General features: G+C 69.9%; 46 protein-coding genes and 3 pseudogenes. 24 read left to right on the forward strand and 25 right to left on the reverse strand.

What is annotated here, in order from left to right:
- Both ABZ656_RS21265 and ABZ656_RS21270 read left to right on the forward strand, forming a co-directional pair.
- Positions 1 to 152, forward strand: a pseudogene (locus tag ABZ656_RS21265) (ABC transporter permease); the annotation flags it as partial.
- A pseudogene (locus ABZ656_RS21270) lies at positions 152 to 734 on the forward strand (ABC transporter ATP-binding protein); the annotation flags it as partial. The pseudogenes ABZ656_RS21265 and ABZ656_RS21270, both read left to right, overlap by 1 nt.
- On the opposite strand, the gene ABZ656_RS21275 reads toward ABZ656_RS21270, so the two are convergent.
- From ABZ656_RS21275 to ABZ656_RS21325, 11 genes and pseudogenes are all read right to left on the reverse strand, one after another.
- Positions 706 to 2,889, reverse strand: a complete 2,184-nt coding sequence (locus ABZ656_RS21275) for a discoidin domain-containing protein (protein WP_360269782.1) — start codon at positions 2,887 to 2,889, stop codon at positions 706 to 708. The pseudogene ABZ656_RS21270 and the gene ABZ656_RS21275 overlap by 29 nt on opposite strands.
- A 56-nt stretch (positions 2,890 to 2,945) precedes the next feature.
- On the reverse strand, positions 2,946 to 4,538 hold the full coding sequence (locus tag ABZ656_RS21280; protein ID WP_360269784.1) for a glycoside hydrolase family 13 protein: 1,593 nt from the start codon (positions 4,536 to 4,538) through the stop codon (positions 2,946 to 2,948).
- Positions 4,539 to 4,569: 31 nt separating this feature from the next.
- Positions 4,570 to 5,451: a carbohydrate ABC transporter permease gene (locus ABZ656_RS21285; RefSeq protein WP_067361564.1), complete on the reverse strand. Its 882-nt coding sequence runs from the start codon at positions 5,449 to 5,451 to the stop codon at positions 4,570 to 4,572.
- Entirely contained in the window at positions 5,448 to 6,419 is a 972-nt protein-coding gene (locus ABZ656_RS21290) for a sugar ABC transporter permease (RefSeq protein WP_101402056.1), read from the reverse strand. Before ABZ656_RS21290 ends, ABZ656_RS21285 begins: the two co-directional genes overlap by 4 nt.
- A gap of 8 nt (positions 6,420 to 6,427) precedes the next feature.
- Positions 6,428 to 7,777: an extracellular solute-binding protein gene (locus tag ABZ656_RS21295; RefSeq protein WP_360269786.1), complete on the reverse strand. Its 1,350-nt coding sequence runs from the start codon at positions 7,775 to 7,777 to the stop codon at positions 6,428 to 6,430.
- A 158-nt stretch (positions 7,778 to 7,935) separates the two neighbouring features.
- A complete protein-coding gene (locus tag ABZ656_RS21300) occupies positions 7,936 to 8,934 on the reverse strand; it encodes a LacI family DNA-binding transcriptional regulator (RefSeq protein ID WP_180362182.1) in 999 nt (332 codons plus the stop codon).
- A gap of 63 nt (positions 8,935 to 8,997) precedes the next feature.
- Positions 8,998 to 9,360: pseudogene (locus ABZ656_RS21305) on the reverse strand (FCD domain-containing protein); the annotation flags it as partial.
- Between the two features lie 120 nt (positions 9,361 to 9,480).
- Entirely contained in the window at positions 9,481 to 10,296 is an 816-nt protein-coding gene (locus ABZ656_RS21310) for an ABC transporter permease (protein ID WP_101402053.1), read from the reverse strand.
- Between the two features lie 10 nt (positions 10,297 to 10,306).
- Positions 10,307 to 11,197, reverse strand: a complete 891-nt coding sequence (locus ABZ656_RS21315) for an ABC transporter permease (RefSeq protein ID WP_101402052.1) — start codon at positions 11,195 to 11,197, stop codon at positions 10,307 to 10,309.
- A gap of 10 nt (positions 11,198 to 11,207) precedes the next feature.
- Positions 11,208 to 12,428 (reverse strand): ABC transporter substrate-binding protein, encoded by a 1,221-nt coding sequence (locus ABZ656_RS21320; protein WP_180362181.1) that lies wholly within the window; start codon positions 12,426 to 12,428, stop codon positions 11,208 to 11,210.
- 29 nt (positions 12,429 to 12,457) lie between these two features.
- A complete protein-coding gene (locus ABZ656_RS21325; protein ID WP_101402051.1) occupies positions 12,458 to 13,495 on the reverse strand; it encodes an ABC transporter ATP-binding protein in 1,038 nt (345 codons plus the stop codon).
- 113 nt (positions 13,496 to 13,608) lie between these two features.
- On the opposite strand from ABZ656_RS21325, the gene ABZ656_RS21330 reads away from it, so the two are divergent.
- Together ABZ656_RS21330 and ABZ656_RS21335 are read left to right on the forward strand one after the other, a co-directional pair.
- Positions 13,609 to 14,436 carry a GntR family transcriptional regulator gene (locus ABZ656_RS21330; RefSeq protein ID WP_101403923.1) on the forward strand — a complete coding sequence of 276 codons (828 nt, stop codon included), beginning with the start codon at positions 13,609 to 13,611 and terminating at the stop codon, positions 14,434 to 14,436.
- The gene (locus tag ABZ656_RS21335) at positions 14,393 to 15,172 is read left to right on the forward strand and encodes a PDC sensor domain-containing protein (RefSeq protein WP_101402050.1); all 780 of its coding nucleotides are present in this window, start codon (positions 14,393 to 14,395) and stop codon (positions 15,170 to 15,172) included. The genes ABZ656_RS21330 and ABZ656_RS21335 overlap by 44 nt, the downstream gene beginning before the upstream one ends.
- A gap of 31 nt (positions 15,173 to 15,203) precedes the next feature.
- Here the strand turns inward: ABZ656_RS21335 and ABZ656_RS21340 are convergent, their stop codons facing one another.
- Entirely contained in the window at positions 15,204 to 15,851 is a 648-nt protein-coding gene (locus ABZ656_RS21340) for a hypothetical protein (RefSeq protein WP_101402049.1), read from the reverse strand.
- A 240-nt stretch (positions 15,852 to 16,091) separates the two neighbouring features.
- On the opposite strand from ABZ656_RS21340, the gene ABZ656_RS21345 reads away from it, so the two are divergent.
- The 4 genes from ABZ656_RS21345 to ABZ656_RS21360 are packed head-to-tail and all read left to right on the forward strand — an operon-like array spanning position 16,092 to position 19,961.
- A complete protein-coding gene (locus ABZ656_RS21345; RefSeq protein WP_101402048.1) occupies positions 16,092 to 16,748 on the forward strand; it encodes a helix-turn-helix transcriptional regulator in 657 nt (218 codons plus the stop codon).
- A gap of 32 nt (positions 16,749 to 16,780) precedes the next feature.
- The gene (locus ABZ656_RS21350; RefSeq protein ID WP_101403922.1) at positions 16,781 to 17,311 is read left to right on the forward strand and encodes a toxin-antitoxin system, toxin component; all 531 of its coding nucleotides are present in this window, start codon (positions 16,781 to 16,783) and stop codon (positions 17,309 to 17,311) included.
- Positions 17,312 to 17,326: 15 nt separating this feature from the next.
- Positions 17,327 to 18,529 carry an MAB_1171c family putative transporter gene (locus tag ABZ656_RS21355; protein ID WP_101402047.1) on the forward strand — a complete coding sequence of 401 codons (1,203 nt, stop codon included), beginning with the start codon at positions 17,327 to 17,329 and terminating at the stop codon, positions 18,527 to 18,529.
- A complete protein-coding gene (locus ABZ656_RS21360; protein WP_360269791.1) occupies positions 18,513 to 19,961 on the forward strand; it encodes an FAD-dependent monooxygenase in 1,449 nt (482 codons plus the stop codon). The genes ABZ656_RS21355 and ABZ656_RS21360 overlap by 17 nt, the downstream gene beginning before the upstream one ends.
- A gap of 47 nt (positions 19,962 to 20,008) precedes the next feature.
- Here ABZ656_RS21360 and ABZ656_RS21365 read toward each other — a convergent pair whose 3' ends face one another.
- Positions 20,009 to 21,052, reverse strand: coding sequence for an alpha/beta hydrolase (locus tag ABZ656_RS21365; RefSeq protein ID WP_180362180.1), 1,044 nt, complete (start codon positions 21,050 to 21,052; stop codon positions 20,009 to 20,011).
- Positions 21,053 to 21,291: 239 nt separating this feature from the next.
- On the opposite strand from ABZ656_RS21365, the gene ABZ656_RS21370 reads away from it, so the two are divergent.
- Positions 21,292 to 21,534 carry a hypothetical protein gene (locus ABZ656_RS21370; RefSeq protein ID WP_360269793.1) on the forward strand — a complete coding sequence of 81 codons (243 nt, stop codon included), beginning with the start codon at positions 21,292 to 21,294 and terminating at the stop codon, positions 21,532 to 21,534.
- On the opposite strand, the gene ABZ656_RS21375 is transcribed toward ABZ656_RS21370, so the two are convergent.
- Both ABZ656_RS21375 and ABZ656_RS21380 read right to left on the reverse strand, forming a co-directional pair.
- Complete coding sequence (locus ABZ656_RS21375; protein ID WP_360269795.1) at positions 21,531 to 22,226, reverse strand: 4'-phosphopantetheinyl transferase superfamily protein; 696 nt, start codon at positions 22,224 to 22,226, stop codon at positions 21,531 to 21,533. The genes ABZ656_RS21370 and ABZ656_RS21375 overlap by 4 nt on opposite strands.
- Complete coding sequence (locus ABZ656_RS21380) at positions 22,174 to 23,082, reverse strand: metallophosphoesterase (RefSeq protein WP_360269797.1); 909 nt, start codon at positions 23,080 to 23,082, stop codon at positions 22,174 to 22,176. The genes ABZ656_RS21375 and ABZ656_RS21380 overlap by 53 nt, the downstream gene beginning before the upstream one ends.
- A gap of 288 nt (positions 23,083 to 23,370) precedes the next feature.
- Between ABZ656_RS21380 and ABZ656_RS21385 the strand changes: the two genes are divergently transcribed.
- Positions 23,371 to 24,531 carry an ATP-grasp domain-containing protein gene (locus ABZ656_RS21385; protein ID WP_360269799.1) on the forward strand — a complete coding sequence of 387 codons (1,161 nt, stop codon included), beginning with the start codon at positions 23,371 to 23,373 and terminating at the stop codon, positions 24,529 to 24,531.
- Positions 24,532 to 24,745: 214 nt separating this feature from the next.
- Positions 24,746 to 26,446 carry a carbohydrate binding domain-containing protein gene (locus ABZ656_RS21390; RefSeq protein ID WP_360269800.1) on the forward strand — a complete coding sequence of 567 codons (1,701 nt, stop codon included), beginning with the start codon at positions 24,746 to 24,748 and terminating at the stop codon, positions 26,444 to 26,446.
- 192 nt (positions 26,447 to 26,638) lie between these two features.
- Here ABZ656_RS21390 and ABZ656_RS21395 read toward each other — a convergent pair whose 3' ends face one another.
- The 4 genes from ABZ656_RS21395 to ABZ656_RS21410 all read right to left on the reverse strand — a co-directional run bounded on the left by ABZ656_RS21395 (position 26,639) and on the right by ABZ656_RS21410 (position 32,458).
- The gene (locus ABZ656_RS21395) at positions 26,639 to 26,941 is read right to left on the reverse strand and encodes a sulfotransferase (protein ID WP_360269802.1); all 303 of its coding nucleotides are present in this window, start codon (positions 26,939 to 26,941) and stop codon (positions 26,639 to 26,641) included.
- Positions 26,942 to 27,264: 323 nt separating this feature from the next.
- Complete coding sequence (locus tag ABZ656_RS21400) at positions 27,265 to 30,312, reverse strand: glycoside hydrolase family 38 C-terminal domain-containing protein (protein WP_101402041.1); 3,048 nt, start codon at positions 30,310 to 30,312, stop codon at positions 27,265 to 27,267.
- A 44-nt stretch (positions 30,313 to 30,356) separates the two neighbouring features.
- Positions 30,357 to 31,694, reverse strand: a complete 1,338-nt coding sequence (locus ABZ656_RS21405; RefSeq protein ID WP_101402040.1) for a 6-phospho-beta-glucosidase — start codon at positions 31,692 to 31,694, stop codon at positions 30,357 to 30,359.
- Complete coding sequence (locus ABZ656_RS21410; protein ID WP_101402039.1) at positions 31,691 to 32,458, reverse strand: DeoR/GlpR family DNA-binding transcription regulator; 768 nt, start codon at positions 32,456 to 32,458, stop codon at positions 31,691 to 31,693. The genes ABZ656_RS21405 and ABZ656_RS21410 overlap by 4 nt, the downstream gene beginning before the upstream one ends.
- Positions 32,459 to 32,584: 126 nt before the next feature.
- On the opposite strand from ABZ656_RS21410, the gene ABZ656_RS21415 reads away from it, so the two are divergent.
- The 7 genes from ABZ656_RS21415 to ABZ656_RS21445 all read left to right on the forward strand — a co-directional run bounded on the left by ABZ656_RS21415 (position 32,585) and on the right by ABZ656_RS21445 (position 43,510).
- Entirely contained in the window at positions 32,585 to 33,622 is a 1,038-nt protein-coding gene (locus tag ABZ656_RS21415; RefSeq protein ID WP_360269805.1) for a carbohydrate kinase family protein, read from the forward strand.
- Positions 33,623 to 33,761: 139 nt separating this feature from the next.
- Positions 33,762 to 35,048, forward strand: a complete 1,287-nt coding sequence (locus tag ABZ656_RS21420; RefSeq protein ID WP_101402037.1) for an extracellular solute-binding protein — start codon at positions 33,762 to 33,764, stop codon at positions 35,046 to 35,048.
- Positions 35,048 to 36,010: a sugar ABC transporter permease gene (locus tag ABZ656_RS21425; RefSeq protein ID WP_101402036.1), complete on the forward strand. Its 963-nt coding sequence runs from the start codon at positions 35,048 to 35,050 to the stop codon at positions 36,008 to 36,010. The genes ABZ656_RS21420 and ABZ656_RS21425 overlap by 1 nt, the downstream gene beginning before the upstream one ends.
- Positions 36,011 to 36,022: 12 nt before the next feature.
- On the forward strand, positions 36,023 to 36,907 hold the full coding sequence (locus ABZ656_RS21430) for a carbohydrate ABC transporter permease (RefSeq protein WP_360269808.1): 885 nt from the start codon (positions 36,023 to 36,025) through the stop codon (positions 36,905 to 36,907).
- Positions 36,907 to 39,825, forward strand: a complete 2,919-nt coding sequence (locus tag ABZ656_RS21435; protein WP_360269810.1) for a glycoside hydrolase family 2 TIM barrel-domain containing protein — start codon at positions 36,907 to 36,909, stop codon at positions 39,823 to 39,825. The genes ABZ656_RS21430 and ABZ656_RS21435 overlap by 1 nt, the downstream gene beginning before the upstream one ends.
- A gap of 110 nt (positions 39,826 to 39,935) precedes the next feature.
- A complete protein-coding gene (locus ABZ656_RS21440) occupies positions 39,936 to 41,780 on the forward strand; it encodes a LamG-like jellyroll fold domain-containing protein (protein ID WP_360269812.1) in 1,845 nt (614 codons plus the stop codon).
- 59 nt (positions 41,781 to 41,839) lie between these two features.
- Complete coding sequence (locus ABZ656_RS21445; RefSeq protein ID WP_360269814.1) at positions 41,840 to 43,510, forward strand: histidinol-phosphatase; 1,671 nt, start codon at positions 41,840 to 41,842, stop codon at positions 43,508 to 43,510.
- A gap of 26 nt (positions 43,511 to 43,536) precedes the next feature.
- Here the strand turns inward: ABZ656_RS21445 and ABZ656_RS21450 are convergent, their stop codons facing one another.
- Genes ABZ656_RS21450 through ABZ656_RS21465 form a run of 4 tightly spaced genes read right to left on the reverse strand, consistent with a single transcriptional unit; the run spans position 43,537 to position 47,315 of the window.
- Positions 43,537 to 43,992, reverse strand: coding sequence for a MaoC family dehydratase (locus tag ABZ656_RS21450; protein WP_101402031.1), 456 nt, complete (start codon positions 43,990 to 43,992; stop codon positions 43,537 to 43,539).
- A gap of 14 nt (positions 43,993 to 44,006) precedes the next feature.
- Entirely contained in the window at positions 44,007 to 45,515 is a 1,509-nt protein-coding gene (gene menE / locus ABZ656_RS21455) for an o-succinylbenzoate--CoA ligase (RefSeq protein WP_360269816.1), read from the reverse strand.
- A gap of 10 nt (positions 45,516 to 45,525) precedes the next feature.
- Complete coding sequence (locus tag ABZ656_RS21460) at positions 45,526 to 46,398, reverse strand: amidohydrolase family protein (RefSeq protein WP_101402029.1); 873 nt, start codon at positions 46,396 to 46,398, stop codon at positions 45,526 to 45,528.
- Positions 46,398 to 47,315, reverse strand: coding sequence for an SDR family oxidoreductase (locus ABZ656_RS21465; protein WP_101402028.1), 918 nt, complete (start codon positions 47,313 to 47,315; stop codon positions 46,398 to 46,400). The genes ABZ656_RS21460 and ABZ656_RS21465 overlap by 1 nt, the downstream gene beginning before the upstream one ends.
- A gap of 292 nt (positions 47,316 to 47,607) precedes the next feature.
- Here ABZ656_RS21465 and ABZ656_RS21470 point away from each other — a divergent pair, with 292 nt between their 5' ends.
- Positions 47,608 to 48,036 (forward strand): MarR family transcriptional regulator, encoded by a 429-nt coding sequence (locus ABZ656_RS21470; RefSeq protein WP_067361645.1) that lies wholly within the window; start codon positions 47,608 to 47,610, stop codon positions 48,034 to 48,036.
- Positions 48,033 to 48,800 (forward strand): IclR family transcriptional regulator, encoded by a 768-nt coding sequence (locus tag ABZ656_RS21475; protein ID WP_101402027.1) that lies wholly within the window; start codon positions 48,033 to 48,035, stop codon positions 48,798 to 48,800. The genes ABZ656_RS21470 and ABZ656_RS21475 overlap by 4 nt, the downstream gene beginning before the upstream one ends.
- A 44-nt stretch (positions 48,801 to 48,844) precedes the next feature.
- On the opposite strand, the gene ABZ656_RS21480 is transcribed toward ABZ656_RS21475, so the two are convergent.
- Positions 48,845 to 49,147, reverse strand: a complete 303-nt coding sequence (locus ABZ656_RS21480) for a hypothetical protein (protein ID WP_360269819.1) — start codon at positions 49,145 to 49,147, stop codon at positions 48,845 to 48,847.
- Positions 49,148 to 49,404: 257 nt separating this feature from the next.
- Here ABZ656_RS21480 and ABZ656_RS21485 point away from each other — a divergent pair, with 257 nt between their 5' ends.
- Complete coding sequence (locus tag ABZ656_RS21485; RefSeq protein WP_360269821.1) at positions 49,405 to 50,664, forward strand: Ig-like domain-containing protein; 1,260 nt, start codon at positions 49,405 to 49,407, stop codon at positions 50,662 to 50,664.
- A gap of 173 nt (positions 50,665 to 50,837) precedes the next feature.
- Positions 50,838 to 52,223, forward strand: coding sequence for a glycoside hydrolase family 16 protein (locus tag ABZ656_RS21490; protein ID WP_101402025.1), 1,386 nt, complete (start codon positions 50,838 to 50,840; stop codon positions 52,221 to 52,223).
- A gap of 119 nt (positions 52,224 to 52,342) precedes the next feature.
- Here the strand turns inward: ABZ656_RS21490 and ABZ656_RS21495 are convergent, their stop codons facing one another.
- The gene (locus ABZ656_RS21495) at positions 52,343 to 53,254 is read right to left on the reverse strand and encodes an AraC family transcriptional regulator (RefSeq protein ID WP_101402024.1); all 912 of its coding nucleotides are present in this window, start codon (positions 53,252 to 53,254) and stop codon (positions 52,343 to 52,345) included.
- A gap of 147 nt (positions 53,255 to 53,401) precedes the next feature.
- Between ABZ656_RS21495 and tkt the strand changes: the two genes are divergently transcribed.
- A complete protein-coding gene (gene tkt, locus ABZ656_RS21500; RefSeq protein WP_101402023.1) occupies positions 53,402 to 55,477 on the forward strand; it encodes a transketolase in 2,076 nt (691 codons plus the stop codon).
- Between the two features lie 19 nt (positions 55,478 to 55,496).
- On the forward strand, positions 55,497 to 56,123 hold a 627-nt coding region (tal, locus tag ABZ656_RS21505), incomplete at its 3' end, for a transaldolase (RefSeq protein ID WP_360269824.1).

The following is a 56,123-nucleotide window of genomic DNA, read 5'->3' on the forward strand; positions in this document are numbered from 1 at the left end:
CGGTCGTGCCGTGTCCGCGCGAGGCCACCGCCTCGACGATCGAGTTCCTGCGCCCGATCCCCTCCGTCGCCCTGATCCCCCTCGCCGTCCTGCTCTACGGCACCGAACTGCGCTCCGTCCTCCTCCTCGTCGTGTACGCCTCGTTCTGGCAATGGCGATCGTGTTCCAGGAGTACGGACGCAGTCTGTTCCCCTGGATGCGCGTGCGGGAGAACGTCGGACTGCCTCTGAAGCAGAAGCCGTTGAGCAAGGTGCGGCGCCGGGAGATGGTCACGGACGCGTTGGGTTCGGTCGGGCTCACGGATGCCGCGGGGGCCTACCCGTGGCAGCTGTCCGGCGGGATGCAGCAGCGCGTCGCGATCGCCCGCGCGCTCGCGTACGAGCCCGACGTCCTGCTGATGGACGAGCCGTTCGCGGCGGTCGACGCGCAGACCCGGGCCGATCTGGAGGACCTGGTGCGCGGCCTGTGGCGGGAACGCGGCATCACGATCCTGTTCGTCACCCACGACATCGACGAGGCCGTGTACCTCGGCGAACGGGTCCTGATCCTCTCCGCTTCCCCCACCGTCGTACAGGAGCAGCTGAAGGTCGATCTCCCCCGACGAGCGGGACCAGTTGCACACCCGGGTCGCCCCGCGCTTCGCCGAACTGCGGACCCATGTGTACGAGCAGATCCAGGCGGCGAAGCGCGGGGCGCCCTTCGGCCTCAAGACAGATACGCCTCCACCTCGCTGAACTGGGCGGCGGGCCACCCGGTGTTGGCGGTGACATCGAGCCGGAGGTAGCGCAGGTTCGTGCCGCTGGGCAGGGTGACCGTCACCGTGTTCCCGGTGGCCGGGTCGAAGCGGTAGTCCTTCGAGGCGACGACCGTCGAGTACGCCGAGCCGTCCGTGCTGCCCAGGACCGACAGGGTCTGTGTGCGCGCCTGCCAGACCGAGGCGGGCGGCAGCTTCAGCACGAGGCGGCGGGCGGGCTGGTTCGAGCCGAGGTCCACCGTCCAGGCCTGCGGGAAGGCGTTGTTGGTGGACTCCCAGTAGCTGTTCGCGTCGCCGTCGACCGCCTTGCCGGGGGTGTAGACGTCCTGGGAGCCGGTGGCGGAGGCCGGGCGGCCCTTGGCGAGGTTGCGGGCGGGGTCGGGGTCCGGGTTCCCGGCGCCGGGCTGGGGCCAGGTGGAGCAGTCCGCCCAGGTGGTGTCCCAGCCGGAGTTGCCGCCACCGTTGGTGAGCGTGAAGGCGCCGGAACCGTTCGGGTAGGGGCAGTTGTAGACGCCCGCCGCGCCGACCCCCGTGGCCTGCACATTGCTGAACTTGGCCGCGCCCTGCGACTCGGCCTGGACGACGACCGTGCCGGTGTTCCTGACCGTCGCGCCGTCCACCGTGATGTTCTTGGTCGCGTAGCCGTGGCCACCGCCCGACACGAACTCGAAGGCGCTGTAGGGACTGTCGGTGATCGTCGTACTGGTGATGTTGACGGTCGCCTCGACGGCGCTGTCATAGGAGTCGACGCGCAGCGCGCCCATCGGGTGGTTCCAGTTGGGGTTCATCGCGCCCGCGCGCACGAGGGTGTTCCCGGAGACCGTGATCGTGCCCGCGAGCGGGGAGAAGGGGTCGAGGAACTTCTGGTTGGAGATCGCGATGCCGCTGCCGAGGGCGTTGGTGTCGGCGACCAGGTTGTTCGTCACGGCGAGGTCGGTGCCGCCGTAGATCGCGATGCCGTTGGCAAGGTTCGGCTGCGAGATGGTGTTGTTCTCGAAGCTGCTGTTGGTGTCGGGTGAGTACAGCGACCACATGGCGAGGGCGTCGTCACCGTTGTTGCGCAGGAAGTTGCCCCGCACCCGGACCCCGCGCGCGTTGCCGTTGAGGTTGAGGCCGTCGGCGGTGGTGTCGAGGATGCGGTTGTTCTCGACGACGAGGTTGTCGTTGTCGCCGGTCAGCCAGAGGCCGACCTTGAGGTGCTGGAGCCACATACCGGAGACGCTGGAGTTCGGGCCCAGTGAGCCGTTGACGAAGTTGTCCGGGTTGGAGTCGACGCGCTCGGTGACCTCGCCGATGACGGCGAAGTCCTTGAGGTGGACGCCTCCGGACGAGCTGGTCTGGTCGATGAAGCGTGAGGTGTGGACGACGGAGTACCAGCTGCCGGCGCCCTGGAGGGTGACGTTCTGGACGCCGTTCAGCGAGGAGGTGACGCGATAGTCGCCCGGCGGGATCCACACCACTCCCCCTTGCGCGGCGGAGATCGCGTCCCGGAACGCCTGGGTCGAGTCGCCCTGGCCGCTGGGGTCCGCGCCCTTGTCGGTGACGGACACCGATCCGGCGGGGCGCGTCGCGTCGGCGGCCACCTGCTCGAAGTCGGCCACGTCCACGGTCACCTGGGTGGATGTCGCCTGGAAGGCCACCTTGTCGCCCGGCTGCACATTCTGGCCGAGCAGCAGCCGGGCGTTGTCGAAGAAGTGGTGGGTCTTCGCGCCGGCGATCCAACTCGTGTCGACGTAGGAGTACTTGGAGGTGACGGCGAGTGTCTTGGCGAGCTTCTGGCCGTTGACGTAGACGTCGAGGGCGCCGGACTGGCCGTCGGGGACGTTGTAGGACACGTTCACCGCGTTGGCCGCGCGCGGCACGGTGAACTCGACCCGCTGGCCCGCGGTCAGCCGTACCGCCTGCCGCCCGGACGCCTCCGAGGCGAGGGTGCCCTGGGTGTAGTCGGGCCCGATCTTCGCGCCGGTGGTCGTGGCGGACTCGGCCTCGACCGAGGTGAAGGGCAGGTCGGCACCGACGGCCGCGTGCGCGGCGGGTGCGGTCATCACCAGCATGCCGGCCGCCAGGGCGACGGTGGTGGCGGTGACGGTGATGAAGGTTGGCATGCGCCTGACAGATCTGAAGCTGCTGTGCATGTGCTGATCCCTTCGTGGTGGGGGTGCGGGGACAGCGGTATGCGGTCGACGCGGTCTCAGCCGCGCAGCCAGACCGCCGTGTCCTTCGGCAGTCGCCCCTGTGGGTCCAGGGGACCGCTGCCGAGCAGGAGTCGGGAGTGGTCGGGGAGGTCGGCGGGGGCGTCGGCGAGGTTCGCGACGCACAGCAGCCGTCCCTCCTGTCCGGGCCGGGTGAAGGCGAGCACCCCCTCGGGCGCGGGCAGCCAGGTGAGCGGGCCGTCGCCGAACTCCGGCCTGGTCCTCAGGGCCGCGCGGTAGAGGGAGAGCATCGAGCCGGGGTCGGCGGCCTGGACGTCGGCGGCGTACGCGGACCAGCCGCTCGGCTGCGGCAGCCACGGCTCGCCGCCGAAGCCCGCGTACGGCGCGTCGGCCGTCCACGGGAGCGGGACCCGGCAGCCGTCCCGTCCCGGGTCGGTGCCGCCGGAGCGGAAGTGCATCGGGTCCTGGATGCGGTCGCGGGGTATCTCGGCCTCGGGCAGGCCCAGCTCCTCGCCCTGGTAGAGGTAGACGGCGCCGGGCAGCGCGAGCGAGAGCAGGGCGGCGGCGCGGGCGCGGCGGGTGCCCAGAGCGAGGTCGGTCGGGGTGCCGAAGGCCTTGGTGGCGAAGTCGAAGCCGGTGTCGGTGCGGCCGTAGCGGGTGACCGTGCGGGTCACGTCGTGGTTGCACAGCACCCAGGTGGCGGGAGCGCCGACCGGGGCGTGTTCGGCGAGGGTCTCGTCGATGGACGTCCGCAGGCGTCCGGCGTCCCAGGGGCAGGACAGGAAGGAGAAGTTGAAGGCGGTGTGGAGTTCGTCGGGGCGCAGATAGCGGGCGAAACGCTCGGTGTCGGGGAGCCAGACCTCGCCGACGAAGATGCCGTCGTAGGCGTCGGCGACCGTGCGCCAGGAGCGGTAGATGTCATGGAGTTCGTCGCGGTCGACGTACGGATGCGGGTCGCGGCCCTCGACGAAGTCGGGGAGGTCCGGGTCCTTGGCGAGCAGGGCGGCCGAGTCGATGCGGACGCCCGCCACGCCGCGCTCGAACCAGAACCGCAGGATCTCCTCGTGTTCCTGGCGGACGGCGGGGTGCGCCCAGTTGAGGTCGGGCTGCTCGGGGGTGAACAGGTGGAGGTACCAGGTGCCGTCGGGCAGCCGGGTCCAGACGGGTTCGGCGGAGCCGGCGAACTGGGACGGCCAGTCGTTGGGCGGGAGTTCGCCGTGTTCGCCGCGTCCGGGACGGAAGTGGAAGAGCTCGCGTTCGGGCCCCCCGGCCAAGGCGGCCCGGAACCAGGGATGTCGGTCGGAGACGTGGTTGGGCACGATGTCGACGAGCGTGCGGATGCCCAGCCCCTTCGCCTCGGCGATGAGCTTCTCCGCCTCGGCGAGCGTCCCGAAGGCCGGGTCGATGACACGGTAGTCGGCGACGTCGTAGCCGCCGTCCTTCATCGGGGACAGGTACCAGGGGTTGAACCACAGCGCGTCCACGCCGAGTTCGGCGAGATACGGGAGTCTGGCGCGGACGCCCGCGAGGTCGCCGGTGCCGTCGCCGTCGCCGTCCGCGAAGCTGCGGACGTACACCTGGTAGATGACGGCGGAGCGCCACCAGTTCTGGGCATGGGTGGGCTGTCCCACGGTGCCTGCCTTTCTGTTGCGGGGGTCGGTGTCAGCCCTTCGTGCTGCCCGCGCTGATCCCGGCGATGATGTGCCGCTGGAACACCAGGAACATCAGGACCATGGGGATGCTGGCGATCACCATCGCGGCGATGAGCACGGTCAGCTGGATGTTCTGCGACAGCTGGACGAGGGCCACGCTGATCGGCTGCTTGTCGGTGTCGGAGAAGACCATCAACGGCCAGAGGAAGTCCTGCCAGACGGCGACCAGGGCGAAGATCGACACGACGCCCAGGACGGGGCGGGACATGGGCAGCACGATGGACCAGAGGGTGCGCAGCCGTCCGGCACCGTCGATCTCGGCGGCCTCCAGGACATCACGCGGGATCTGGTCGAAGAAGCGCTTGAGGAGATAGAGGTTGAAGGCGTTGGCCACGGCGGGCAGCCAGATGCCGAGCGGGTCGTTGAGCAGGCTGGTGTGGATCAGCGGGAGGTCGGCGACGGTCAGGTACTTCGGCACGACCAGCGCCTGCGCCGGGACCATCAGGGTGGCGAGGATGCCGCCGAGGATCACCTTGCCGAAGGCGGGCTTCAGCTTGGAGAGGGCGTACGCGGCGGCCGTGCAGAACACGAGCTGGAGCAGCCAGGCGCCGGCGGCCTGCACCACCGTGTTCCACAGGTGGGTGGGCAGGTCCATCAGGTCCCAGGCGTCGGTGTAGCCGCTGAGATGCCATGCCTTGGGCACGAGGGTCGGCGGGGTCCGCGTCACCTCGTCCGGGGACTTCATCGCGCCGGTCACCATCCAGTAGACCGGGAAGAGGAAGGCGAGCGCGAAGAGCAGGACGACGGCCGTGAAGACGGTCCAGTAGAGGGCCTTGCCGCGGGGGCGGGCAAGGGTGAGAGGGGAGACCAGGGTGCGGGTGCCGCTGCTCATGAGTACTCCTCCCCCGACGAGCGGGTCAGCCGCAGATAGACCGCGGAGAAGAGGCCGAGCAGCACGAGGAGCATGACGCTCAGCGCGCAAGCGCCCCCGAAGTCGTTGTAGAGGAACGCGTACTTGTAGATGAGGTAGAGGACGGTGACCGTGGCGTTCTCCGGGCCGCCGCCGGTGATGACGAACGGCTCGGTGAAGACCTGCATCGTGGCGATGATCTGAAGGAGCATCAGCATGAGGACGATGAAACGGGTCTGCGGGATCGTCACGTGCCGGATGCGCTGGAGGATGTTCGCGCCGTCCAGCTCCGCCGCCTCGTACAGCTCCCCCGGAATGCCCTGGAGCGCGGCCAGGTAGATCAGGACCGTGCCGCCCATGTTGGCCCAGGTGGCCACGATGACCAGGGAGACGAGCGCGGTGTCGGCGCCGTTGGACCAGTTCGAGGTGGGCAGGTGCAGAAAGCGCAGCGCCTCGTTGGCGAGGCCCGCTCCGGGATCGTAGAACCACTTCCACAGCAGGGCGCTGACCACCGGCGGGATCATCACCGGCAGGTACACCACGACCCTGAAGAAGGCCTTCGCGTGGCGGAGTTCGTTGAGGACCAGGGCCATCACGAACGGGACGGCGAAGCCGATGAGCAGGGCGAGGAGCGTGAAGGTGAACGTGTTGCGCCAGGCCGCGGTGAACTCCGGGTCGTGCAGGACGCGGGTGAAGTTCGCGGTGCCGACCCACTGGGGCGGTGAGCCCGGCGTGTACTTCTGGAAGGCGATCACGACCGCGCGGATCGCGGGGTACCAGGAGAACAGCGCGAAGCAGAGCAGGCCCCCGACGAGGAAGGCGTACGCGCGGGACTGGTCGGCCAGGCGCCGGCGCCACGGGCCCCCTGCCCGGCGCCCGGCCGACCGCGGTACCTCCGGCGCGCCGACGGCGGCCGGAGGAAGCACCACGGGCTTCGATGCGGTCTTCATAGGCGTGGTCAGCCCCGGGCCAGGATGGAGTCGATCTTCCCGGAGGCGTCCTTGAGGAGCTGGTCGATGTTCGCGTCCTTCTTGGTGAGGACCGCGGAGACGGCTCCGTCGAGGACCGAGTAGATCTGCTGGGCCTGGGGCGGCTCGATCTTCATCTGCAGGCTCTGGTTGCCGTCCAGGAAGGCCTGGTAGTTCTCCACGGGCACATTGGCGTTGGCCTTCTTGACCTGCTGGTCCTTCGCGTCGGCTGCGCCGGTGAAGAGCCGGGGCTCGGGGAGGCCGACGGGGGCGTTGTTCTGCTTGGCGCGGGCGTAGTCGCCGAGGAAGCCCTTGCCGGGGGTGAGGAACATGTGGTCGAGCCACTTCAGGCCGGCCTTGATCTGCTCGGGGCTGTCCTTCTTGTTGAACATGTAGCCGTCGCCGCCGATGAGCGTGCCCTTGCCGCCGGGCATGGGCGCGAGGGCGAGGTCCTTGTAGTCGCCGCCCTTCTCCTTGACGAGGATCGGGATGTTGTCGGGCGCGGAGAGGTACATCCCGAGCTTGCCGGAGCCCATCAGCTGCTGGACGTCGTTGATGACGAGGAGCTGCTTGCTGCCCATGGAGTTGTCGCTCCAGCGCATGTCGTGCAGGTTCTGCAGGACGGCCTTGCCCTCCGGGGTGTCGACGCTGGCCTTCTTGCCGTCCGCCGCCACGACGTCGCCGCCCTGCGAGTACATCTCGGCGGTGAAGTGCCAGCCGCCCTGGTTCTGGGCGCTGTAGTCGGCGTAGCCGACGGTGCCGTCGCCGAGCGCGGCTATCTTCCTGGCGTCCGCGCGCACTTCTTCCCAGGTCGCCGGGGGCTTGTCGGGGTCGAGACCGGCCTTCTGGAAGAGCTTGCGGTTGTAGATGAGTCCCATCGAGTAGCCGGTGCGCGGCACTCCGTAGATCTTGCCGTCGACGGTGTAGATGTCGCGCAGCTGCTGCTGGATGGTGCCGTAGCTCTTGAGGTCCTTGACGTACGAGGTGATGTCGGCGGCCTGGCTGATGTCGACGACGTGCTTGGCGTCGGTGAAGTACGTGTAGAAGACGTCCTCCATCTGGCCGCCGGCGAGCTTGGCGTCGAACGTCTTGGGGTCCTGGCAGGGGAACGCGTCGTGCGCGACGACGTCGATGTCCGGGTTCTGCTTCTCGAACGCCTTGATGTCGGCCTCGAAGAACGAGCGGTCGACCTTGGCGCTCTTCGGAGGCATGCAGTTGACCGTGATGCGGGTCTTGCCACCCGCGGAGCCGTCGTCGCTGCCACCGCAGGCGGTGGCGGTGAGCGCGAGGGCGGACGCCGTGAGCACGACGAAGGTACGGCGGAACCCGGTGCTTCTCATCGGTGGACCCCTTTGGGCAGGAGCGAGGAAGGCCCACGGGGGCGCGCCACCTTGATCTGGCGCACCGCCGTGTGCTGGCGCCGCACACTCAAGCACCGCCGACAAAGGTCCGCAAGATGTCGCGCAGAATCTGGAATTATTTGACAGCAGAATGGATCTCAGGGGCGGGGCGCTTGCGCGGTGGACCCCCGGACCACCAACTCCGGTTCGAACAGAAGCTCTTCGGGGGTGACGCTGCTCCCGCCGATCTGGGCGTTCAGCAGCTCGACCGCCGCCCGGCCCATCGACTCGATGGGCTGGCGGACGGTGGTCAGGGGCGGCTCGGTGCAGTTCATCAGCGCGGAGTCGTCGTAGCCGACGACGGACACCTGCGAGGGCACGCCGAGTCCCTTGCGACGGGCGGCGCGTACGACACCGAGGGCGAGCGGATCGCTGGCGCAGATGAAGCCGGTGACCCCGCGGTCGATGAGCCGGGCGGCCGCCGCGTGGCCGCCCTCGATCGAGAACATGGCCCGCGCGATGTGTGCGTCGGGCAGCTCGGGGGCGAGTGCGCGGGCCGCCGCCAGCTTCCGCGCCGAGGGCATGTGGTCGGCGGGCCCGAGGACCAGACCGATGCGCTCGTGACCGAGCGAGACGAGGTGACGCCAGGCCTGCTCGACCGCCACGGCGTCGTCGCAGGAGACGCCGGGGAAGCCCAGGTGCTCGATGGCCGCGTTCACCAGCACCACCGGGATGTTGCGGTCCGCGAGCTGCCGGTAGTGCTCGTGCGGGGCGTCGGCCTGCGCGTACAGTCCGCCCGCGAACACCACACCGGAGACCTGCTGCTGGAGCAGCAGATCCACGTAGTCCGCCTCGGACACGCCGCCCTTGGTCTGGGTGCAGAGCACCGGCGTCAGCCCGAGCTGGGCGAGCGCCCCGCCGATCACTTCGGCGAACGCCGGGAAGATCGGGTTCTGCAGCTCGGGCAGGACGAGCCCCACGAGCCGCGCGCGTTCACCGCGCAGCTGGGTGGGCCGCTCGTAGCCGAGCACGTCCAGCGCCGAGAGCACCGCCTGCCGGGTGGAGTCGGAGACGCCGGGCTTCCCGTTGAGCACCCGGCTGACCGTGGCCTCGCTGACCCCGACCTTTTTCGCCACCTGAGCAAGTCGTCGCGTCATGCGCGCAAGAATAGCGCAAGAATTGCAAGCCGCTTGCGTAACACTCACTTGGCCCAGTCGAACCTAGTGGGCCGCCCACAGGCCACGGACATGGCCCAGGTGCCGGGTCATGACCCTGCGCACGGCCTCGGGGTCGCGGTCCACCAGGGCGTCGAGGATTTCGAGGTGCTCCTCGGCGGAGTCCTGGAGGCGGCCCGCCTCGACCAGGGCGTTGAGGCCGTACAGGCGCGAGCGCTTGCGGAGGTCGCCGACGACCTCGACCAGGTGGGCGTTGCCCGCGAGGGCGAGCAGACCGAGGTGGAAGCGGATGTCCGCCTCGACGTAGGCGATGAGGTCACCTGCCGCCGCCGCGGTCACGATCTCCCGGGCGGCGGGACGCAGCGCCTCCAGGGAGACCGGGTCCGCGGTGGTGGCCAGCTGCACGACCCACGCCGGCTTCCATGAGGCCGCCCAGCGGTCGACGACCGGGCTGCCCCGCTCGGCCGACGAAGTCGGGGCATGGATGCGGGAGTTCGCCGGGCGGCCCGCATCGCATCCTGCTCCCGTTCACACCCGGCTCCCGGACGCCGTGTCGGCGGACAGCCGCTGGGCCGCGTAGATCGGGAGCACGGAGAGCAGGACGAGCACCGCCGCCACGACGTTCACGACCGGTGCCTGCTGGGGCCGCGTCATGTTGTTGAAGATCCAGATCGGCAGGGTCTCGATGCCGGGCCCGGCCGTGAACGTCGTCACCACGATCTCGTCGAAGGAGAGCGCGAAGGCGAGCAGTCCGCCCGCCAGCAGCGCCGAGCGCACCAGCGGGAAGGTGACGTCGATGAAGGCCCGGAAGGTGTCCGCGCCCAGATCCGTCGCCGCTTCCTCGTACGAGCCCGAGGTACGCCGAAGCCTCGCGACGACGTTGTTGAAGACGACCACGATGCAGAAGGTGGCGTGACCGACGATCACGGTGAACAGGCCGAGACCGACGCCGAGTGGCTCAAGTACCGTACTGAACGCAGAGTTGAGCGCGATGCCGGTGACGATGCCGGGCAGCGCGATCGGCAGGACGACCACGAACGAGATGGCGTCGCGGCCGAAGAACCGGTGCCGGGCCACGGCGAAGGCGATCAGCGTGCCCAGCACCAGGGCGATGGCCGTGGCGCCCAGGCCCGCCTTCACCGAGACCCAGAGCGCCGCGCGGGCACCCTCGTTCTCCCAGGCGACCGACCACCAGCGGAAGGTGAGTCCGGACGGCGGCCAGCTCGCACTGCGGTCCGGGTTGAAGGAGTTGACCAGGACCAGCGCGAGCGGGACGTAGATGAACGCGAAGCCGACCCCTGCGGCGACGCGGAGCGCGATGCGCGCGGAACGGGAGAGTTGCACGGCGGGCTCCTCAGAGACTGCTCAAGGCGCCCGTGCGGCGCATCGCGAGCAGGTAGAGCACGATGACGACGACGGGGACCGTGCCGAGCGCGGCGGCCATGGGCAGGTTCAGTTCGATGTTGGAGTAGACGAGGTTGCCGATCAGCTGGGTCTTGCCGCCGACGATCTGCACGGTGATGTAGTCCCCGAGGCTGAGCGAGAAGGTGAAGACCGAGCCTGCCGCCAGGGACGGCAGCACCATCGGGACCACGACCGAGCGGAAGGTGCGTCCGGCGCGGGCGCCCAAGTCCGCCGACGCGTCGAGCAGGTTGGCGGGCAGCTGCTCCAGTGCCGTGTGGATCGGCAGGATCATGTACGGCAACCAGAGGTAGGTCAGCGCGATGATCGCCGCGAACAGTCCGAACCCGGGTCCGCTGAGCCCGAAGGGCTTCAACATCCGGTCGGCGAAGCCTCCTTGGGAGAGGATCAGCCGCCAGGCGTACACCTTGACGAGATAACTCGCCCACAGCGGCGTGAGAATGGCGACCACGAGCAACGGCCGCCACTTGGGCTTGGCGATGCGGGCCGTGTAGAAGGCGACCGGGAAGGCGATCACCGCGGACAGAGCGGTGACGGCGAGCGCCACACCGATGCTGCGCAGGATCACCTGCCGGAACACAGGCGTCGTGAACAGGGCGTGGAAGTTGTCGGTCGACCAGACCTTCACGACCTCGGAGGTGAATGAGTCGGTCGTCCAGAACGCCGAGACGAACAGCACGGCCAGCGAGCCGAGGTAGAGCACGGCCAGCCACAGCAGCGGTGCGGTGAGCAGCAGGGACAGCCTGAGCCGCGGCCGGCGGTGCAGGGCCCCGGCGAGCCGCCGGACGGGGGACCGTCCGGCGGCCTGCGCGGTGGAGGTCATCGGTTGTCTCTCAGCCCTTGATCTCGGTCCAGGCCTGGACCCACTTCGCGTACGGCACGCACTTCACGTCGGTGCGGCCGTCCAGGCACTGCTCGATGGGCGTGTTCCAGAAGGCGATGTTCTTCCAGTAGCTCTCGTCGGCCGCGTGGAAGGTGTCGCAGAAGGACTTGTCGCTGGTCTCGGTGCACGCCTTGGAGTTGGCCGGGGCCTCACCGAAGTACTCGGCGACCTGGGCGTTCACCTTCGGCGAGATGATCCAGTCCATCCATTTGTAGGCACAGTTGGGGTGCTTGGCCTTGGCGGCGATCATCCAGGTGTCCGACCAGCCCGTGGAGCCTTCCTCGGGCACGAAGGCCTTCACCTTGGCGCCCTCGTCCTGCGCGAGGTTGGCGATGACCTGCCAGGTGGTGCCGACCACGGAGTCACCACTCTTGAAGGCGGAGATCTCCTTGAGGTAGTCGCTCCAGTACTCCCCCACGTTCGCACTCTGCTTCTTCAGCAGCGCGACGGCCGCGTCGAACTGCTTCTGGTCCAGCGCGTAGGGGTCCTTGATCTTCAACTCCGGCTTGGTCGCCTTCAGATACAGCGCCGCGTCGGCGATGTAGATCGGCGAGTCGTACGCCGTCACGTGCCCCTTGTGCTTCGAGGCGTCGTCGAAGACCGCGGACCAGGAGGTGGGGGCCGGCGTGACCTTCTGCGTGTTGTACATCAGCAGGTTTGCGCCGCGGCCGTGCGGGATGCCGTACATCTTGCCGTCGACGGAGTTCCAGGCCCCGTTCTTCAGGCCGCTGAAGACGTCCTTGTAGTTCGGCACGAGGCTGGTGTTGACCGGGGCCGCGTCGCCGGAGGCTATGAGGCGCAGGGACGCGTCGCCGGAGGCGGAGACGGCGTCGTACTGGCCGGTCTTCATCAGCTTGACCATCTCGTCGGAGCTGGCGGCGACCTTGGAGTTGACCTGACAACCGGTCTGCTTCTCGAAGTCGCTGACCCAGTCGACCTTGGGGTCGTTGGAGCCGTCCTCGACATACCCGGCCCAGGCGACCAGGTTGACCTGGCCCTCGGTCTTGCCCAGCTTCGACTGCGCCTTGAGGTCGGGGGGGTTGAGGCCGGTGGCCGAGGAGGCGCCCGAGTCGGACGACCCGCAGGCGGTCGCGGCGAGGAGCACCGCGACGGCGGTGAACGAGAAAAGAGAGGTTTGGAGGGTTCGGTTGGGGCGCACGACGTACTCCATACGTGATGGGGGACTGAGCGTGGGGGTCGTCAGCGGGGGACGGGGACCTTGAAGGTGTGACGGTGGTGCCACTGGAGCCGGACCCGGGTGCCGCGATAGGCGGCGACGTCCTCGGAGGAGGTCTCCAGGTTCTGCTGGAGCGCGGTCAGACGTCCGCCCGCGTCGAGGTCAACCAGGAAACGGGTGGCGTCGCCCAGATAGACGACCTCGACGACGATGCCCGTGGCGGTGGAGTGCCCCGGCTCGTCGGCCTCGGCGGACTCCTTGAGAACCCGGATCTTCTCGGGCCTGATGCTGTACGTGCCCGAGGCGCCCACCACCTGCTGCGCACAGTCGCCTTCGAGCAGGTTGGAGGTGCCGACGAAGCCCGCGACGAAGGGGGTGGCGGGGCGTTCGTAGATCTCGGCCGGGGTGCCGACCTGTTCGATGCGGCCCTGGTTGAAGACGGCGATGCGGTCGCTCATCGTCAGGGCCTCCTCCTGGTCGTGGGTGACGAAGACGAAGGTGATGCCGACCTCGCGCTGGATCGCCTTGAGTTCGACCTGCATCTGCTCGCGCAGCTTGAGGTCGAGGGCGCCGAGCGGCTCGTCGAGCAGCAGCACCCGGGGGCGCCCGACGAGGGCGCGGGCGAGTGCGACGCGCTGACGCTGACCGCCGGAGAGCTGGGAGGGGCGGCGGGCCCCGAAGCCTTCGAGGCGTACGTCCGCGAGCGCTTCGCGGGCCTGTCGGAGCCGCTCGGCCTTGGGCACCTTGCGGACCTTGAGGCCGTACGCGACGTTCTGCTCGACGGTCATGTGCGGGAACAGCGCGTAGTCCTGGAAGACGGTGTGCACGTCCCGCTCGAAGGGGGCCAGCCCGGTGACCTCCTGGCCCGCCAGCTCGATCCGGCCCGCGGTCGGGCTCTCGAAGCCGGCGATCATCCGCAGGACGGTCGTCTTGCCCGAGCCGGACGGGCCGAGCATCGAGAAGAACTCACCGTCGGCGATGTCCAGGTCCACTCCGGCCACGGCGGTCGTCTCACCGAACGCCTTCCGCAGGCCCTGGAGCCGGATCGCTGTTGCCTCCATGGGCGGGAACCTTTCTGGTGCACTGGCGCGTTGACCGGAAAGATATGAAGTCATAGTTCAAAGCTCAAGACCCCCTTAGAGTAAAGGTTGAGTCAACGCACAAGGTGGTGGCCGTGAAGCAGTACGTGAACAACAACGCCGAGGGTGCCCGCAGAGCCGTTTTCACCCCCGTGGACAACCGCGCCCGGGTGGACACGGTCATCCGCAGGCTCAGCGACGCCATCGAGCTCGGCCTGCTCGCCGACGGGGAGCAGCTGCCCGGCGAGATGGAGCTGGCCGGTCAGCTCGGCGTGTCCACGGTCACCCTGCGCGAGGCGCTGATGGCGCTGCGCCAGCAAGGGCTGGTCACCACCCGCAGGGGGCGCGGCGGCGGCAGCTTCGTCTCCCTCCCCGAGGAACCCGGCGAGGAGCGGCTCAGGGTGCGGCTGGCCGGCTGGAGCACGGAGGAGCTGCGCGATCTGGGCGACCACTGGGCCGCCCTGTCGGGCGCGGCCGCCCAGCTGGCCGCGGAGCGCACGGAGCCGGGTGACCTGCAGCAACTGCGGCGCACACTGGATGAGCTGGCGTCCGCCGAGGACGCCGCGGCGCGCAGCCGGGTCTACGGCCGGTTTCATGTCGAGCTCGCCGCGGCGGCCCAGTCCGCCCGGCTGACCCGCGAGCAGGTCGCGCTCCAGACGGAGGTGGGGGCACTGTTGTGTCTCGTGCTCGGGGACGACGCATATCGTGAAGAAGTCGCAGACCGTCACCGCTCCGTAATCTCGGCCGTGCAAGATGGAGCCCACGCATCGGCCAGAGCGCTGGCCGAGCGGTGCGTCCAGGCCTCGACGGCACGGCTCATCGCCCTCCGCCTCGCGATGCCGCGCGCCGCGTCCGGTCCCCGTCCGCTGGAGGGCGTCCATGAGCAGGAGCCCCGGTCCGGCCGGCGCCACGGCGACGCTTGACGCGACACCGGAGGCGGCCGTCGCCGCCCAGGTCCGCTCCACCCTTGAGGCCGTGTTCGAGGCGGTCGCCGAGACCCGCGCCGACACCACGGCACGGCTCACCGGGGTCGCCGCGCAGGGCCGTCGCCCCGCGACCGTCGACCTGGCCGCGCTGCGCCCGGGGCTTCACCTCCGGCTCGCCCGGCAGGAGTTGGTGTCGGGCGTCGGATTCGTCGCGGCGCCGGGACTGCTGAGCGACGTACCGGCGTGGCTGGAGTGGTGGCAGACCGGCTCCGACGGAGACGTACGGCCGCTGCTGCTCGACCTCGACCCCGCGCACTCCGCGTACTCCGACTACACGCACTGGGACTGGTTCGCCCTCCCCCGTGACACCGGGCAGCGGGCGGTCGCCGGCCCCTATGTGGACTACCTCTGCTCCGACGAGTACAGCCTGACGCTGTCCGCACCCGTGCAGGTGGAGGGCCGGTTCGTGGGAGTCGCCGCTGCCGACGTATATCTGCGGCACTTCGAGGCGGCGGTCGTGCCGCTGCTCCAACAGCTGCCCGGGGCCGCCCACTTGGTGAACGGGCGCGGGCGGGTGGCCGCGTCCGCCGATCCGGCGCATCTGGCCGGATCGCTCACCAAGGGCCCGGACTTCGGGGCCGTACTGGCAGGGGCGCGGACCGCGCGCCACGACGGGATGCGGCTGATCCCGTGCGACGGAGTGCCCCTCGTGCTCGTTGTACTGGATCCCTGAGCGGGCCCACACCCCGGACCGCCGAGCGGGCTCACACCACGCGGAGCTCCGCCGCGCCGTTGCGTGTCCTGCGCGGTCCGGCCGTCATGTGCCGCGCCTCGCGCAGGACCAGGGTCATACGCGTATATCCCATGTCCTGAACGGTCTTGGGGGTCTCGCCGACGATCCGGCAGTCCATGCGGCCCCAGCGGGGATCGGGGTGCACCAGCGGCCGTACGGCGCCGTCGTGCTCGACGGCGTCCGGGCCGACGGCGCGGATCCAGTGCGGCAGGCCCTGCCGGTAGGCGGCTTCCATGATCGGGTCCTGGGCGATGTCCCGGCGGATCGACTGGAGTCCGCGGTCCTGACCGTGGCGCTCCACCGCCGCGGCGAACTGGGCCAGCAGCGGCAGGCACCAGCTCGACTCGTGCTCACCGAGGACCGTTGCCGCGTCCGGGTGAAAGAGGACGAACCGGAGGAAGTTGTCACCCGGCATGGCGGTCGGATGGGGGCCTACGCCGCTGAAAAGTGTCTCGAACGCGGCGTTGGCCAACACGACGTCCCAGCGGTGGTCGAAGACGACGGACGGGAACGCGACGGCCTCCAGAAGAGTGGCGTAGTCCTGGAGATACGCCTGAGCCTCGAGACTCTCGGGGACAGGTCGCGGCTGGGACCGCTGCCATCCTGCCTGGTACGCCATCGGGAGGTCACCCCTCTTGCCTCTGCGGCCTTCACGCGGCGCCCCGATCCTGCTGCCCGGAGCTCAGCCATGTCAACTATCGTGGCATTTGGCGCTTGTTGACGGCTGATTCGCGCCACAGTTGTGGCGACCGCTGGATGTGAGTTCGAGCGAGCGGCTAGTCTCCCGTTGGTCCCTGACCCTTGTGAGAGGGACCTGACAGACCTGAGCGAGACTGAGAGAGACGTAGGAGATCAGTCGGTGACGGATGGCTTCGAAGTTCCGGGCGCCACGGCGACGGTTCTGCTGCCGGCCGTCGTGGCCCGGGTCACCGCACTCGCCGACCGGCTCGATGTGCAGCACTCCGAGGTTTTCGACGTCCAGCGCCTGTCGGCCGAGTCCGGCGTACCCCAACCCGTGGTGCGGGCCATGCTGAGCGGTCGCCCCGCCGGGGAACCCGATCTGCAGGCCCGCTTCCTCCAGCGCCTGGACCTGTTGCGCCGCACCCGGCTCAAGCCCAATGGGCGCAAATACACCCAACAGGAGATCGCCGACGGCGCCGGAATGTCGCGTCAACAGGCGGGCGCCCTCATCAACGGAGACCGGCGCCCCACCATGGAGCACTGCGACGCCATCCAGCGCTTCTTCCGGGTGCACGCGGGGTTCCTGACGGCCGAGGACTCCGAGGCGCTCGTGGGTGCCCTGCAGCGCTCGGAACAGGAGCTCCTGCAACAGCTCGCCGACCGTGAGCGCGAGGCGGCCGCGGCCGCCGACGACCCGCTGGAGCGGCTGCTCCAGGACCACGGTGTCCGCGGAATCGCCTGGCGGGCCGCGCAGTTGCCCACCGACCAGCACCGCGACAAGGTCGCCGAGTGGCTGGACATGCTCTTGGAGAGCGTCAAGCGGCCCGAGTCGTGATCCGGGGGAGAACTGTGGGCATCGGAAGGGACATGCGCCGCCTGTGCGGCGAGCTGGTCGCGGAGCTCTCGCTCCCGGCACCGGCGGAACCCGCCGACCTGTACGCCGCCCTGTGCGACGCCATGAGCAGACGCCGCGGCCGTCCCGTCCAGTTCCGTACGGCCGCGTTCCCGCCCGGCACGGCCAGCGGGCTGTGGCTCGACATGGCCGACCAGGACCTCGTCGTCATCGAGGAACGCACCGCCCCCGACCACCAGTTGGTGATCCTCGGCCACGAGCTGTGGCACATGAAGGCCGGGCACTGCAGTCACCACGTCGAGGGCGCCGCCGTCGCGGCCCGCTTACTCAGTGACACCGCCGATCTGCAGGCGACCGTCCTGAGGGTCGCCGCGCGCACCCGCTTCGACCTCGCGGACGAGAAGGAAGCCGAAAGCTTCGGTCTGCTGCTCGCCAGCAAGTGCCGTACCTGGCTGGCCGGTTCGCCACTGCGCGGGCCGGTGAGCCGGGACGGTCTGGCCGGCCGCATCGAGGCGTCCCTGGGGTACCGCGGACCGCAGGGCTGAGGCGCCCTCCCGGACATGGACGGATCCAGCTACTACGTCCCGGCCGTCGCCATGGGCGTCGCCCTCGCCGTCAAGGCGCCCACCCTGATCCGCGGCTGGCGCGACCCGCTGCTGCGGTCGGTGGGCATCCTGCTGGCGCTGGCCTGCCTGGTGTTCCTCTTCGCGGCTCCGCCGACCATCGCCGAGGTCAATGACCTCACCGGCATCCCCAACGTCTCGGCGCCCCTGGTCTACTGCCTGCTGAGCGTCTTCAGCGCGTCCTGTCTGGTGCTGATCATCCACTGGCGCGGCGGCCCCCCCGAGGTCACCCGCCGGCTCTCCCGCCGCTGGATCACCGGGTACGGCGTCGTCAGCGTGGCGCTGGTCGTGCTCTACCTGCTCGGAAACTGCCCCGAGGAGCGCCTGCGGGACCTCGACACCTACTACGCCAACACCCCGTTCATCCGCGAGATGATCGTCCTCTACCTCGTGGCGCTGACCGTCGCGGGCGTCGCGATGAACGTCATGTGCTGGCGCTGGGCCCTTCAAGTGGACGGCTGGCTGCGCGCCGGGCTGCTGACGATCGCGGTCGGCTTCCTCTTCAACGTCCCCTACGCGGCGACCAAGTTCATCGCCGTGGTGGCCCGCTGGAACGGCGCGAACCTGGACGGTCTGAGCACCGACGTGGCCCCTGTACTGGCCTCCGTCGGAGCCCAGGTCAGCGCGGTCGGCTTCCTGCTCCCGCTGGCCTGCCAGCGCATCGGGGACAGCTGGACCACCTGGTCGACGTACCGCCGGCTCGGGCCGCTGTGGCGCGAGCTGAGGACGGTCTCGGCGCACGCGGACCACGCGGTGCGGATCTCCTGGTGGTCCTCCGCCGAACTCCAGGTCACCCAGCGGGAGTCCGACATCCACGACGGCATGCTCAGCCTGTACCCCTACTTCGACTCCGAGGTACGCTCCCTCGCCTACGACGCGGCCGTGACGGCGGGCTCCGAGCCCGCCCAGGCTCAGGCCGAGGCCGACGCGGCGATGGTGACGGCGGCGGTGCGGGCCAGGGCGGCCGACCCGGAGGGCAGGGTCATCAGCGCGGCGGAGGCAGCCCCCGCCGCTTCCGCCGAGGGTCCACGCGACCTCGTGAGGATGTCGATGGCCCTGCGTCAGTCACCCGTCGTCGCGGCCGTCAAAGGACGGGCCGCGACCAGGCCAGAGAGCGACTTTCATGAGCAATCCCGCTAGCGCGGCAGCAGGCGACAGAGCTACGGCCCCCCGTCGGGCCGTCGTCATCGGCGCGGGGACGGCCGGTCTGCTGGCGGCCGCCGCCCTGGACCCGTACGCCGAGGTCACCGTCGTCGAGCGCGACGTCCTGCCGGACGGGCCCGCGCCGCGCAAGGGCCTCCCGCAGGCCCGGCACGCCCATCTGCTGCTGTCCGGCGGCGCCCGTGCGATGGAGGAGCTGCTGCCGGGGGTGACCGCCGCCTGGCTCGCCGCGGGCGCCCGCCGGATCCCGCTGCCCACCGGATTCGTCTCGCTGACGGCGCAGGGCTGGCTGCGGCGCTGGCCCGAGATGGACTTCATGATCTCGTGCAGCCGTGATCTGCTCGACTCGGTCCTGCGCGACCAGGTCGCCACGAAGGACCGGGTGACCGTCGTGGACGGCACTGAGCTGCTAGGTCTGGAGGGCGACGCCTCCCGGGTGACGGGCGTGCGCGTGCGGACCCGCGACGGTGAGCAACGGGTGCTGCCTGCCGACCTGGTGGTGGACGCCTCGGGGCGCGGCTCGCGCTCCACCCTCTGGCTCGACGCGCTGGGCGTCGCACCTGCGCCGCTGGACGAGGTCGACTCCGGACTCACCTACGCCAGCCGGATCTTCCGGGCACCGGCGGGCACCGAGGACTACCCCGTGGTCGGTGTACAGCCCGACCCGGCGCAGCCGGTGCCGGGCCGGTCCGCGACGATCGTGCCCGTCGAGGGCGGGCGCTGGCTGGTGACGCTGTCGGGCACCCGCGACGGACAGCCGACCGACTCCGCCGAGGAGTTCGAGCTGTTCGCTCGCGGTCTGCGCCACCCCGTGGTGGGCGAGCTGATCGCGCACGCGCAGCCGCTGACGGACGTCACCATCAGCCGCAGCACGATCAACCGGCGGCGCTTCTTCGAAAAGGTCAAGGGCTGGCCGGAGGGGTTCGTCGCGCTCGGCGACGCCGTCGCCACCTACAATCCGGTCTACGGGCACGGCATGGCGGTGGCCGCGCAGGGCGCGCTGGCGCTGCGCGGGCAGCTCGCCGAGCACGGGATCGCGGCGCCGGGGCTCGCGCGGCGGGTACAGCGAGCGGTGGCGCTTCCGGTGACGATCGCCTGGGAGCTGGCCACGGGCACGGACATCCGCTACCCGGGCGCGATCGGCGAGCAGCCCGGGGCCACGCGGAAGTTGCTGGGGCGCTATGTCGAACGGCTCCTGCGGACGGCGGCGGGACGCCCCCTGGTCGCCCAGGCGTTCCTGGCCGTGTTCACCCTCTCCGCGCCCCTGTCCGCGCTGGTCAGACCGGAGGTCGTCTTCGCCGTACTGCGCGGCCCGCGCCGCCCTCCCCTGACCGCCCCGCCCCTCACGGCCGAGGAACGGGAAGCGGTACTGAGCGCCCCGGAGCCTTCGGGAACGCCGGCGGTCGGCTGAGCGGAGGGCGGGCATCCGGCGGCGTCGGGCACCGTCGGCGGCAGGTGTCAGGTCGCGCTGCGTTCGCTCGCCTCGCGCAGGTCGCGCTCCACCGCCCGGTTGTGGGCGGTGTCGGGCCGGCCGGCCGTGGTGCCGGGGCGGCCCGCGCGCAGCAGTTCGCGCCAGTGCTCGCGGCTCCAGTCGGCCGGGCTGGTGGTGCTGGTGAACTCCTCGACGAGGTCGAGGAAACGGCCCGGGTCACTGTGGAACGGAAAGTGGCCCGCGCCCTCGAAGATCTCCAGCCGGCTGCCCGGCATGGCCTGGTGCGCGCCGTACGCGTGCCGCACCGGCACCACGCTGTCCCGGTCGCCCCAGAGCAGCATCGTGGGCATGCCCTCGGTCAGATAGCAGCGGTCGAGCATGGTCACCGCCTGCCCGCGCCAGTCGACGACCGCCCGCAGGGTGCGGATGAACGCGCTGCGGGAGGTCGCGTCGGGCAGCGCGTCGACGAGGTTGAGCAACTCCGGCGCGTCCTGGCCAAGATCGGTGTCCAGGAGCCTCATCAGACGCAGGAACAGACCGACTTGGAGCCGCATGCCGGGCAGCCGCAGCGTGGAGAGCATGAGGTGGGCGCCCGGCAGCGAGACGGCCCGCAGTACGGGGTTGACCTCGCCGCCGACGCCGCCCGCGCTGACCAGGATCAGCCGTTCGGTGCGCTCCGGGAACTGGTAGGCGAACTGCATCGCGACACCACCGCCGAGCGAGTGCCCGACCAGGGTGGCGGACTCGATGTCGAGCGTGGTGAGCAGATCGCGGACCCCGTTGGCGTACGCGGCCACCGAGTAGTCGGCGCGCGGCTTGTCGGAGGAGCCGTGGCCGAGCAGGTCCGGCGCGATCACCGTGTGCGAGCGGGCGAGGTCGGGGATCAGGTCGGCCCAGGTCGCCGAGGAGTCGCCGATGCCGTGGATCAGGACGAGCGCGGGGCCCTCACCGGCCACGCGGTAGGCACGACGGTAGCCGTGCACGACACGGTGCTGCAGACGCAGCTCCGCGCCGCCCACCGAGCGCAGCCGCGGATTGCGCCGCGGACGCCGAGGCGGAACGTCGACCACGGGCTCACCTCCTGTTCCGGGCCGCCGTGAAAGCGGCTTCCCCGCCGCCGAGAAGGCGCTTCCCGGCTCTTCTCACCACCCTAGGGCCCCTGTCCCACAAGGGATTTCCGTGAGGTTTCGCCTCCGCTAAGCGGGCGAACCTCCACGCATCGAAACGGCATTGTCAGTGGCGGTTGGCAAGCTGGAGGCACGTACCGCCATGTACCGCTTCGACCAGCCGACCCGGGGAGAGCCGTCCGATGCCGACCGCCGTACTGACCGACCACGAACGCGCCGCCGTGCAGGCCTATCTGCGTCTCCTTCAGACCGTACGAGCGGCGTTCGACGGTCCGCCGGACGGGTGTCGACCACCCGTGGTGCCGCCCGCCGCACTCGCCGAGGCGGAGCAGGCGCTGGCGGCGGCCGGGCTCTCGGGCAACGAGGAGGAGTTCTTCCGGCTGCTGCACAGCTGGTGCCCGGAGCCCGGAGGACGCCTCACCTAAGCCGCGTCGGCCCCGGTGTGCGGGACGGTGACGGCCGTGGCCAGCAGGCCTCGTCGCACGGTCCAGCGTCCTTCGAAGGACTGTATGCGTCGCCCGTCCACCAGCGGTCCCGGCACGAGGAGTTCGGCGCGCAGGCCGCCGGAGCGTACGGGGCCGACGTCCGCGAAGAGTTCGATGTCCGCTTCGGAGAAGTCCAGCCACTTTCCGGTGAGGGGGTACCACGCCTTGTAGACGGACTCCTTGGCGCTGAACAGCAGCCGGTCCCAGTGCACGGAGGCGTCCCGCCGCGCCAGCTCACGCAGCCGGTCGTTCTCCGTGGACAGGGCCACGGAGGCGATGACGTCGTCGGGGAGTTCCTCGTGGGGTTCGGCGTCGATGCCCAGGGAGGCCAGGTCGGTGGCGCGGACGAGGGAGGCGGCGCAGTAGCCCTCGCAGTGCGTCATGCTGCCGATCAGCCCGTCGGGCCAGACGGGCGCCCCGTGCTCGCCGCGCAGGACGGCCTGCGCGGGCACGCCGAGCTTCTCCATGGCCCGGCGGGCGCAGGCGCGCACGGCGGCGAACTCACGGCGCCGCTTCTCCACGGACCGCGCCACGAGTTGCTGCTCCCCGGGGTACAGCGGCGCGCCCCCGTCCTGGTCGTCACCGTGTGTCTCCACGGTCACGACCGATTCCGGGAGCAGCTCCTCGATCACCGGTTCCGACCTCCATCGGCAGAATGTGGCGCAGGGTGTCCGGCGGGCCCGGACGGGGCCGCCACTCCCGGGGGTATCCCACCGAGACCTCTTCGAAGCGGACGCCCTCGTGGTGGGTGGTCCGCGGGATGTGCAGATGACCGTAGACCATGACCTGGGCGCGGAAGCGGCGGTGCCAGTCGGCGGTCAGCCGGGTGCCGCACCACATGGCGAACTCGGGGTAGCGCAGGACGTCGGTCGGGTGACGGTCCAGCGGGTAGTGGTTGACCAGGACGGTGGGCAGGTCCTCGGGCAGCTCGGCGAGCCGGCGCTCGGTCTCGGCGACCCGGGCCCGGCACCAGGCCTCGCGGCTCGGGTAGGGGTCGGGGTGCAGGACATGCTCGTCGGTGCAGATCACCCCGGTCTCCTCCGCGTACGCCATGCCCTCGCCCTTGGTCGCGCAGCCCGGCGGCAGGAACGAGTAGTCGTAGAGCAGGAAGAGCGGTGCGACGACCGCGGGGCCGCCCGGCCCGTCCCAGACGGGGTAGGGGTCCTCGGGGGTCGTGACACCCAACTCCCGGCACATGGCGACGAGATGCTCGTAGCGGGCGACACCGCGCAGCTGCACGGTGTCCTTGGGATGGGTCCACAGCTCATGGTTGCCGGGCGCCCAGACGACCTTGCGGAAGCGTCCGCTGAGGGTTTCGAGGGCCCAGCGGATGTCGGCCACGGTCTCCGAGACGTCACCGGCCACCAGGAGCCAGTCGTCGTCGGTGTGCGGGCACATCTTCTCGACCAGGGCGCGGTTCTCCGCGTACCCGATGTGCAGGTCGCTGATGGCCAGCAGGTTTCCGTGTCCGCCGGCCGTCGACCGCACCCTTGCCACCTCCGAGAAAAGGACTGGAAACACAAGAACACATTCGTCCCCGCGGGACAAGGACGGCCCGCGCGCCGGGCCTCGCGCCCCGGCGCGTCGGGCCGGATTCCGGGGGCTCGGGAAATCCGTAACACGCCCGTAGCGTCACACCGGGCTCGCGCCCCTTATGATCGCCCCAACACAACCGCCACGAACCCTTCTCGGCGTATGGCGGTTTGCTGTTCCTCCCTCTCCCCTGGCCGGGCACGGCCTGCTCCGCCGTGCCCGGAACCCTGAAAGGCGGCCTGCATGGGTTCTCGCGTACGCGTCTGGCTCAACCGCACGTACGCGGAGAACGTGTTCTTCATGGACCAGCTGCGAAGTAATCCGCAGCTCCGGCCGGTCGAGATCCATGCCACCCACGGCGATCCCGACTCCCCCGTGCTGGCCGCCGCCGACACCGCCGCCATGGAGCCGGAAGGCCTCTCCCCCGCCGCCTACGTCGAGTACGCCCTCGACCAGTGCGCGCGCCACTCCATCGACGTGTTCGTGCCGGTCCTGCAGCAGGCGGCGATCGTGGCGCACCGCGCCGAGTTCGCGGCGCTCGGTACGGCCCTGCTGGCGCCGCCCTCCGAGGCCGTGGCCGTCTTCCAGGACAAGGCCACCGCGTACCAGGCGGTGCAGGCGGTGGGTGTGCCGGTGCCGCCGTGGTGGCGGGTGCGCACCGAGGAGGAGCTCGTCGCCGCGGTCGAGACGCTGGAGGCCGAGGGTCACAAGGCCTGCTTCAAACCGGCGGCGGGGGCGGGTGGAGTGGGCTTCCGCGTCATCACGCGCGCCCCCTTCTCGCTCGCTCACCTCAATGGATTCCCGAGCCCGTACGTGCCGCTCGACCTGGTCGTGGAGGCACTGCGGTCGGCGGACGAGCCCGTCGACTGGCTGGTCATGCCCCTTCTGGGGCAGCCGGAGGTGTCCGTCGACTGCCTCACGGCGCCGGACGGCCGGGTCCGTATGGCGGTGGGCCGCACCAAGAACGGACGGCGTCGCGGTTTCACGCTGCACCCTTCGTTCATCGAGCCCGCGCGGCTGCTCGCGGAGGCGTTCGGACTGCATTATCTGACGAACATTCAGTTCCGCATGCTCGGTGACGACCCGGTCCTCATGGACGTCAACACCCGCCCGGCGGGCGGTCTGCACCAGCTCTCGCAGTGCGGCATCAACGCCCCTTGGGCGGCGGTGCGGTTGGCGCTCGGCGAGGAGACGGGCGAGATGGTGCCGCCACTGCTCGGACAGGACTACACCGTGCTCGCGGGCCCCCGTCCGGTGCGTCCGGTCTCGCTGCCGCACCAGCGCACCGACGCGCCCGCGTCCGCCCTGCCCGCCGTGCCCGCCCCGGCCCCCGCGACGGAGGGCGCTCCGGAGCCGGAGCCCGCGCCCACCCATGCGTCCAAGGCCGCCATCGCGACCGCCTGAGCCCTACGCCCCGGCCTGCACTCCTCGCCTCTCGCCTCTCACTCTTCACCTCTCGCCCCTCACCCCTCCCCTCTCACCCTCACCACCCGCTCACCGGTCTGGACCAATTCCGCGCAACGCCTTGACAGCGGGATTGGTCCATACCAACTTGGTTGCGCACCTCTCAGCACTCCCGAAGCACTCCCGAACACCCCCATGCCTCAAGGGAGATCGCGTGCGCATCAACCTCAGAACAGACCTCAGGCGTTCCAGACATCGCGTCCTCGCGCTGCTCGGCACCGCCGCCCTGGCGCTGGCCGGGGCGGTCGCGCTGCCCACCACGGCCCAGGCGGCCAACATCCTGTCCAACCCCGGCTTCGAGTCGGGCAGCCTCTCCCCCTGGTCGTGCACCGGGAACCTCGGCTCGGTCGTCTCCAGCCCCGTACACGGCGGCTCCAAGGCCCTTGCCGGGGCTGTGAGTTCGAGTGACAACGCCCAGTGCAGCCAGACCGTCTCGGTCCAGCCGAACACCACGTACAGCCTCTCGGGCTGGGTGCGCGGCAGTTACGTCTACCTGGGCGTGGACGGCGGTGCCTCGACGTGGACGACGTCCCCGTCGGCGTACAGCCAGCTCAGCGTCTCCTTCACGACCGGCGCCTCGCAGACCAGCGCCAAGATCTACGTCCACGGCTGGTACGCACAGGGCACCTACTACGCCGACGACATCGGCCTGGACGGTCCGGGCGGCGGCGGAGGCGGCTCCGACACCCAGGCGCCGACCGCGCCGACGAACCTGACCTCCACCGGCAAGACCTCCTCCAGCGTGTCCCTGTCGTGGGGCGCGTCGAGCGACAACGTGGGCGTCACCGCGTACGACATCTACAGCGGCTCGAACCAGGTGCTGAGCGTGTCGGGGACGAGCGCGACGGTCAGCGGTCTCGCGTCGAGCACCGCCTACACGTTCACGGTGAAGGCGCGGGACGCGGCCGGGAACACCTCCGGGGCCTCCAACTCCGTGTCCGTGACCACGGACGCGGGCGGTGGTGGCGGCACCGGCTTCAAGCAGGCGGCACCGTACCTGTACCTCGGCTGGGGCGACCCGCCGAGCGCGACCTCGGTGATGAGCTCGACCGGCGTCAAGTGGTTCACGATGGCGTTCATGCTGGACTCGGGCGGCTGCAACCCCGCCTGGGACGGCAGCAGGGCGCTGACCGGTGGCAACGACCAGACCGTCATCAACCAGATCCGCTCCGCCGGCGGTGACGTCGTCCCCTCGTTCGGCGGCTGGCAGGGCAGCAAGCTCGGGGCCAACTGCTCCTCGGCGAGCGCGCTCGCCGGTGCGCTGCAGAAGGTCATCGACGCCTACGGCCTCAAGGCGATCGACATGGACATCGAGAACACGGACGAGTTCGAGAACGAGGCCGTCCAGGCCAAGATCCTGACCGCGCTGAAGACCGTCAAGGCCAACAACCCGGGCCTCAGGACGATCGTCACCTTCGGCACCTCGACGACCGGCCCGACCTACTACGGCAACCGGCTCATCGAGCAGGCGCAGTCGCTGAACGCGGGCATCGACGTCTTCACGATCATGCCGTTCGACTTCGGCGGCGGCTCCGACATGTACGGCAACACCGTCAATGCCGCCGAGGGGCTGAAGGCCAAGCTGAAGTCCACCTTCGGCTGGGACGACGCCACGGCCTACTCCCACATCGGCATCTCCGGCATGAACGGTCTGTCCGACCAGCAGGAGAACACCACCCCGGCGATCTGGACCCAGATCCGCGACTGGGCGAACTCCCATCACATCGCCCGTCTCGCGTACTGGGCGGTCAACCGTGACCGGCCCTGCCCCGGCGGGGGTGTGGTGAGCAACTGCTCCGGCATCAGCCAGAACAACTGGCAGTTCACCTCCATCACGGCCGGGTTCACCGGCTGACGCTCCCGGCGTGGGGGTACCCGGCCGTCAGACGGTCGGGTACCCCCACGTGTCGCTCCAGTCGCCGGGAGGCGCAGCAACACGATTTGACGCCCTCTCCCGCCCGAGGGCAGGAGATTCCGGTCCGTACCGCTACGCGGTACCACCTTGGGTTCCTGTTTCACTGGCCCTGCCGACTGGTGAGGGTCGGTCTCACAAGGCCTCCGCAGGCCTGACTTTCCGCCCGTTCGGCGGGGTCTTGTCGACGATGATCCGCTTGTCGCTGCGGGTGAGTTCGAAGTGCAGCAGCCGGTCCCACAGGGCGTGCTCCAGCTCGTCCTTGTCGAGTTCGAGGGCCCGCATGGCGGCCTCGGTGAAGTCCCGGGACAAGTGGACGTGGACGGTGCGCAGATGCATCTCGTGCGGGGCGCGGATCTGGCTGCGGCTGTTGAGCAGGACCCGCAGGGGGGTCGAGCCGGAGCGCACGGACGAGAGCACGAAGACGGGCGAGTCCACCAGCCGCGGGGCGGGGCGACGTACGGCCGCCCGTCGGGATCCTCGGGCCCCGCCGGTCTCCGCGGCGACGGCACCCCGTCGAGGGTTCGCCGCGGCGGGCGCACCGCCTCCGCCATCAGCCTCCCCCGGCGTTTCAGTCCCTTGCCGATCGCGGACATACGCGGGTCTCGCACCGTGACACCTCTTCTCGCTGGTCCCCGCATCACAAGGGGGAAGGGCGAGCTCCAGGTGTCGCACAGCAGAAGTGCCGTGGTCACGGCGGGCGCGAAGTCCGCCGTGACCAGGCCTTTCATCGTTTCCTTAATACTTCATGGGAACTGGGGTCACGCCTTCGCCACGGCCAGCCGCAGCGTCTGCACCTCGAAGGGGCGCAGTGCGACAGGAACCGCGTTCCCGTCCGTGTCCACGGTCGTCAGCGGGCGCTCCAGGAGGTCGGTCATCTGGACCCCCGCGAGCGGGAAACCGGTGCGCAGGGTGCCGGTGCCGCGACCGCCGCGGGACTCGTAGAGGCGTACGACGACGTCGCCCGAGGCGTCGTCGGCGAGCTTGACCGCCTCGATGGTCACGCCCTCCCCGTCCACGGATACGACGGGCTCGGCGGGACCGGCCGAATCCGCCACCCGCAGCGGCAGGTTGAGCGCGTAGCCCTCCGCGATCGCGTCCTCGATGCTCGCCCCCGGCAGCAGCGCATAGGTGAAGCGGTGCTTGCCCTGGTCGGCCTCGGGGTCCGGCACGCGCGGGGCGCGCACGAGGGACAGGCGTACGGTCGTGGTCGTACCGCCGTCCTCGCGGACCGTGCGGGAGACGTCGTGGCCGTACGTCGAGTCGTTGATGACGGCGACGCCGTAGCCGGGCTCGGCGATGTGCACCCAGCGGTGACCGTAGACCTCGAAGCGGGCGGACTCCCAGCTGGTGTTGGTGTGGGTGGGCCGCTGGACATGGCCGAACTGGATCTCCGCGGAGGAGTGCGGGGCCCGGATGTCCACCGGGAAGGCCGCCTTGAGGATCTTCTCCGCCTCGTGCCAGTCGATCTCGGTCTCGACGTCGATCCGGCGGCTGCCGGCCCGCACGGTGATCGTCTGCACGATCCGGGAGCCCTTGCCGAAGGCGCGCTCCACCTTCAGCGCGCCGAGCAGCGGGCCCTCCTCGACGACCGTGACGGACTCGGCGTCGAGCAGGTCCGTGTAGCGGTTCTTGTAGTGCTTGTCGATGTCCCAGGCGTCCCAATAGTTCGGGAGGTCGCTGTGCAGACGGAGCAGGTTGCCCTTGTCGGCGAGGACCTCACGGCCGGCCGTCAGGTCGCGTACGGAGGCCAGCGTGCCGTCCTCGGCCAGCTCGACGCGGACCAGTCCGTTGTCGAGGACGCGGCCTTCGACGGTCACCGGCTGCGGGGGCTCACCCGCGTCGAGCAACGCGCTGCCGTTCGCGGGGACTTCGGCGTACATCGGGATGCCGACGGAGGTGCGGACCACCTCTGCGCGGTCGACCGGGCTGGTGTTGAACACCCGGGTCTCGCCCGTGCCCAGCGCGGCCACGGCCTCGGCCGTGATCGCCTCGACCTCCTTCGCCACCCGCGCGTACTCCGCCTCGGCCTCCCGGTGCACCCAGGCGATGGACGAGCCGGGCAGGATGTCGTGGAACTGGTGGAGCAGGACCGTCTTCCAGAGCCGGTCGAGCTTCTCGTACGGGTAGGAGTAGCCCGGCGCGTTCAGCGCGGCGGTGGTCGCCCACAACTCGGCCTCACGCATTCGGTGTTCGCTGCGCCGGTTGCCCTGCTTGGTGCGGGCCTGCGAGGTGTAGGTGGCGCGGTGCAGCTCCAAGTACAGCTCACCGGACCAGACCTGGTCCCCCGGGATCTCCTCGCGGGCGGCGGCGAAGAAGGCGTCCGGGTGCTCGACACGGACCTTCGCCGAACCCTCCAGGCTCGCCAGCCGCCGGGCGCGCTCCATCATCTCGCGGGTGGGTCCGCCGCCGCCGTCACCGTGGCCGAAGGGGGCCAGGGACGTCGTACCCCGGCCCTTGTCCTGGTAGTTGCGGACGGCGTGCGCCATCTCCTTGCCGGAGAACTCGGCGTTGTAGGTGTCGACGGGCGGGAAGTGCGTGAAGATGCGGGTGCCGTCGAGGCCCTCCCACCAGAAGCTGTGGTGGGGCAGCTTGTTGGTCTGGTTCCAGGAGAGCTTCTGGGTCAGGAACCAGTCGTTGCCGGCGAGCTTGGCGAGCTGCGGGTAGGCGGCGTTGTAGCCGAAGGAGTCCGGCAGCCAGACGCCCTTGGTCTCGATGCCGAAGTGCTCGATGAAGAACCGCTTGCCGTGGATGAGCTGGCGGGCCAGCGCCTCGCCGCCGGGCAGGTTGCCGTCGGCCTCCACCCACATGCCGCCGACCGGCGCCCAGTTACCGTCGGCGACGGCCTTCTTGATGCGCGCCCACACGTGCGGGTAGTTGTCGCGCACCCACTCGTACTGCTGGGCCTGTGAGCAGGCGAAGACCAGTTCCTCGTACTCCTCGGCGAGCGCGGTGACGTTCGAGAAGGTGCGGGAGGTCTTGCGCTTGGTCTCGCGGATCGGCCACAGCCAGGCGGAGTCGATGTGCGCGTGACCGGCGGCGGAGAGGGTGTGGGCGCTGGCGTGCGCGGGCTTGGCCAGGGTGGGGGCCAGCACCGCGCGGGCGGCGGCGGCCGTCCCGGAGATGTCGTCCAGGTCGAGGGCGTCCATCGCCTGGTCCAGCGCGATCATGATCTCGTGGCGGCGCGGGTCGAGCTCGCCCAGCTCCAGCATGAGTTCGCGCAGCACCTGGACGTCGAGGTCGAGGTGCCAGACGTTCTCGTCGAGGACGGCGATGTCGGCGCGCTTGAAGGTGTAGAGCGGCTTGTCACCGGCCGTGAGGCGGTCGCCGAGCGGGGTCGGGCCCGCGAAGTCGTTCGCCAGGATGTCGGGGTTGGAGGCCGCCTCGACCAGGTAGTGGATCTCCTCGCCGCCCGTGGCCGGGTGGGCGATCGGCACGTACTGGTTCTGCGGGTTGACCGCCTTCAGCGGGACCCCGTCCGGGAGGTGGACGAGCGCCTCGGCCTGGTTGCCGGGCCAGTCGCCCACGAAGCCGAGGTCGAAGACGGCCTCGACGCGCTTGCCCGCCCAGTTGGCGGGGACCGACCCGCGCATCCGGAACCAGGTGGTGCCCCACGGCGGACCCCAGGGGGTGTCCATCGCGAAGGGCTTGTACGGCGCCGCGGCGGCCTCCTCGAAGGGGACCGGCTCGCCGGGCGCCTGCCAGGCCTCGACCTCGAAGGGCACCGAGGCGGCGTAGATCGCGGGCTTGATGCGCTGGTCGTGGACGCGTGCGACGCGCTCCTCGATCCGGCGGCGTTCGTCGTGCATGTGAGGTCTCCAGGAGCCAAGAAGCCAAGGAAGGGGGAAAGCGCTTACTTAAGGTACGCCAGGCCTGGGTGGACCGACGCGTACCCCTCGACCAGACGACGGGCCACGTTCACGGAGTCGACGAGCGGGTGCAGGGCGAAGGCCTTCACGGCGGTCGCGCGCGAGCCGGACTCGGCCGCGGACAGGACCTCGCGTTCCACCGCCTTGACCGCGCAGACCAGCCCGCTGGCGTGGTCGGGCAGCGGGTCGACGGCGACCGGGTGGGCACCGTTGGCGTCGACGAGGCAGGGCACCTCGATGACGGCCTCCGTGTCGAGCACGCCCAGCGTGCCGCGGTTGCGGACGTTGAGGATGAGCGTGGTGCGCTCGTCGCGGGCGATGGCCCGCATCAGGGCGAGCGCCACCTTCTCGTAGCCGCCGGAGAGGTCGTCGGCGTCGCGTTCGCCCGCGCCCGCCGCGTCCCTGTTCTCCGCCATGTAGGTGGCCTCGCGCTCGGCCCGCGTACGGTCCCAGGCGGTCAGCGCGGCGGCGTCCGGGCGCTTCATCTCGGCGTAGAACTGTTCCTGCTGGTCGCGCAGGAACGCGCCGCGGGTCTTCTCCGCCTGCTGGTAGGCCCGGACGGCCTCCCGGTTGAAGTAGTAGTAGTGCAGGTATTCGTTCGGGACGGCGCCCAGGGACTGCAGCCACTCCACGCCGAAGAGCTTGCCCTCCTCGAAGGAGCCGAGCAGCTCGGGGTCGGCGAGCAGCCGCGGCAGTTCGTCACGGCCCGCGACGCGCAGCCCGCGCACCCAGCCGAGGTGGTTGAGGCCGACGTAGTCGATCCAGGCCTCGCGGGGGTTGGCGCCCAGAACGGTGGCGATGCGGCGGCCGAGGCCGACCGGCGAGTCGCAGATGCCGATGACGCGGTCGCCGAGGTGGCGGGACATGGCCTCGGTGACCAGGCCGGCCGGGTTGGTGAAGTTGATGACCCAGGCGTCGGGGGCGAGCCGGGCCACCCGCCGGGCGATGTCGACGGCCACGGGGACCGTGCGCAGGCCGTACGCGATGCCGCCGGCGCCGACCGTCTCCTGGCCGAGGACGCCCTCCGCGAGTGCCACCCGTTCGTCGTCGGCACGTCCCTCCAGTCCGCCGACGCGGATCGCGGAGAAGATGAAGTCGGCGCCGCGCAGGGCGTCGTCGAGGTCGGTGGTGAAGGACACCTCAGGGGCGTCCGGCAGGTCCTTCGCCTGCTCGGCCAGCACCCGGGCGACGGCCGTGAGCCGCCCGGCGTCCACGTCGTGCAGCACGACATGGGTGACGCGGCCCTCGGCGCGGTCCCCGAGGAGTGCCCCGTACACGAGCGGCACCCGGAATCCGCCGCCACCCAGAATCGTCAGCTTCACGCCGTTTCCGCCTTTCCTGTCACGACCACTTGCACGCCCGCTTCTTCCAACGACGACCGCGTCGCCGGGTCCAGCGGGTCGTTCGTCACCACCACGTCCAGCTCCTCGGGGCCGCAGACCCGCGCCATCCCCGTACCCGGGAACTTCGCGCGGTCGGCGAGCAGGACGACCTTGTCGCCCGCCTCGATCATGGCCCGCTTGACCGGCACCTCGACGACGGTGGTGTCCATCACCTGCCCACCGGGCCGTACCCCGCTGGTACCGAGGAACAGCCAGTCGGCGTGCAGTTGTCGCAGGTTGTCCTCGGTGAGGAAGCCGACCAGGGAGCGGTACTCACGGCGGACCATTCCGCCGAGCAGCACCAGCTCTATGTCCTCGTCGTCCACCAGCTCCTCGTAGACCACCAGATTGCTGGTGATCACGGTGATCCGGCGGCCGTGCAGCTGCCGGGCCAGCCGGTAGGCGGTGGTGCCGATGTCCAGCAGGACGGACTGGCCGTCCTGGACCATCGAGGCGGCGCGCGCCGCGATGACGTCCTTCTCGGCCACACGGACCTCGGCGACCTCGGCGAAGGGCTGGTCGCCCTCCTCCACGACCGCCCCGCCGTGCACCCGCGTGAGCAGGCCTTCCTCCTCCAGTTTCAGCAGGTCACGGCGGACCGTGGCGGGGCTCACGCCCAGCTGTTCGGAGAGATCGGTCACGGCTGCGGGCCCGCCGGAGCGCAGGGCCCGCAGGATGAGTTGATGTCGTCGCTCTGCCAGCACCCTGTGAACACTACTCGTCATTCCCAATCATTTCTATGCTCAGTTCTGCTCGACTCTTGCCAAATTGGCCAGAGGCGCGCACGATCCTGTGCACCGCTTGCAGAGTTTTGACGAGAGGATGCGCTCGTGGGTGACGAACGGCCCGATGTGCTGCTGACCGGGCTGCTCTTCTACGACCTCGTCCTCACCGGACTGGGGAAGCCGCCGACGGCCGGCGAGGAGATCTGGACCGAGGGCATGGGCGTGAGCCCCGGCGGCATCGCCAACCTGGCGGTCGCGGCCTCGCGCTTCGGTCTGCGCACCTCCCTGGCCACGGTCTTCGGCGACGACTACTACGGCGCGTACTGCCGTGAGGTCCTCGCCGACCAGGAGGGCATCGACCTCTCCCTGTCCCGTACCGCGGACAACTGGCACACTCCCGTCACCGTCTCGCTGGCCCACGGCAACGACCGGGCCCTGGTCACCCACGGCCAGGAACCGCCGTACTCGCAGGACGAGCTGATGGGCGACCCGCCCGAGGCGCGCACCGCCCTTGTGCACATCGAGGCCGAGCCGCGCGCCTGGCTCGCCAAGGCCGCCGCGGCCGGCACGCAGATCTACGCGGACGTCGGCTGGGACCCCACACAACAGTGGTCCCGCGACCTCCTCGACCAGCTCTCCCTGTGCCACGCCTTCCTCCCGAACGAGACGGAGGCGATGGCGTACACGCGCACCGAGAGCGCGGCCGCGGCTCTGGGCACGCTGACCGAGCTGGTGCCGGTCGCCGTGGTCACCCGGGGCGGCGACGGCGCGGTCGCGGTGGACCAGACGACGGGCGAGTACGCGGAGGTGCCCGCCCTCCCCGTCGACGTCCTGGACGCGACGGGTGCCGGAGACGTCTTCGGCGCGAGCTTCGTCGCCGCATCGCTCGGCGGCTGGCCGCTGGAGGAACGGCTGCGCTTCGCGGTACTGGCCGCGGGCCTGTCCGTACAGCGGCACGGCGGTGCGCTCGCCGCACCCGGCTGGTACGGCGTCCACCGCTGGTGGCAGTCGCTCGAAGACCGTGAACTGCGGCGTGCGTACGGCTTCCTGGCCGACCGCCTCCCGGCGGACCCGGGCCCGCCCGTCCGCCCCGCCCCCGTGACCCCGCCCGAGGCCGCACGTCGGCCGGGCGCACCCCGATGACCCCACGCGCAACACCCCGCATGACACGCACGACCCCACGCATCGCAACTCGAAACACCCCTCGCACGACCCCGTGCAAGACCCCACGTAACACCCCACGTACGCGAAGACCGAAAAGAACCGAAAGGCGGTGGGAGCTGTGCGGCTCTCACGAAGGGGCCTGCTGCGCGCCGGCCTGGCCGGTACGGCCGCCACGGCGCTGGGCGGCCTGGCAACCGGCTGCGGCGTTCCGACCGGCTCGACCGGGCGCAACATGGTCCTGTGGTACTGGAGCGGCGGGCTGAGCCCGAAGGTCGTCCAGGATGCCAAGACCCGCTACGACAGCGCGGTGAACCTGCAGGCCATCCAGATCGGCGGCTACTACCGCTCGAAGCTGATGACCACGATGACCGGACGGGCCCACATCCCGGACATCGCCGGGCTCAAGGGCGAGGACATGGCCTCGTATCTGCCCAACTCCGACCAGTTCGTGGACCTGCGCACGCTCGGCGCCGAGAAGCTCAAGGACCAGTACCTGCCCTGGAAGTGGGACCAGGGCATCGCTCCGGACGGTTCGATGGTGGGCTTCCCGATCGACTGCGGTCCGGTCGCGCACTATTACCAGCCCGCCGTCTTCCAGAAGGCCGGACTGGCGTACGAGCCCGAGGACGTCTCCAGGGAACTGGCCACCTGGGACCAGTTCTTCGCGGCCGGCGAGCAGCTGAAGAAGCGCCTCCCCGGCACGTTCATCCTGACCGACGCCCTCAGCGTCTTCGGCATCTCGGTCAACCAGACGACCAAGCGGTTCGTCGACAAGGACCGGCACTTCATCGGCGACCAGGAGCATGTACGCACCGCCTGGGACCGTTCCGTCGAGGCCACCCGTCGCGGACTCGTCTCGAAGATCATCAACGGTACGGCCGACAACACCTCGGCCACCGAGCGGGGTCTGCTGCCCAGCCAGCTGAACGCCTCCTGGGCGGCCGGCGACATCAAGCTCAACGTGCCGAAGACCAAGGGCAAGTGGCGGGTGGCCGCGTGTCCGGGCGGTCCCTCGAACATCGGTGGCTCGTTCCTCGCGATCACCAAGGCGTGCCGGGAGCCCGAGAAGGCCTTCGAGATGATCACCTGGATGCTCGACGCGAGCAACCAGGCCCAGGGCTTCGTCGACTCGGTGCTCTTCCCCTCGACCCCGGCGTCGTACGCGATGAAGAAGCTGCGCGAACCCGACGCCTTCTTCGGCGACCAGGTCACCATGGACGTCTTCGGTCCGGCGGCGCAGAACATCCCGGTCGCCTTCAACAGCCCGTACGACATCGCGCTGAGCACCCCGATCAACGACGAGCTGCGGAACTTCTCCGTCCTCGGCAAGGACCCGGACAAGGCCTGGAGGGACGCCATGAGCAAGTGCCGGCGCATCGCGGACCACCTGGGGGTGAGTTACTGATGGCTACCGCACCCGTGGTCGACACGCCCCGCGCGGCCCTGGCCGAGACCCCCGTCACCCACCCCAAGAAGGGCATCCTCAGCTACTGGCGGCTGTACGCCGCTATCTCCCCCTTCTATCTGCTGTTCCTCGCCTTCGGTCTGATACCGGTCGGCTTCTCGCTCTATCTGTCGTTCCACCGCTGGGACGGCCTCGGCTCGATGGAGTTCGCGGGGCTCTCGCAGTACCGCTATCTGCTGTCGGACACCCAGTTCTGGACCTCGATCGGGAACACGATCATCATCTGGGCGCTGGCCACCTTCCCGATGATCTTCCTGGCGATGGTCACGGCCGTGATGCTCAACTCGGCCGTCCGCTTCAAGAACCTCTACCGCTTCGCCTACTTCCTGCCTAACGTCACCTCGATCGTCGCGGTCGCGATCATCTTCGGCTCGGTCTTCTCCACCAACTTCGGCCTGGTCAACGCGTTCTTGCAAGCGATCGGCCTGGACCAGGTGGCCTGGCTGAACACTCCGTGGGGCATCAAGGTCGCCATCGCCACGCTGATGACCTGGCAGTGGACCGGCTACAACGCGATCATCTTCCTCGCGGGGCTCCAGACGATCCCGGGCGAGCTGTACGAGGCGGCGCGGATGGACGGCGCCGGGCCCATCCAGACCTTCTTCCGGATCACGCTGCCGCTGATGCGTCCGGTGCTGCTGTTCGTGCTCATCATCTCGACGGTCACGGGACTGCAGACGTTCTCCGAACCGCAGGTGCTGCTGCAGACCACGGACAACAACTCGTCGTTCGCGGGCGGTCCCGGCCACTCCGGCCAGACCATGGTCCTCTACTTCTTCCAGCAGACCTTCGACAACAACGACTTCGGTTACGGCGCCGCCGTGGCCTGGGGCATCTTCCTCGTCGTCATCATCTTCTCGATCATCAACTGGCGCCTGGTGCAGCGCCGGGGCGAAGACTAGGGAGGCCCCACCATGGCAATCCTCAAGGGTTCATCGGCCTCCATGAAGGGGGCGGGGCGCAGGTCGACCATCAAGGGGTCACAGCGCCGGGGCACAGCCCTCCACCTCTCCCTGATCATCGGTCTGCTGCTCTCGGTCTTCCCGTTCTACTGGGCCGTGATCATGTCGACGCACTCGTCGACGGAGATCTTCTCCTACCCGCCGAAGCTGCTGCCCGGCTCGCACTTCCTCGAGAACGTCCGCAACCTCTTCGACAACGTCGACTTCTTCGGGTCGATGTTCAACTCGCTGCTGGTCGCGTGCTCGGTGACCGTCCTGGTCCTGTTCTTCGACTCGCTGGCCGCGTTCGTGTTCGCCAAGTTCCAGTTCCCGGGCCGCCGGGTGCTGTTCGCGCTGATGATGGTGATCTTCATGGTCCCGGCGCAGCTCCAGGCGATCCCGCAGTTCGTGATCATGGCGAAGCTGGGCTGGATCGGCTCGATGACCGCGCTGATCGTCCCGGCGGCGGCCAACGCGTTCGGCATCTTCTGGATGCGCCAGTACATGAAGAGCGCGATCCACGACGAGCTGATCGACGCCTCGAAGCTGGACGGGGCGGGCTTCCTGCGCCAGTACTGGCACGTGGCGCTCCCGGTGGTCCGGCCGGGCCTCGCCTTCCTCGGCATCTTCACCTTCATGGGCCAGTGGAACGACTACGCCTGGCCGCTGATCGCCCTCACCAACCCGGACAACGTGACCCTCCAGGTCGCGCTCTCCCAGCTGAACGGTGTCCACGGCACCACCGACTACGGAATGGTCATGACCGGCGCGCTTCTCGCCCTCATCCCGCTGCTGATCGTCTTCGCGATCGGCGCCAAGCAGATCATCGCGGATCTCGGCAAGGGGGCCATCCGCTGATGACGGACCCGCTGCTCGCGCTCCGCCCCTGGGAGTCACCTGAGGTGACCTCTTGGGGGCGGTTGCCCATGAACGCCGTCGACCGCCGGGCCGGTGCCCTCTCACTGGACGGCTCCTGGCGCTTCCAGCTGCTGCCCACGCCCACCTCGGCGCCCGGTCCCGCCTGGTCCTCGCTCCAGGTACCCGGCTCCTGGACCACCCAGGACACCGACGACCTGCCGCAGTACACCAACTTCCAGATGCCCTGGGGCGAGTTCCCGCCCACCTCGCCGGACGCGAATCCGACGGGCGTGTACGAGCGTGAGGTGGACGTCCCCGCCGAGTGGGCCGGCCGCCGGATCGTGCTCCAGGTCGGCGCCGCCGAGAGCGTGCTGCTGGTCCATGTGGACGGGCGCCCGGTCGGCGTGTCCAAGGACTCACACCTCGCGGCCGAGTTCGACCTCTCCGACGTCGTACGGCCCGCAGAGCGCGCCTCGCTGCGGCTCACCGTCGTCAAGTGGTCGGACGCCTCGCACCTCGAGGACCAGGACCAGTGGTGGCACGCCGGGATCACCCGCTCGGTGCTGCTGTACGCGACCGATCCGCTGCGGCTGGCCGACGTGACCGTACGGGCCCGGTGCGACGGCGGGCTGCGGGTCGACTGCCAGGTGCGGGACGCCGGGGGCGCGCTGCCGGAGGGCTGGTACGTCACCGGGGAGCTGGACGGCCAGCTGCTCACCCAGGACGCCGAGTACGAGCGGTTCAAGGAGGAGGACGGCCGGGTCTCCGACTTCCTCGGCGAGGCCCGCCTCGCCACGGTCGTCGAGGGTGTCCGTGCCTGGACCGCGGAGACGCCCGAGCTGTACGACCTGACCGTACGGCTGCACCGCGCCGACGGCTCGGTCGCCGACACCTCGCACCACCGCGTGGGCTTCCGCGAGGTCGAGATCCGCGGCCGGGACCTGCTCCTCAACGGCGAGCGGGTCTACATCCGGGGCGTCAACCGGCACGACTTCCACCCGCTGACGGGCCGGACGGTGTCGTACGACGACATGCGCGCGGATCTGGTGACGCTCAAGCGCTTCGGGTTCAACGCGATCCGTGCCGCCCACTACCCCAATGACCCCTCCCTGCTCGACCTCGCGGACGAGCTGGGCTTCTACGTCGTGGACGAGGCGAACATCGAGGCGCACGACCACGCGCACGAGATCGCCGACGACCCCCGATACCTCGGCGCCTTCGTGGACCGCGTCTCCCGCATGGTCCTGCGCGACAAGAACCACCCCTCAGTGATCATCTGGTCGCTGGGCAACGAGTCCGACTACGGCGCGGGCCACGACGCCGCCGCGGGCTGGGTGCGCCGCCACGACCCGAGCCGGCCCCTCCAGTACGAGGGCGCGGCCAAGCTCGGCTGGGCCGACCCGAAGGTCGCCTCCGACATCGCCTGTCCCATGTACGCGCCGATTGAGGACTGTGTCGCGCACGCCCTCTCCGGGGAGCAGACCAAGCCGCTCATCCAGTGCGAGTACTCCCACGCCATGGGCAACAGCAACGGCACGCTGGCCGACCACTGGGCCGCCATCGAGTCAACCCCAGGGCTTCAGGGCGGTTTCATCTGGGAGTTCTGGGACCACGGCATTCTTCAACGCGTGAACGACGGAAGACCGGCCGGGCGCGGTGGCGCCGGGCTGTATGACAACGGTGTCGCCGCGCCGGGCCACCGCTGGGCCTACGGCGGCGACTTCGGCGAGACGATCCACGACGGCGCCTTCATCGCCGACGGGGTCGTCTTCCCCGACCGCACGCCCAAGCCGGTGATGTACGAGCACCGGGAGATCGCGGCGCCGGTGCGCCTCGCGTACATCGGCGGCGAGCTGCGGCTCAGCAACCACCAGCACTTCCGGGGCCTTGAGTGGCTGACCGCCGAGTGGGAGCTGTCGCTCGCCCAGGGCGGCACGCTGACGGCTCCGGCCGAGCTGCCCGACGTACGGGCGGGCGCATCGGTGGCCGTGCCGGTGCCGTTCACGCTGCCGGAGGACGGCGGCGAGGCCTGGCTGACGCTGCGGGTGACCACCGCGGACGAGGAGGCGTGGGCACCGCGCGGCACGGAGGTGTGTGTGCCGCAGGTACGGCTCAGGGCGGCCACCCCCGAGGTCTCTGTCGCAACTCCGGACTCCCCTGTCGAGGTCGACGAGGACGGGCTGCTCGTCCATCCGCTGCTCACCGCGGCCCCTGTGCTGTCGCTGTGGCGGACGCCCACCGACAACGACGAGCTCGGCGGCATGGCGGTGCGCTGGCGGGCCTGGGGGCTCGACGCGCTGGAGCGCAAGCTCGTCGATGTACGCAGCGAGGGCGGAAGCGTCACGGTGGTCGCCGAGTACGCGACCCTGGCGGGCGCTGTTCGTCACGAGCAGGTGTTCACCCGTGTCGAGGGCGGGGTGCGGATCGAGGAGACCGCGCAGTTGCCGGCCGCGCTCGACGACGTGCCGCGGGTGGGTTCGGTCTTCGAGACGGTCGCCGGGCTCGATGTCCTGGAGTGGTACGGGCAGGGCCCCTGGGAGTCCTACCCGGACCGGAGCGCAGGCGCGCCGGTGGGCCACCATTCCCTCCCCGTGGACGAGTTGTTCACCCCCTATCTGCGTCCGCAGGAGAGCGGCGGGCGGCACGGTGTACGCCGCTTCACGCTCTCGGCCCCTGACGCCACGGGCTTCTCGGTCGCGCTCGACGAACCGCGCCAGGTGACCGTGACCCGCTACCGGGCGGCGGACCTGGCGGCCGCCACCCATCACGACGAGCTGGTGCCGCGGCCCGGCTGCGTGGTGCACCTCGACGCCGCGCACCGGGGGGTGGGCACGGCCTCGTGCGGACCCGACACCTCGCCCGGCCATCTCGTCCCGGCCGGCACCCACCGCTGGTCCTGGACGCTGCGCGTGCTCTGACCCGCGCGCGGCGCGCCGCCCGTCCCACCGGCTCGACCCGTTCGACGTGACTCGACGCCCGACCTGACTCGAACTCCTCACTGACCTTTTCGCACCTTCATGGAGCAGACGTGTGTACTTCGCATGACCAGGCGCCGGAGGCCGAGCAGGCCGGCGCCGGCAGACGCAACTTCCTGCGGGCCACGGCCCTGATCGGCGCGGCGGCCACCACCTCGGTGGCCCTGCCCGCGGTGACGGCACAGGCGGCGCCGCGTGAGGCGAACTGGCGGCCGGACGCCGACAGCCGCCGCTTCACGCTCGCCGTCATGCCCGACACGCAGTACCTCTTCGACGGGCCGAGCATCAACCCCGCGCCGATCGAGGCCTCGCTGCGCTATCTCCTGGAGCACGGCAAGGACGAGAACATCGTCTTCCTCTCGCACCTGGGCGACCTCACCGAGAACGGGGCGCAGCCCGAATTCGCCGCCGCGGGCAAGGCGTTCGAGCTGCTCGACCGGCGCGGCGTCGGCTACAGCGTGCTCGCGGGCAACCACGACATCAGGTCGTCCACGAACGACCAGCGGGGCACGACCCCCTACCTGGACGTCTTCGGCCCGCAGCGCTTCCGGAGCAAGCGCACGTTCGGCGGCGCCTCGACGGACGGCTACAACACCTTCCACCTGTTCCGGGCGGCGGGCATGGAGTGGCTCGTCCTCGCCCTGGACTGGCGGCTGTCGGCGCAGGGTTACGCGTGGGCGAAGGACGTCATCGCCCAGCACCCGAAGACGCCGGTCATCCTCACCACGCACGAGCTGGTCGTGGACGACGACGCCCTGTCCTCGTACGGGCAGCAGCTCTGGGACCAGCTCATCCACGACCACGACCAGATCTTCCTGACCCTGAACGGGCACTACTGGCCCGCCGCCCGCGCCACCCGCACCAATGCGGCCGGGCACGACGTCCACCTCCACCTGACGAACTATCAGAACCGTTACTACGGCGGCGCGGCGATGATCCGCCTCTACCGCTTCGACCTCGACCGCAACACCATCGACGTCCAGACCGTCTCGCCGTGGATCCTGGGCCGGGCGGCCAAGGGCCTCAACGAGCTGGAGCGGCAGGAGATCGAACTCAGCGGTGACGCCGACCGGTTCTCGGTCGCCGTCGACTTCGAGTCCCGCTTCGCGGGCTTCGCGCCGGTGCCCGCCCGCTCGGCGCGGCCGGTGTCCGAAATGCTGGTCCGGGGCACACTCGCGTACTGGCGCTTCGACGGGCACGCGGACGGTACGGCGGCCGAGGGCACGGTCCGCGACCGGTCCGGGCACGGCAACGACCTGACCGTGGTCAGGGTCGGCGACAGCGCCCTCACCTGGTCCTCGGCCCACCACCCCGACCAGCCGGGCCACGGCAGCCTCTTCTTCCAGGGCGGCAAGCCCCCGCTGAAGGGCGCGTATCTGCGCACGGTCGACGGGGCACCCATCAACTCGGCGACCTTCAAGCGCGGTTACACCATCGAGGCCTTCTACCAGCTCCCCGCCGACTGGGACGCCTCGCACAACGCCTGGGCCTCGCTGATCAGCCGTACCGGCACGGGTGGTGGCGCGGGCAAGACCGCCGACGACCCGGACGAGCCGCTCGCCACGCTCTCCCTGTCCGACGGGCCCGGCCCGCAGTGGGCCGTCCGGCCGCTCAACCAGCAGGGCATCGTCACCAACTGGGGCGACGAGACGGCCCGCGAGCAGTGGTGGCACGTCGCCGTCGTCAACGACGGCTCGCACACCACGATGTACGTCCAGGGCTGCCCGGTCGCCCGCAACCCGCACACCGTCGCCGTCGGCCTCACCTCGCTCGGGCTGCCCTGGCTGCTCGGCGGCTACGAGTACGCGGGCAAGATCGACCAGATCCTGCACGGACGGCTCGGCGACGTACGCGTCGTCGAACGAGCGCTGTCCGTCTCACAGTTCATGAACCACTGAGCCGTCCCGGCCACCGGTGACCCCGAAGACCTTCTGACTCCCCGAGGGAGAAGTTCCGCATGTCCGAGCAGCAACTGCCCGCCTGGGCCGATCCATCCGTCTCCCCCGCCGCGCTGGACCCGCAGGGCGTGTCACGACGCGGGCTGCTGCGCAGCGCCGGCCTGTTCGGGGCTGCCTTCGCGGTGGGCTCGCTCGCCACCCCCGCGGCGGCCGACTCACGGCGCCTCGGCGGCGACGACCCTCGCCTCGCCTATCTCGTCGGCGACCACCACATCCACTCCGTGTACAGCCACGACGCGAAGTACACGTTCTCCCAGCTCGCCCAGGCGAGCGCCAGGTACGGCCTGGACTGGATGGTCTTCAACGAGCACTCCAACTTCGGGCACGCCGACTACGGAGCCCAGCTGGAGCACCAGGAGATCCTGAAGGCTCGCGCCGAGAACCCGCGTCAGCTGATCTTCCAGGGTCTGGAGTGGTACATACCGGGCGCCGAGCACGCCACGGTCTTCGCGACGCCCGGCCGGCACGAGGTGGATCTGCTCACGAAGTTCGAACTCGCCTACGACGGCAAGCTGCTGGGCTACACGGCGGGCTCGCCGACCAGCCCCGACACGGCCCGCAACGAGGCCCACGCGGTCAAGGCCGTCAAGTGGCTCGCGGAGCAGCGCCGCACCGGCTACGTCGACGACGTGCTCGTCCTCGCCAACCACCCCACGCGCCTGGGCATCGACTCCCCGCACGAGATACGGAACTGGCGGGACGCGGCGCCCGAGATCATGATCGGCATGGAGGGCGCGCCCGGCGCCCAGGGCGGCGGCATCCCCGGCTGGGTCGGCTCGGGCCAGCAGCGCGGCGAGTACACCAACAAGCCGTCCGAGAACTCCTTCGCGGGCTACCCGGAGAACGCCTACGTCCTGTACGGCGGCTTCGACTGGATGACGGCGACCGTCGGCGGCATGTGGGACGCGATGCTCGCCGAGGGCAGGCTGTTCACCATCACCACCAACTCCGATGTGCACCGCGTCGTCTTCGACACCTGGAAGAACGGCGACTGGGCGCCCGGGCAGAACTTCGACAACACCGGGCACATCCCCGACCCGGTGAACACCGACTCCCAGCAGCCGGGCGGCGACTTCTGGCCCGGCCAGTTCAGCCGCACCCACGTGGGCGTGACCCGCTACGGCTACCGCGCCGTGATGGCGGGCCTGCGCGCGGGCCGCGTCTGGCTCGACCACGGGCACCTGCTCGACGGGCTCGACGTCCGGGTGAAGCGGGACTGCGACCACGGTCCGGGTGTCACCATGGGTGGCCGGATCCGCGTCCGCAAGGGCGAGAAGCTCACGCTGTCGGTCACCGTGACGACCGCCTCGCGCGCCAACCCCCATGGAATCCTGCCGGAGTTGGCGCACGTCGACGTGATCCGCGGCGCGGTGCGCGGCCCGGCCGCCGACCGCGACGACTGGCGCGCGCCCGACACCAAGGTCGTCCGCACGGTGGACGTGAGCGGCCGCAAGGGCACGTACACCCTGCGCATCCCGCTGGTCGCCGGTGACGAGTCCTTCTACGTGCGGCTGCGCGGCAGCGACGGCAACCGCAACGGTACGGGTTACCTGGGCGCCTCGATCGACCCGCACGGCCCGATTCCGCACGTGCCCGGAAACGGTGACCCGTGGGTCGACACGTGGTTCTACGCGAACCCCGTGTTCGTCGACGTGGTGGGCGGCCGGTAGGGAGAACAGCCGTCCGACGTGGACCGTCAGGCGTAGAAGCGCGACAGGCTCTGGAGGACGGCGGCGGGCTTCCCGCCGCCGTCGATCTCCACCGTCCCGTCGACGGCGATCTGCACCCCGCCCGGCACGTCCTCGACCGAGGCGAGCCTCGCGACCAGCCGGATGCGCGAGCCGACCTTCACCGGGGCGGGGAAACGCACCTTGTTCAGACCGTAGTTGACCTTCGTCGACACGCCCTCGACCTCCAGCAGCTCGGTGAAGAGCGGGATGAAGAGGGAGAGGGTCAGATAGCCGTGCGCGATGGGCGCGCCGAAGGGGCCCCCGGCGGCCTTCTCCGGGTCGACATGGATCCACTGGTGGTCGCCGGTGGCGTCGGCGAAGGTGTTGATGCGCTCCTGGGTGACCTCGATCCACTCGCTGGTGCCGAGGTCGCCGCCGGCGAGCTTCTTGAGCTCGTCGAGACCGTTCACGGTGATGCTCATGTGCACTTCCTTGCCTACGAGTCGGTGGCGCCGTACCGCGTACGGACACGGGCCTTGAGGAGCTTTCCGGAAGCGGTGCGCGGGAGTTCGTCCACGACGACCACCGACTTCGGGATCTTGTACTTGGCGAGGCGTCCGGCGAGCGAGGCGAGGACCTCGTCCGGGTCGAGCTCGACTCCCTCGCGGGGAACGACGACCGCGCGCGGCACCTCGCCCCACTTGTCGTCGGCGACACCGATGACGGCGCACTCGACGATGCCGGGGTGGCCGAGGAGCAGGTCCTCGATCTCGGCGGGGTAGATGTTCTCGCCGCCCGAGATGATCATGTCCTTGATGCGGTCGACGATGAAGACATAGCCGTCCTCGTCGACCCGGGCGGCGTCCCCGCTGCGGAACCAGCCGTCGGCGAACACCGCCGCAGTCTCCTCGGGCAGTCCCCAGTACCCGGGCATGACGTGCGGCCCGCGGACGACCACCTCGCCCGTCTCCCCGATGTCCACCTGCGTGAAGTCGGGCCGTACGACCCGCACATCGCTGAAGAAGTGCGGCACGCCCGCCGAGCCGGCCTTGCCGACCGCCTGTTCCGCGTCCAGGAAGAGGGTGCCGGGCGAGGCCTCGGTCATGCCGTAGCCCTGGAGGAAGGTGAGCCCGCGCTCCTGGTAGGCGGCGATGAGCGTGGTCGGTACGGGAGAGCCGCCGCAGGTGAGGATGCGCAGCGAGGACAGGTCGGCGTCGGCCCACCGGGGATGGCGGGCCACCTGGTCGAACATGGCCGGCACCCCGAACATGAAGGTGATCCGGTGCCGTTCGATCAGGTCGAGGGTGGCCGCCGGGTCGAAGGACTCGACCAGGACACAGGTACCGCCCTTGAGCAGCACCGGCAGGGTCAGCATGTTCAGCCCGGCCGTGTGGAACAACGGGGCGGACACCAGGGCGCGTTCGTCGGCGGTCAGGTCGTGGTCGACGAGGACGTTGACCGCGTTCCAGGTCAGATTGCCGTGGGTGAGCATCGCGCCCTTGGGGCGGCCCGTCGTGCCCGAGGTGTACATGATGATGCACATGTCGTCCGCGGTGACGGGCTGGTCGATCCGTTCCTCGGCGGCTTGGTCGATCAACTCCTCGTACGGGGAGCCGACTTCGACGAACGCCCGGACGTGCGCGTTGCCCGGCAGCCCCGCGACGAGTCCGGCCAGCGAGGGTGCGTACACGAGGACCTTGGCGCCCGAGTCGCTGAGCTGGTAGGCGATCTCGGGTCCGGCGAGGCGGGGGTTGAGCGGCACGAAGACCGCGCCGAGCGTGCCCGCCGCGAAGAGGGTTTCGAGGTAGGAGGGGTGGTTGGGGCCGAGATAGGCGATGCGGTCGCCGCGTCGCAGGCCGAGCGCGCGCAGGGCGTGGGCGAGGCGGGTGGTGCGGGCGTACAGCTCGGCATAGCTGACCGTGGTGTCGCCGTGGATCAGGGCGGTGCGGTGCGGGGTCTTGCGGGCCCGGCGTGCGGGCCACGACCCCAGTCCCTCATTGCGCATCTGTGGCCCCTTACGGTGTCAGCCCGAGCAGCCGGGCGGCGTTCTCCTTGAGGATCTTCGGCTTGACCTCGTCCTTGATCGTCAGCTTGTCGAAGTCGGCGAGCCAGCGGTCGGGGGTGAGGACCGGGTAGTCGGAGCCGAAGAGCACCTTGTCCTTGAGCAGTGTGTTGGCGTACTGCACGAGCTGCGGCGGGAAGTACTTGGGCGACCAGCCGGACAGGTCGATGTGCACACCCGGCTTGTGGGTGGCGACGGCCAGCGCCTCGTCCTGCCAGGGGAAGGAGGGGTGCGCCAGGATGATCTTGAGGTGCGGGAAGTCGGCGGCCACGTCGTCCACGTGCAGGGGGTTGGAGTACTTCAGCCGGATGCCGCCGCCGCCCGGAACCCCGGCCCCGATCCCGGTCTGCCCGGTGTGGAAGAGGGCGATGGTGCCGGTCTCCTCGATCACCTCGTACAGCTCGTACGCCACCGACCTGTCGTTGGGGAAGAAGCCCTGGATGCTGGGGTGGAACTTGAAGCCCTTCACCCCGTACTCCTCGACCAGCCGCCGGGCCTGCTTGACGCCCGCCCTGCCGCGGAAGGGGTCGATGGAGGCGAACGGGATCAGCACGTCCGGGTTCGCGGCGGCGGCCTCGGCGACCTCCTCGTTGGGGACGGGCGCGGTACCGGTGGCGGACTCGGCGTCCACCGTGAAGATCACGGCGGCCATCTTCCGCTCGCGGTAGTAGGCGGCCGTCTCCTCCAGGGTGGGCTTCCGCTTGCCCTCGACCTTGAAGTAGGCGCTGGAGGCTTCGTGCAGATCGTCGTCGAGGGAGGCGTGGCCCTTCGAGGACACCTCCGCATGGGTGTGGACGTCGATCGCGACGAGTTCGTTCAGGTCCATCACGCCTCCGGAAGCTTCGGCGCGGGGATCCCGACGGTCTGCGGCTCGGCGCCGACCGACGTGGCCCAGGCGTCGGCCAGGGTGTCGGGGGTCCAGCCGCCGTCCGCGTACGCCGCCCTGACCTCCTGCGGATGCGACCAGAGTGCCACCTTGTCACCGCCGATGCCGATGGCCTGGCCGGTGACCCCGCGGGCGGCGTCGGAGGCGAGGAACGGGACCAGGGCGGCGCAGTCCTCGGGGGTGCCGAAGCCCTCGCCCTTGCGGAGGAAGTCGGGCAGCGGCTCGCCATTGCGCATGGCCTCGACGTACGGGGCGAAGGCGGGGATGGTCTCGGTCATAGCGGTGGCTGCGACCGGCACGATCGCGTTGACGGTGATGCCCGCGCGGCCCAGCTCCATCGACCACGTGCGGGCCATGGCGGCGATGCCCGCCTTCGCGGCGGCGTAGTTCGTCTGGCCGAAGTTCCCGCGCTGTCCGGCCGGCGAGCCGACCAGGATCAGCGAGCCGCCCTCGCCCTGCTCGCGCATGCGCACGGCGGCGGCGCGGGCACAGGTGAAGGTGCCCTTCAGATGCGTGGTGATCACCGCGTCGAAGTCCTCGTCGGTCATCTTCCACAGCACCCTGTCGCGCAGGATGCCCGCGTTGGTGACCAGGATGTCGAGCCGTCCGAACTCCTCCACCGCACGGGCGACGAGCCGGTCGGCCGCCTCGGTGGTGCCGACCGGGACCACCTCGGCCACGGCCTTGCCGCCCGCGGCGGTGATGGACTTCACGGCCTGCTCGGCCACGGCCTCGTCGACGTCGTTGACGACCACGCGGGCGCCGACGGCCGCGAGGGCGTGCGCGTAGGCCAGGCCGAGGCCACGGCCGCTGCCGGTGACGACGGCCACCTTGCCGGTGAGATCGATGCTGGGCACGAGAGGGTCCCTTCGACGCTGAGGGTCCAAAGCCCGGCTTGCGATGCCGAGCTGCGGCTACGAGATCGAAGCTAAGGACAATAATTGTTGACGTCAATAGTTGTTGCCGACTCATCCGTGCGGCATGCTGTGCGGAGTACGGCGCGATGCTGTACGCAGTACGGCATGCCGTACCCGGCACGAATGAACCGCCCCGCCCGGGGCCCGGCCCAGGGAGCCCGTCATCACAGGCCAGCAGAACGCCACCAGTCCGGCCACCGGCCCCGCCCCCATCGACGCCCAGGAGCCGTGGATGCGCGGACTGCACGCCGACACCGGCTATCTGCTGTACCGGCTGGGCCTTCGCTCCGGGCAGCTGTTCAACACCTTCCTCCAGGAGTCGGGGCTGCGGCTGCGCCACTACGCACTGCTGCGCTTCCTGGCCACCTCCGAGGGAGCGCTCCAGCGGGAGCTGAGCTCGCGGCTCGGCTACGACCCGAGTGCGATCGTCGGACTCGTCGACGACCTGGAGAAGCTCGGTTTCGCCGAGCGCCGCCCGTCGCCGGACGACCGCCGCAGCCGGATCGTCGTGCTCACGGACGACGGCCGGGCGTTCCTGCGCGACACGGACGAGGCGGGCCTGCGCGTCACGAACGACCTGCTCCAGCCGCTCGCCCCCGCCGAGCGGGACGCCCTGCACACGCTCCTGCAACGGGTCGCGGAAGCCGAACTGAACTCATGACCACGCTGTCCGCGCCCGACCGTCTGCTCGCCGTGCTCGCCGCCTTCGACCACCGGCACCCGGCACTCTCCCTGACGGGAATCAGCCGCCGGGCCGGACTCACCCTCACCACCGCCCACCGGCTGGTGGGCGCCCTCACCGACTGGGGCGCGCTGGAGCGGGACGCGGACGGCGTCTACCACGTGGGCCTGCGCCTCTGGGAGATCGCGGCCCTCGCACCCCGTGGCCTGGCCCTCCGCCAGATCGCGCTGCCGTACCTGGAAGACCTGTACGAGGCCACGCACGAGAACGTGCAGATGGCGGTCCGCGACAACTCCGAGGTCGTCTACATCGAGTGGATCTCCGGACGCTCCGCGGTCGGTGTACGCATCCAGGTGGGCGCCCGCTGGCCCCTGCACGCGACGGGCGTGGGCCTCGCACTGCTGGCCCACGGCGATTCCGCGTCCCAAGAAGCCTACTGTTCGGGGCCGTTGGCCGCGTTCACCCCGCACACCCTCACCGACGGGGCCCGCCTGCGCCGCACGCTCGCCGAAGTCCGCCGCACCGGCGTGGCGGTGAGCAGCCGTCAGGTCACCGACGACGCCCTGTCGGTCGCCGCTCCGGTGCGCGGCGCGGGCGGCACGGTGGTCGCGGCGGTCTCCGTCGTGGTCCCCGAACACGGCGCCCAGGTACCGGCGTTGATTCCGGCGGTACGGCTGGCGGCGCGGGGGATCTCCCGCGCCCTGGGGTGGCAGCCGCAGACCCGGACCGAGCCGGGCACCTGAGGCTCCCAGGGCGCGGCCCGCGGCGACGAGTCCGCCGCGGGGGTTCAGCTGCCCGCCGGCTTTCCCCGCAGCCAGTCGAAGACGACCTCGCAGTGCTGCTGCGGGGCCATCGGTGAACAGTGCAGCTGTGCGCCGGTGGCCGCGGTGAGCTTCACACAATCCTTGGGTCCCGTCAGCCTGTCGAACATCATGCGCGGCCGGCCGGGATAGAACTGCTCGTTCTCGTAGTCGAGGACCAGTGTGGGCATCTTGATGCGGCCCACGACGTTCGTGATGTCCAGGGACTTGATGAGGGTGGCGGGAGTGTAGAAGTCGGTGATTTCTCCCCGGCGTGAACGCCTGGGCATCCTCGCCAGAACCGGGTGAGGATCACGATGGGTCACGTCGGCCGAACGTACGAGCCACGCCTCCTCGCCCCTGTCCACGACACTCGCCGATCCCTCGAACGGCGCTTCCCACATTGCCGTACGCCGTTCCTTCAGGCCGATTCTCAGGTCCTCTTCACGCAAGTCTCAGACGAAGGCCCCGGGTTTCAAAGAGTCACCCCAGGAAGGCGGCGCAGGATGCACCAGCAGGCGTGATGGTCATCCAGGAAAGGCGTGCCGTGGGCTACGCGAAGAATTCGAACCGGTCCGAGCGGCGGACGGCGAACCGGTCCGAGTGGCCGGCCTGGTCGCGGCGCGGGGTGCTGGCCGCCCTCGGCGCCGTGCCGGCCGTGGGCATCCTCGCGGGCTGCAGCGGCTCGGCGGACGCCTCGGAGGGAACGGACGCGAAGGCGGGGGCGGGCACAAAAGCCGAGGTCAAGACCCCGACCGTGACCGTCACCCCGGCCGACGGCACGAAGAAGGCCGGTTTCACGGACCCGGTCGAGGTCACCGTCAGCAACGGCACGCTCGCGAGCGTCGAGGTCAGCGGAAACGACGGCTCCACCCTGGCCGGATCCTTCAATGACGCCCGTACGAAATGGACATCCACGAAAAACCCTTACTCGGGCACCAAATACACGGTCACGGCCACGCCGAAGGGCGCCGCCGCGCAGAGCGCGACCTTCGTCACCGAGCGGCCCTCGCACACGTTCGTGGGTTACTTCACGCCCGAGGCGAATTCGACCTCCGGTGTCGGCATGCCCGTGTCGATCAACTTCACCGAGGCCGTGAAGGACAGGGCCTCCGTGGAAAAGGCGATCACGGTGACGGCGGAGCCCGCGGTCGAGGTGGTCGGCCACTGGTTCAGCGACACACGGCTCGACTTCCGGCCCGAGGAGTACTGGGCCGCGGGCACGAAGATCACGCTGAGCCTGCGCCTGAAAGACGTCGAGGGCACGACCGGCGTCTACGGCACCCAGTCCAAGGACGTCACCTTCCACATCGGCCGCCGTCAGATCAGCACGGTCGACCTGGCGAAGAAGACCATGACCGTCGAGCGCGACGGCTCCGCCCTCGCCACCTACCCGGTGAGCGGCGGCGACGCCGGCCACACCACCTGGTCCGGGATCATGGTGATCAGCGAACGGTTCAAGCAGACCCGGATGGAGTCCTCGACCGTCGGGCTCGGCGACGAGTACGACATCCCGGACGTCCCGCACGCCCAGCGCCTGACCACCTCCGGCACCTTCATCCACGGCAACTACTGGGCCTCGGCCTCGGTGTTCGGCTCCACCAACACCAGCCACGGATGTGTCGGTCTGCACGACGCCAAGGGAGCGGACGACAGCTCCGTGCCGGGCTACAAGTTCTACGCCGGTTCGATGCTCGGCGATGTCGTCGTCGTCAAGAACTCGGGCGAGAAGACCGTGGAGGCGTCCAACGGCCTCAACGGCTGGAACCTGTCCTGGTCGGACTGGAAGGCGGGGAGCGCCCTCTAGGCAGGGCCCCATGCATCCCACTCTTCATTGCATGAACTCCCGTACAGAGAAAGGAGTTTCTCGGCTTTACCTCTTGACGCTCGGAGTGACAGAGAGCACATTGGCCGCGCACCTTGCTTGAGAGCGCTCTCAACAGCACCCGCGCACCCCCACTCCGTACCGAAGAGGCATTCATGAGTGAACCCTCCGGCACACCTGTCAGACGCGGCCCCCTGCGGCGCGTCATCCTGGCAGCGGTCGGCACACTGTCCCTGGCCGTGGCCGCGGTCCTCCCCGCGAACGCGTCCGCGCCCACTCCCCCGGCCGGCTGGTCCCAGGTCTTCGTCGACGACTTCAACGGGGCGGCCGGCTCCGGCGTCAACACCTCCAACTGGCAGTACGACACCGGCACCAGCTATCCGGGCGGCGCCGCCAACTGGGGCACCGGCGAGGTCGAGACGATGACCTCAAGCACCAACAACGTGGCGCTCGACGGCAACGGCAACCTTTTGATCACCCCGCGCCGGGACGCCTCCGGCAACTGGACCTCGGGCCGTATCGAGACCACCCGCACCGACTTCCAGCCGCCCGCGGGCGGCAAACTCCGCGTCGAGGCGCGCCTCCAGATGCCGAACGTGACCGGCGCCGCCGCCAAGGGCTACTGGCCCGCCTTCTGGACGCTCGGCGCGCCCTACCGCGGCAACTACCAGAACTGGCCGAGCGTCGGCGAGCTGGACATCATGGAGAACGTCCAGGGCCTCAACACCGAGTGGGCCACCATGCACTGCGGCACCAACCCGGGCGGCCCGTGCAACGAGACCAGCGGCATCGGCGGCAACACCCCGTGCGCCGGCACCACATGTCAGGCAGGCTTCCACACCTACGCCATGGAGTGGGACCGCTCGACGAGCCCCGAGGAGATCCGCTTCTACCTCGACGGCGTCAACTTCCACACGGTCAAGGCGAACCAGGTCGACGCGACCACCTGGGCGAACGCCACCAACCACGGCTATTTCGTCATCCTGAACGTGGCGATGGGCGGTGGTTTCCCCGACGCGTTCGGCGGCGGTCCGGACAGCGGCACCGAGCCCGGCCACCCGCTGGTCGTGGACTACGTCCAGGTGCTGCAGGCCAGTGGGAGCGGTACCACACCGCCTCCGACCGGCAACCGTGACGCCTACAGCGCCATCCAGGCCGAGTCGTACGACAGCCAGTCGGGCACCAGCACCGAGACCACCACGGACACCGGCGGCGGCCAGGACATCGGCTCGCTCGCAAGCGGTGACTGGGCGCTCTACAAGGATGTCAACTTCGGCTCCACGGCGGCCACGCAGTTCTACGCGCGGGTCGCCAGCGGTGCGGCGAGCGGGGTCAGCGGTCTGGTCGAGGTGCGCCTCGACAGCCGTACAAGTACCCCCATCGGCAGTTTCGCGGTGGGCAACACCGGCGGCTGGCAGAGCTGGCGGACGGTCCCGGCCAACATCACCGGCGTCACCGGCACCCATGACGTCTATCTGACCTTCACCAGCGGCCAGCCGGCCGACTTCGTGAACGTCAACTGGTTCGACTTCGGCCACTGACGAGGAGGCTCCCCGGCGAGCGGTACGAGGAATGAAGGGGCGGGCCCGCGGGCCCGCCCCTTTTCTTCGGCACGGACCCTTCTCGTCCTTTCTTCGGCACGGACCCTTCTCGTCGGGACTCAGCGCAGCTCCGCCCGGAACACCACCGGGCTCGTCCCCGTGTGCTGGTGGAAGAACTTGGAGAAGTTCGCCGAGTCGGGGAAGCCCACGGCGACGCCGATGCGGCCGATGGGCATCTCCGTGTGTGCCAGCAGCCGTTTGGCCTCCAGGACCACCCGCTTGTCGATGAATCCCTTCGGTGTCTCACCGGTGGCCGCGCGCACCGCGCGGACCAGGGTGCGGCGGGAGTAGCCGAGTGCGTCGGCGTACGCGCTGACGCTGTGGTTGGTGGCGAAGTCCTTCTCGACCGCGTCCCGGAAGCGCGTGAAGGTGGTGTCGGTCTGCTCGCGGGCCGCTTCGGCGGAGCTGGCCGCGAGATGGGCGAGGCGCAGCAGGAACGCGGTGAGGGAGTGCCGCAGCACCGCGGTGTGCAGACTGAGCGGCAGCGTGGTGGTGTCGACGTACTCCCGTTCGAGCTGGGTGAGCGAGTGCTCCAGGGCGGCCAGTTGGGCGGCGCCGGGCCGCAGCAGTGGCGGCTGGTCGTAGCGGTAGAGACCGGTCGCCTCGACGGTCGCGCGCGGCAGGAAGCCGGGCTGCATGATCAGGACGGTGCCGCGGTAGCGGTCGGTGTGGGAGAAACGGTGCACCTGACCGGGGCGGATCCACAGGATGTCGCCCGCGGACGCCTCGTACTCGGCGAAGTCGATCATGTGTCTGACCGGGCCCTCGTGAAAGAGCATCACGACATGGAAGTCGATCCGGTGCACGCGTTCCAGCGGGGCGTCCGCGTGCCAGACGCGCCCGGTCCCCATCGCGCCGACCTGCATACCGACGCCGGACAGGCTCAGATCGACCGGGAAGGGGAAGGTCCTGATCCCGTCCCGGGGCTCACCTTCGCGCCCTGCACCGCCTTGGGTGGTTCTGTCTGCCATGTCCCTCTCGCGTCGACTCGCTACAGCACTCCGTGTCCCACTTTCACCGAAGGCTGACACATGGGCACCTTCCCCGGCAAAAGTCAGACTTTTAGTTTTGAAGGCGTTCCAACCAGAGATTCCAGATCCAGTGAGGACTTCTTGAAGATGAGTACGCAGAGCCCCGACGGCTTCGAATGGACCGAGCTCGACCGGCGGGCCGTCGACACCGCCCGCATCCTGGCCGCTGACGCCGTACAGAAGGTCGGAAACGGCCACCCGGGCACCGCGATGAGCCTGGCCCCGGCCGCGTACACGATCTTTCAGAAGGTGATGCGACACGACCCCGCCGACCCGGAGTGGACCGGCCGCGACCGGTTCGTCCTGTCCCCCGGTCACACCTCGCTGACCCTCTACACGCAGCTCTTCCTCTCCGGCTACGAACTCGGACTGGACGACCTCAAGGCGTTCCGCACGCACGGTTCGAAGACGCCGGGGCACCCCGAGTACGGGCACACCGCGGGTGTGGAGACGACGACCGGTCCGCTGGGGCAGGGTGTCGCGAACGCGGTGGGCATGGCGATGGCCGCCCGCTACGAGCGTGGTCTGTTCGACCCCGAGGCGCCGGAGGGTGAGTCGCCCTTTGACCACACCATCTGGGGCATCGTCTCGGACGGTGACCTGGAGGAGGGCATCTCCGCCGAGGCGTCCTCGCTCGCGGGCCACCAGAAGCTGGGCAACCTGGTCTTCGTCTACGACGACAACCACATCTCCATCGAGGGCGACACCGCCACCGCGTTCTCCGAGGACGTGCTGGGGCGCTACGAGGCGTACGGGTGGCACGTGCAGCGCATCGAGCCCTCGGCCGACGGCGACATCGACGTCCACGCGCTGTACACGGCGCTGAAGGCGGCGCAGGCGGAGACCGGACGGCCCTCGATCATCGCGATGCGCACGATCATCGCCTGGCCCGCGCCGAACGCCCGCAACACCGAGGCCTCGCACGGCTCCGCGCTGGGCGCGGACGAGGTCGCCGCCACCAAGCGTCTGCTGGGCTTCGATGCGGAGAAGTCCTTCGAGGTCGCGGGCGAGGTCCTCGCCCACGCCCGCCAGGCCCTGGACCGGGGTGCCGAGGCGCACGCCGCCTGGGACAAGCACATCGCCGAGTGGCGCACCGCGCAGCCCGAGCGGGCCAGGCTGTTCGACCGGATCGTCGCCGGCCAGCTTCCCGAGGGCTGGCAGGAGAAGCTCCCGGCGTTCGAGGCAGGCACGTCCGTCGCCACCCGCGCCGCCTCCGGCAAGGTCCTCCAGGCGCTGGGCGCGGTGATCCCCGAACTGTGGGGCGGCTCCGCCGACCTGGCCGGCTCGAACAACACCACCATCGACAAGACGTCCTCCTTCCTGCCGAAGGGCAACCCGCTGCCCGAGGCCGACCCGTACGGCCGTACCGTCCACTTCGGCATCCGCGAGCACTCCATGGCCGCGGAGATGAACGGCATCGCCCTGCACGGCAACACCCGCATCTACGGCGGCACCTTCCTGGTCTTCTCCGACTACATGCGCAACGCCGTACGTCTGTCCGCGCTGATGCAGCTCCCCGTCACCTACGTGTGGACGCACGACTCCATCGGTCTGGGCGAAGACGGCCCGACCCACCAGCCGGTCGAACACCTGGCCTCGCTGCGCGCCATCCCGGGCCTGAACATCGTCCGCCCGGCCGACGCCAACGAGACCGCGATCGCCTGGGCCGAGATCCTCAAGCGGCATGCCACCAACCCCGCCCCGCACGGCCTGGCCCTGACCCGCCAGGGCGTCCCCACCTACGAGGCCAACTCCGAGGCTGCCAAGGGTGGTTACGTGCTGCGTGACTCCTCCACCGAGACGCCCGACCTGGTTCTGATCGCCACCGGCTCCGAGGTGCACCTCGCCGTCGAGGCGCGTGAGCTGCTGGAGGCCGAGGGGATCGGCACCCGGGTCGTGTCGATGCCGTCCGTGGAGTGGTTCGAGGAGCAGTCCCCGGAGTACCGGGCGAGCGTCCTTCCGCCGTCCGTGAAGGCCCGCGTGGCGGTCGAGGCGGGCATCGGCCTGACCTGGTACCGCTACGTCGGTGACCACGGACGCATTGTCTCCCTCGAGCACTTCGGTGCTTCCGCCGACGCCAGGACCTTGTTCGCCGAGTTCGGTTTCACCGCCGAGAACGTCGCCGCCGCCGCGCGGGAATCCCTCGCCGCCGCCCGCGGTTGATCCGATCGCACGAAGGAAGATGATCACTGTGACCGAAGCAACCGCGACCGCGGTAACCCTGAAGCGCCTCTCCGGCGAAGGCGTCTCCATCTGGCTGGACGACCTCTCCCGCAAGCGCATCGCCTCCGGCAACCTCGCCGAACTCGTCGAGACCAGGCACGTGGTGGGCGTCACCACCAACCCCTCCATCTTCCAGGCCGCCATCGGCTCCGGTGAGGGGTACGAGGAGCAGCTCGCCGACCTGGCCGAACGCGGCGTGACGGTCGACGAGGCCGTCCGGATGATGACCACGGCCGACGTCCGCGCCGCCGCCGACATCCTGCGCCCGGTGTACGACGCCACCGCCGGCCGTGACGGCCGGGTCTCCATCGAGGTCGACCCGCGCCTCGCCCACAACACGAGGGCGACCGTCGCCGAGGCCAAGCAGCTCGCCTGGCTCGTCGACCGCCCGAACGTGATGATCAAGATCCCGGCGACGAAGGCCGGTCTCCCGGCGATCACCGAGGTCATCGGCCTCGGTATCAGCGTCAACGTCACGCTGATCTTCTCGCTGGAGCGCTACCGCGAGGTCATGGACGCCTATCTGGCGGGCCTGGAGAAGGCCAAGGCGGCGGGCATCGGCCTCGCCACGATCCACTCCGTCGCC

This window comes from Streptomyces sp. NPDC007095, assembly GCF_040634475.1.
GTDB lineage: Bacteria > Actinomycetota > Actinomycetes > Streptomycetales > Streptomycetaceae > Streptomyces.

Coding starts and splice junctions, on each gene's coding strand:
- ABZ656_RS21490 (WP_101402025.1), top strand. CDS start 50,838: ATGAGTGAACCCTCCGGCACACCTGTCAGACGCGGCCCCCTGCGGCGC.
- ABZ656_RS21445 (WP_360269814.1), top strand. CDS start 41,840: ATGTCCGAGCAGCAACTGCCCGCCTGGGCCGATCCATCCGTCTCCCCC.
- ABZ656_RS21300 (WP_180362182.1), bottom strand. CDS start 8,934: ATGACGCGACGACTTGCTCAGGTGGCGAAAAAGGTCGGGGTCAGCGAG.
- tkt (WP_101402023.1), top strand. CDS start 53,402: ATGAGTACGCAGAGCCCCGACGGCTTCGAATGGACCGAGCTCGACCGG.
- ABZ656_RS21370 (WP_360269793.1), top strand. CDS start 21,292: ATGCCGACCGCCGTACTGACCGACCACGAACGCGCCGCCGTGCAGGCC.
- ABZ656_RS21340 (WP_101402049.1), bottom strand. CDS start 15,851: ATGGCGTACCAGGCAGGATGGCAGCGGTCCCAGCCGCGACCTGTCCCC.
- ABZ656_RS21475 (WP_101402027.1), top strand. CDS start 48,033: ATGACCACGCTGTCCGCGCCCGACCGTCTGCTCGCCGTGCTCGCCGCC.
- ABZ656_RS21295 (WP_360269786.1), bottom strand. CDS start 7,777: ATGAGAAGCACCGGGTTCCGCCGTACCTTCGTCGTGCTCACGGCGTCC.
- ABZ656_RS21275 (WP_360269782.1), bottom strand. CDS start 2,889: ATGCACAGCAGCTTCAGATCTGTCAGGCGCATGCCAACCTTCATCACC.
- ABZ656_RS21450 (WP_101402031.1), bottom strand. CDS start 43,992: ATGAGCATCACCGTGAACGGTCTCGACGAGCTCAAGAAGCTCGCCGGC.
- ABZ656_RS21425 (WP_101402036.1), top strand. CDS start 35,048: ATGGCTACCGCACCCGTGGTCGACACGCCCCGCGCGGCCCTGGCCGAG.
- ABZ656_RS21355 (WP_101402047.1), top strand. CDS start 17,327: ATGGACGGATCCAGCTACTACGTCCCGGCCGTCGCCATGGGCGTCGCC.
- ABZ656_RS21480 (WP_360269819.1), bottom strand. CDS start 49,147: ATGCCCAGGCGTTCACGCCGGGGAGAAATCACCGACTTCTACACTCCC.
- ABZ656_RS21320 (WP_180362181.1), bottom strand. CDS start 12,428: ATGGAGTACGTCGTGCGCCCCAACCGAACCCTCCAAACCTCTCTTTTC.
- ABZ656_RS21335 (WP_101402050.1), top strand. CDS start 14,393: ATGAGCAGGAGCCCCGGTCCGGCCGGCGCCACGGCGACGCTTGACGCG.
- ABZ656_RS21325 (WP_101402051.1), bottom strand. CDS start 13,495: ATGGAGGCAACAGCGATCCGGCTCCAGGGCCTGCGGAAGGCGTTCGGT.
- menE (WP_360269816.1), bottom strand. CDS start 45,515: ATGCGCAATGAGGGACTGGGGTCGTGGCCCGCACGCCGGGCCCGCAAG.
- ABZ656_RS21290 (WP_101402056.1), bottom strand. CDS start 6,419: ATGAAGACCGCATCGAAGCCCGTGGTGCTTCCTCCGGCCGCCGTCGGC.
- ABZ656_RS21385 (WP_360269799.1), top strand. CDS start 23,371: ATGGGTTCTCGCGTACGCGTCTGGCTCAACCGCACGTACGCGGAGAAC.
- ABZ656_RS21315 (WP_101402052.1), bottom strand. CDS start 11,197: ATGACCTCCACCGCGCAGGCCGCCGGACGGTCCCCCGTCCGGCGGCTC.
- ABZ656_RS21350 (WP_101403922.1), top strand. CDS start 16,781: ATGCGCCGCCTGTGCGGCGAGCTGGTCGCGGAGCTCTCGCTCCCGGCA.
- ABZ656_RS21360 (WP_360269791.1), top strand. CDS start 18,513: ATGAGCAATCCCGCTAGCGCGGCAGCAGGCGACAGAGCTACGGCCCCC.
- ABZ656_RS21495 (WP_101402024.1), bottom strand. CDS start 53,254: ATGGCAGACAGAACCACCCAAGGCGGTGCAGGGCGCGAAGGTGAGCCC.
- ABZ656_RS21285 (WP_067361564.1), bottom strand. CDS start 5,451: ATGAGCAGCGGCACCCGCACCCTGGTCTCCCCTCTCACCCTTGCCCGC.
- ABZ656_RS21460 (WP_101402029.1), bottom strand. CDS start 46,398: ATGGACCTGAACGAACTCGTCGCGATCGACGTCCACACCCATGCGGAG.
- ABZ656_RS21470 (WP_067361645.1), top strand. CDS start 47,608: ATGCGCGGACTGCACGCCGACACCGGCTATCTGCTGTACCGGCTGGGC.
- ABZ656_RS21400 (WP_101402041.1), bottom strand. CDS start 30,312: ATGCACGACGAACGCCGCCGGATCGAGGAGCGCGTCGCACGCGTCCAC.
- ABZ656_RS21435 (WP_360269810.1), top strand. CDS start 36,907: ATGACGGACCCGCTGCTCGCGCTCCGCCCCTGGGAGTCACCTGAGGTG.
- ABZ656_RS21430 (WP_360269808.1), top strand. CDS start 36,023: ATGGCAATCCTCAAGGGTTCATCGGCCTCCATGAAGGGGGCGGGGCGC.